Genomic DNA, 57,671 nt, shown 5'->3' on the forward strand with positions numbered 1-57,671 from the left:
AACAATACTTCATCCGAACCTAGCCCTTCGTATTCTTTAAGCTAATTCTTTAATCTAATTCTTTATCCAAATACCGTTTCCAGTACTTGAACGCTGTCTTACAATATGTCAATGAACTTCTTTAAATTTCAACACTCTTCGTAGCTCCTAACTACCCTCACTCACTCCTCTTCTAATGCCGTTCTCTCCGTAAGCGGGTGCAAATATACACACACTTTTTAATCCCACAAGACTTTTTAAAATCTTTTTTTTAAATATTTTTTGAAGTTTTTATTTCCAGCAAATAAAACTCTTATTTACAGCTTTTTAGATCTGAAAATATTTTGCAAAAAAAATGCATTAAATAAAAAAGGATTTTAAATTTAATAGATTGCTATGATATATGCAAACTATTTATTGTCTTTTTTATCGTTAGACCATTTATCAGTTAGCAACGAATAATCATAATTAAGCGCAGATTTCTGTCGTTCTAATTTAAAGTCCGAGAATGCGCGTTGCAAAATATCTTCAATAAGATAATCTTCATGTACTAAATCTGGATGAAATTCTTCCTTAATACTAATGTCAAACATTTTTGCAGTCGTATTATACCAAAATGCCCTCCAACCATTACGCAGCTCTTTAACCAAAGAGAAAGCTGTTATTCCTGTTTGTCTATGTATTAGTTTAATTAAAATTTGACCTTCGGTACGCGTAAGCTTTTTTAATTCATCCGAAAATTCACCCTCTACATATTTTTGAACTTCTTTAGTATACTTTCTTTTTTGGGAATTTTTGGTAATCTTCATTAAACTATCATTCAACTCTGTCAGCCTATCCGCTGCTAATTTAGCATATGGATACACTTTAAGTGTTTTTCGTCTTAATATATAGTACCGTAATTTTTCTTCATAACTAGAAAATTTTAATGGACTAAATACATAAAACTCTTCTAATTCAATGGTGCTTTGCATTATGGAGTCACCTTCCATAATAATCATTTTTTCCGCTATAGAATCCAATGGCTCCTCTTCCTCTTGTGCCCAACCATAGGAAGCAATAAGTATTAAAATGGAAAAAACATATTTACTTTTCATAATTTTACGAATCACAAAATTCTTGTCAAAATTAATAATAAACATAACGCTTTACTATTAAATAAAAGTGAATATTACTAACTTCGTTTTAAAATATACTTAAATGAGCACAAAGAAAATTCTAACTAAAAAATCTATAGATTTTTTTGAAAAATATCTTAATAATGCAGCTCCTACCGGTTATGAATGGGAAGGTCAAAAAATTTGGATGGAATACCTAAAACCATATGTTGACACTTTTATTACAGATACATACGGTACTGCTGTTGGTGTAATTAATCCAGAGGCAAAATATAAAGTGGTTATTGAAGGTCACTCTGATGAAATATCATGGTATGTAAATTTCATTACTGATGATGGATTATTATATGTTATAAGAAATGGTGGTAGCGATCATCAAATAGCCCCATCTAAATGGGTGAACATACACACCAAGAAAGGAATTGTAAAAGGAATATTTGGATGGCCAGCAATTCATACTCGCGATAATTCTAAAGAAGAACCACCTAAATTAGATAACATATTTATTGATATAGGCGCTAAAGACAAAAAAGAGGTTGAAAAAATGGGCGTACATGTTGGCTGCGTTATCACTTATCCTGACACATTTCAAATTTTAAATGGCAATAAATTTGTTTGTAGAGCTATTGATAATAGAGCTGGTGGATTTATGATTGCAGAAGTTGCTAGGCTTTTACATGAAAATAAGAAAAAACTTCCCTTTGGACTTTACATTACTAATTCTGTTCAGGAAGAAATTGGTTTACGCGGTGCGGAAATGATAACTCAAACCATAAAGCCAAATGTTGCTATCGTCACTGATGTTTGCCATGACACCACTACACCAATGATTGAAAAGAAAAAGCAAGGGCACACTGCTATAGGTGATGGTCCAGTAATTTCTTATGCTCCTGCTGTGCAAAACAAACTTAGAGAAAGAATTATTGAAACTGCCGAGGCAAATAAAATACCATTTCAAAGAATGGCTTCTTCAAGATATACTGGGACCGATACGGATGCTTTTGCCTATAGTAATGGCGGTGTAGCTTCAGCTCTAATTTCATTACCTTTAAGATACATGCATACAACTGTTGAAACCGTTCACCAAGATGATGTTGAAAATGTAATTAGATTAATTTACGAAACATTATTGAATATAAAAGAAGGAGAGACTTTTAGCTACTTTGAGTAAAATTCATATTTAATCATCTCAAGTGAACTTTTATTGATTTAAAATGGAAGAATTAATTGATGTATTGGATGACCATGGAAATAAAACTGGAGAAACAGTATTAAAATCTATAGCCCATAAGCAAGGTATTTTTCATCAAACCGTTCATATTTGGTTTTATACTAAAAATCATCAAATTTTATTACAGCAAAGAGGGAAGGAAAAAGACACTTTCCCTCTTCTTTTTGACGTCTCAGTAGCTGGGCATATTTCAGCCGGAGAATCTATTGAAGATGCCGCAATTAGAGAAATTAAAGAGGAAATTGGAATTACAATTGCCAAAGATCAGTTGAAAAAGATTGGTGTTTTTAAATCAGTACAAAAACACAGCGCAACTCTTATAGATTGTGAATTTCATCATACATTTATTTCAGAATTAAAAGTTCCTTTAAATAAGTTAACTAAACAAGATAGCGAAGTGGCTGATTTAAAACTCACTTCGCTTTTAAAATTTTCTGAAGAAACATGGGGATTAGCCAATTTAAAAAAATATGTTCCCCATAGCACTGAATACTATAAGACCATTATTAAGGCTATAAAAAAAGAATTACAAGTTTTTTAAAAACTCTTCTGCCTTATCCAAACTATAGGTTTCTTGTGTGTTCTCGTTTATGTTTTTAACAGTAAACGTAGCGCTTTTTAATTCGTCTTCACGAATAATTACTATATATGGAACGTTTTTATTTGTAGCGAATTTAAATTGCTTATTCTCTTGTTTTTGATTTGTAGCGCTATCTGGGTATAAATCAGCTTTAACTCCATTTTTTCTGAACAAGGTCACCAATTTTAAAGCCTGAAATGCTTCTGCTTCTCCGTAGTTCATAAAAAGAACTTGCAAGGATTGATCTATAGCTTCTGGAAATAAGTCTAATTCTTCTAAAACGAGATAAATACGATCTAGACCAAATGAAATACCTACTCCGCTCACATCTTTTAAGCCAAAAATACCCGTTAAATCATCATAACGACCACCTCCACCTATAGAACCCATTTGGACAGATTTTGGCGCTGCTACTTCAAAAATAGCTCCTGTATAGTAATTTAATCCACGAGCTAAAGTAACGTCTATTGCTAATTGCGCGGTTGATAACCCTATATCCGATACCGCATCTATTATAAAACGAAGTTCCTGTACTCCTTTAGAACCTTCCTCTGAAACAGCAAGTAGTTTTTCAAGTGCATTTAATTGATCATTATTTGTCCCTGATAATGAAAATAAAGGCGCAGCTTTCTCGATAGAAGCCTCAGAAATACCTTTTTCTAGCATTTCTTTTTTAACACCCTCTTCCCCAATCTTATCTAATTTGTCAAGTGCAACCGTAAAATCAATTAAATTATTTTTTGCTCCGATTACTTCAGCAATACCTGCGAGAATTTTTCTATTGTTTAATTTAATCGTTACACCCTCTAACTTTAAAGCAGAAAAAACAGCATCATACAGCTGTACAAATTCTACCTCTTGTAGTAAAGAATTGGAACCTACAACATCAGCATCACATTGATAAAATTCTCTAAATCGGCCTTTTTGAGGTCTGTCTGCTCTCCAAACAGGTTGAATTTGATATCTTTTAAAAGGAAAGTCAATTTCATTTTGATGCATTACTACGTAACGTGCAAAAGGCACCGTAAGATCGTAACGTAATGCTTTTTCTGAGATATGACTCCCTAAATACTTCGTGCCCATTTCGAAATAGAACTCACCAAAAATTCCAATAGATAAGTTGGTTAAACTTTTATCCTCATCAACTCCATTAATTAAAACTTCTTTCCAATCTTCCTTATTTACGAAAACTTCAATTTTATTCCATAAATCATTAGCTAAATTATTTAAATCGATTACTGATTCATCAAATTTAATTTGCTTGTCTTTTCTCAAAATTTCAGGGAGTACTTTTACAAAATTCAACCCATAAGAATTCATTTCTTCTTTAACTGTGCCATTTAAATAAATTCTTAAATGATATAATGACAGCTTAATCGTTTTTATTAAATTCTCATTGAAACTCCTTAAAAAATCTCCTGAGTTTAATATTTTGAAAATTAATCGATCACCTTCATCACCATACTTTCCCATTAAGGTATCTGAATTTTCGAATGAAGGAGTTTCGATAGGTTGAAAACCAAAAGTTTGGAAATTCTTTTTAATGATATCAAAAATATAATTTCGTTTTACTACTTCTGAAGGTGTAAAATCTCTTGTTCCTTTAGGTATTGATGGTTTTTGCGCCATTTTATAATTTATATTAGTCTTCGAATATTCTCAGACACGATTTTATATTGACTTTGATATGTTAAAGAATGCCAACGTTTTTAAACTGGTTTGTAAATATCGACTTATCCTATGACTTTTTCAAACCATTGATATAGCTCTCCTTTAGTAATTACTGCACCTTTTTGAATGAGCTCGAACTTGTCTAAATTTTTATCTTCTTTATACGCTTTTACAGCTGATAAATACTCCACAAAATCTGACTGCCAATTTTTGCGAAACCAAGCAAAACCAACATCGGTAGTTAAATCTATTTCAGGGTTCATCACTTTCACTGAAATAAGTTTCATTTCTTTATCAGTTAAATGAAACATATGCATTTGTTGTGCAGAAATATTTTCAACATACTCCACCTTTGCTAGCACTCCTTCCCATACTAAATCGGAGAAAATATCAATTTCCTCTTCTGCTACCTCAGGCTTATTATTTTTTATATCATTCCATTCATCAGCAGTTATCGTTTGGGTGGCAAGAAAATTAATAAACTCTTGGTGCAATTCTTCTAATTGCTGCTTTGTAAGTCTTGTATACTTCATTCCTTCTTTACTTTCTTGAAATACATTTGGTTAATTTCAAAATATTGGCAAAAATAAAAAGGCTGCACAAATAGTACAGCCTTTTTAAGATTTAATATTATTTATTTTTACTAGAAGATATAACGTACACCAAATTGTGCTTGCCATCTTGAAGCCAAACTAGCATCAAACCCGTAGGTTTTTGTTAAATTGGGATCAAAAGTATAGGTTGGTGTATTTGTAGCATCTACAGAAACTCCAATAGGACTCACGTTATTTGGCTGTTGAATAATTCCCCAGTTAGAGTTAATTAAGTTTCCTAAGTTTAGCACATCAACACTAAATTGAATCTTGTTGTCATTATTAAAGGTATAATCCTGTAATAACTTAAGATCCCAACGACCTCTCCAAGGTGCTAAAGCCCCATAACGCTCCATATATTTTCCTCTATTTTCACTTAAATAATCATCTTGCTGAATATAAGCTTCAAAAGCTTCGGCTTGACCAGCTCCTGAAAATTGCATTTGCCCAACTTCTGCTGCTGTAGGAATATATAATAAATCATTATTTTGGAAAGAACTATCTCCGTTTAAATTACCTGCATAGGTATAATTGTAACGTGCACCTTGACCGTATTCAAAGAAAGTAGAAATGGTTGTATTCCATTTTCCTTGACCATATTCAAAGTTTTTAGATAAAACACCAATGAATCTATGCGTATCGCCGTATTTAGAAAAACCTAACACATCTTGATTTGCATTGCCTAAATTTGGATTGAAGTCAAAGGCATCTCCAGTAATTTCAGCTTCAATAGAGTTTACATCTTTAGCATTTAAATAGCTATATGCCGCCATAGCATACAAACCATTATTGAAATTTTTCTGTGCTTTTAAAGAGGCATTCCATACTCTTCCTTTATCAGAGTTTGTAAATACATACGCACTGGTTGGACCACCAAAAGTATTTGTAGCATAATCTCCTGCTTCATAAACTGGTCTATTATCCCCAGGAGCATTTAATGTGCCTGAAGGACTGTTTAAACCCCAGTTTTGAACGTGCGCAGCATTCATGTCTTTTGTATAAGAAACATCAGCAGTAAATACAATATTATTTTCAAAACGATGATCAACTCCTAAATTAGTTCTCCAAACTTGTGGCCATTTAAAATCAGGATCAACTGCTTGATAGAAAAAGAAATCTACCCCTTGAACTTGGTTACCTAACCATACAAACGGCAATCTACCTGTAAATACACCAGTACCACCACGTAATTGTGTTGTTTTATCTCCTTTAATATCCCAGTTAAAACCTAATCTAGGAGAAATTAACCAATTATTGTTAGGCAATTGTTCAGAATTAATAGTTGTCTGCTCACCTGTATTTGGATTATAATATAAATTATCTGGTTGATAAGTTCCTTTTCTAGCTATGTTTTCGCTGATCTTATCTCTTGTATCAAAATAAAGCGGTTTATCAAAACGAACACCGTATGTTAATTTTAAATTATCCGTCGCACTCCACTCGTCTTGCACATAGAAGGACAACTGGCCAACATTTGTTTCTGCAAGTGCCCATCCCTGGCCATCAGGAAATTGATTATTATTCGCAAATGTACCTTCAGCTCCTTGAATCAGCCCATCGATTAAACCGCCTGGCTGCGCATTATCTAAAAACTCTTGAACACTTCTAAAGTTTCCAAAATAATCATTAGCTATAGGAAAACCAAAGGTTCCGCCATAGACACCTAAATTAAACGAGTTATCGAACTCAAATTTCTCAAAAGAAAAACCAATTGTATAGGTATGGTCTCCTTTAAAAATGTTCATATTATTGGTAAACTGAAACACCTTTTGATCCAATCTATTGTGAATAGAGAAAGGTTCATGTCCCGCAATAATATAATTAGAACCCGCACCATCTTGAATTATAATACTTGGAGCTGGCGTCGAAAGTGGATTACGGAAATCATCGAAATGTGTATAACCTACTTGCAATTTATTTGTTACTTCATCAGATAATGTAGAGTTTAACTCTAGTTGAATAGAATTTAGCTTGTTATTAATTTCATATCCAGACTTTTCAAATTGCAATGTTGAGAAGCTAGGACCTCTCACCCCAATTGCGGTAGGGTGTGCTGGCTTCTCACTAGAAGCATCTAGGAAATTATAGATTAACGCCAATCTGTTGTTATCATTGATGTTCCAATCTAATTTAAAAAGACCTTTAGTAGAACCAGAACCATAAGTAAACCCATTATATGCACCAGAATCATAACCTAAACCGGCTAATGCAGATTGCACTGCCATTAAATCACTTTCTAAAACACGTGATTCATTAATTGCTCCAGACCCCGTATTAGGAACCCAACCATTGCTCCCTAAATCGTCTCTTTCTTCTTTTTCAAAGTTCGCAAAGAAGAATAATTTATTTTTTACAATTGGCCCACCTATACTTATACCATATTGATTTTGTGATAATTTAGGCTTAATAACATCTTCACCTTTTACTTTACCACCAGTTAAATCTTCATTTCTAAAAAAGCCATAAACCGTACCATGAAATTCATTAGTACCACTTTTAGTAACTGCATTTACGGTTGCTCCGGTAAACCCTGACTGCGAAACATCATAAGGTGCAGTGGAAACTTGTATTTGTTCAATAGCATCTAAAGAAATTGGCTGTGAGCCTGTTTGTCCACCTGGAGTTGGCGAATCTAAACCAAATGGATTATTAAAAATAGCCCCATCTAAAGAAAAGTTATTATACTGATCATTACGTCCCCCAAAAGAATTTCCACTTGCCGTAGGCTCTAATCTTGTAAAATCTTGAGCAGATCTTGAAATGGTTGGTAATCGAGTAAGTTCTCTTTTGCCTACACTCGTTTCTGCACCAGTGCGATCACTACCGAAAGTACCGCTTTGATCCGATACCACTACAACTTCATCCAGTGCTTGACTATCTGATTGTAAAATTGTATTTAAATTAAATGTTTGTCCTAAGGTCAAATAAACATCATATTTTACTTGAGTTTTATAACCCACATAAGAAATGGTGATTTCATAAGGACCACCTACTCTAAGGTTTAACAAATTAAATCTACCATCTTCATTAGAAATTGCACCATAATTTGTACCCGTAGGGGTGTGAATTGCCACGATATTTGCCCCTAATAAAGGTTCATCAGTATCATCAACAATTAGTCCTTTAATATTTGAGGTCGTAACCTGTGCCATAGCTCCAAAGGAGACAATGCACAACAAGAGTGCTGAAAAAGCCTTTTTTAACATATTAGTTTGAGTTTTTTAGTTTGGTACAAGTTACTAGAAATAAAAAAGGAGTTATGCGTGCATAACTCCTTTTTTATAATAATTTGTCAACTGTTTGTTAACTATTTTTCTCCTACAACTTCGAAAGGGAAATCAACTACCACATCTCTGTGTAATCTAATTTGCGCATTGTAAGGTCCTGTTCTTTTAATAGCACCACCTTGTATAGAGATGTACTTTTTATCGATTTCTTGACCTTCTTTTGCTAAAGCATCTGCTAAATCAATATTAGTAACTGATCCGAATAATTTATCGGCAGCACCAGACTTTGCAGTAATCTTAATTTCAAGTTGTTTAATTGCTTCTGCAGTTTTGTTTGCTGCGTCAACAATTTTCTTTTCTTTATGAGCTCTTTGCTTTAAATTTTCAGCTAAAACTTTTTTAGCAGAAACTGTAGCCATAGTAGCTAATCCATTAGGAATTAAATAATTTCTTCCGTAACCATTTTTTACAGTTACTAAATCATCTTTAAAACCTAAGTTTTGTACGTCTTCTTTTAATATAAGTTCCATTGTCCGTTTCTTTTTATTTTAATAAATCACCAACATATGGCATTAATGCTAAATGACGTGCTCTTTTAACAGCAACAGCCACTTTTCTTTGGTATTTTAAAGAAGTACCAGTTAATCTTCTTGGAAGTAACTTACCTTGTTCGTTTACCAATTTAATTAAAAAGTCTGGATCTTTGTAATCTACATACTTAATACCAGATTTTTTAAAACGACAATATTTTTTTTGCGAATTTGTATCAATATTTAACGGTGTTAAATATCTGATTTCTCCGTCTTTTTTTCCTTTTGCTTGTTGTTCTATAGATGACATATTCCTTAAGCTTTAGTTTTTAACTTTGTTCTTCTTCTTTCTGCCCATGAAATAGCATGCTTGTCTAACTTTACAGTTAAAAAACGCATAACACGTTCATCTCTTCTGAATTCTAACTCAAAAGGACCAACGGCCTCTCCTGGAGCTGCAAATTCAAACAAATGGTAAAAACCACTCTTTTTGTGTTGTATTGGGTAAGCCAATTTTTTTAGGCCCCAATTTTCTTTAGATACCATCTTGGCATCTTTGCTAATTAAGAAATCTTCAAATTTCTTAACTGTTTCCTCTATCTGAGTATCAGATAGAACGGGATTTAGAATGAAAACAGTTTCGTAATGATTCATATTAATATATATTTTTAGGAGCGCAAAAGTAATAATATTTCTGACTTATCACAAGATTTAATGAAAATCTTCGTTATAAGGTTCGAGAGTTATTAACAATCGAATAAAAAAAGAAACTTAACCTAAACCTTAATAGTGCTTTTTACTGAATACACAACATATTATACCATGTTCACATCTTTTGTTGTAGTTCATCGTGATTTTTCAGTACTTTGCCTATGATTTAACCCCACAAATCAACCATTTATGAAATTAAGAAGTATTATCGTAGACGATTCTTCAATGCAAAGGATGGCAGTAGCCAAATTAGTGAACAATCATCCCAACTTAGCTCTTGTTGCAGAGTACAGTAATGCTATTGAAGCAAAAAACGGAATTAAAAACAACGAGATAGATTTGATCTTTCTTGATGTTGAGATGCCTATTATTAGTGGTTTTGACCTACTTGAATCATTAGACAATAGCCCTCAAGTAATTTTAATAACAGGTAAACCTGATTATGCGTTGAAAGCGTTTGATTATGATGTTACCGATTATCTTCACAAACCTATTACAATGTCAAGGTTCGATGCATCTGTTAGAAGAGCGGTTGCCAAATTTGAACAATTGCACAGAATAAATGAAGATGAAGAACATATATTCGTAAAAAGTAATCTAAAAAAGAGAAAGGTTATTTTAAATGATATTAAATGGATTGAAGCACTTGGAGATTATATTAAATTAGTGACTGACGAAGCTAATATTGTTATTCTTTCTACAATGAAATCATTTGAAGAACAATTACCTGACGATAAATTTCTTAGAATCCACAAATCTTATATTATTAATTTAGAAAAAGTGGAGAAATTCAATAGTAAAAATGTTGAAGTTAGTGGGAGATCTATACCTTTAAGCAGAAATAAGAAGACTGAATTAGCAGAGGCGCTAAACAATGTCTAAATTTTATATATAATCTACATTGTAGATTACTCGTACGCTTGCGTACTGTGAAATAGCATTAAAAGATTTTTCAATTCTTTTAATGCTATTTTTAGTTTTATTAAGAGGCTGCCCTGTAGGTATTTTAATTAACACATGTTTTAAATATTGATTTCTTATTCTTGCAACAGGTGGATATTCTGGACCAAGTACATGAATGCCAAATGCATTTCTTAAGCCTTTGGTAAACCATTCTGCTGCTTCATTTAATTTATTATAATCTTTGTGTTTAAACGTAACCTTTATTATTCTATTAACTGGTGGGTATTTGTGTTGTTCCCTTTCGTATAGCTGCTCAGAATACATGCCAACATAATCACCTGTTGATACTTGTTTTAAAATTTGATGGTATGGATTATAACTTTGTAAAATTACCTTGCCTCTTTTTTGGGTACGTCCTGCCCTACCCGCTACTTGAGTAAGTAATTGAAAACTTCTTTCATGGGCTCTAAAGTCAGGAAAATTTAATAAGGTATCCGCATTCATAATGCCAACTAAGCTCACATTTCTAAAGTCCAACCCTTTGGTTAACATTTGAGTACCCACCAATATATCTAACTCTTGCTGTTCAAAAGCAGTGATTATTTTTTCATATCCATATTTACCTCTAGTAGTGTCTAAATCCATACGACCTACTTTTGCATCTGGAAAAAGCTCCTGTAATTCTTGTTCTACTTGCTCCGTTCCAAACCCTTTGGTATCCAAAGTAGAACTTCCACAAGCAACACAAACTAAAGGCAATGCCATATTATAACTACAATAATGACATCGTAATTGATTTTTATGCTGATGATAAGTTAAACTCACATCGCAATTTGGACACTGAGGAGCATGACCACAAGTGGTGCACTCGACAATTGGCGCATATCCTCGTCGGTTCTGAAATAATATTACCTGCTCCCCATTCTTTAATGTTTCTGCAATTTCTTCAAACAAACGTTCCGAAAAATGACCTTTCATTCGTTTTTTACGCGTTTGCTCTTTAATATCAACCAATTCCACATCAGGCATTAATACATTGCCAAATCGCCTTTCAATACTTGCATAGCCATATTTATTTGTTTGAACATTGTAGAAACTCTCTACACTAGGGGTTGCCGAGCCGAGCAGTATATTTGCTTTATGCAAATTCCCTAAAACTATTGCTGCATCTCTTGCGTGATAACGCGGCGCAGGATCATACTGCTTAAAAGAACTTTCATGCTCCTCATCTACAATAATTAATCCTAAATTATTAAAAGGCATAAATAATGCCGATCGAGCTCCAATTACAATCTGTGCTTTAGGATTAGATTCTAATACATTATTCCATACTTCAACACGTTCGTGTACACTATATTTAGAATGATACACAGCCACTTTATCTCCAAAATATTCTTGTAATCTGGATATTAATTGTGTAGTAAGTGCAATTTCTGGTAATAGATATAAAGCTTGTTTATTTTTTTCTATACAATCTTCTATTAATTTTACGTACACCTCCGTTTTACCCGAAGAGGTAACGCCATGCAGTAAGGTTGGCTTATTGGCTTTAAAATTTTCCTGAATAGAAAACAATGCTTGCTCCTGATATTCATTCAAGGATTTTAAGTCGGCATTTTCCTCCTCACTAGAATAAACTACTCTATCTGTTTGAATAAAGTATTCTTCTAATATATTTTTATCAATTAAAGATTTAATTACCGCCGCAGATGAGTTACTCATTGTTTCTAACTCTGCAACTTTCATGGGTTTTTTACTAGTGGCCTGAAATTGAAATAAAGCTAAAACCACTTGACTTTGCTTTGGTGCTCTCGACAGAGAATGTAGTAATTCTTCCAATTTTTCTTCCGATTGATGTGCCTTTCCTAAACGAACATACCTCACCATTTTTGGCTTGTACTGTTCGTAAACTTCTTCTTTTAAAAGAATGATATTTTTATCTAAAAGTCTATTTAAAACAGGAAGTACATTTTTACGGTCTAATATGGCGCTAATCTCATGAACCCTTAAAACAGATTGATGATTCAATGCTTCATAAACTAAAAATTCATCATCTAAAAGATCCACATCAGCCACCTGCAGATTGGTGTTTCGTAAAATCAAAGTTTCGCTTTCCAATAAAAAAGCACTTGGAACTGCGGTTCTAAACACCTCACCAATACTACACATATAATATTCGGCAATCCAAAACCAATGTTTGAGCTGCAGAGAAGTTACTACTGGAGAATCATCTAAAATTTGATCTATTTCTTTAGCCTCATAAACCGTAGGTGGATTTTGATGAACCTCATGCACCAAGGCACTATAAATTTTAGATTTACCAAAAGGCACAGCCACCCGCATACCAGGAATAATAAACTTGGCCTCTTCGTCAGAAATACTATACGTGAATAGTTTTTCTAATGGTATTGGAAGTATAACATTAATAAAATAAGGCATTCTATTTAATTCTATTTTTTCACCCTTAACCAAGTTTGAGTTCGGTAAATAAATGCTAAATAGCCTCTTACTTTTAATTCATCTGGATTATCAGGATTTAGCCATATTTTACAACGGAATGTCATAGCTTGTTCCGGGTCGAATAAATGCTTTCCTTTCCAGTGACCATCTTCCTGTTTTTCCGCTGCTTGTATAATCTTCATTCCTAAAACAGGCGTGTTTTTTAAATCACCATCGCACTTATGACAAACGGCATCCTCTTTACCTTCCTCCAAAATTTTTACCACTTTACCGTACATTTTGCCTTCATACTCGTAAATTTTTATAATTCCTTTAGGAAGACCAGTTCTATCATCTATAGTTTTCCATTCATCAAAAACAGTTTGCGCGGAAGTTATTTGCAAAGAAAACAGAGCAATAATTAATGAAATTTGTTTAAAGTTGATCATTCCTTTTATTTAGATTATTTCTTAAAGCGTTTAATGTGGCATTCAATTCAAAACCTAATAATAATATATTGGAGTTTAACCATATAAAAACCATTAAGATTAACAATCCTCCTAAAGTACCATATAACTCATTATATCGGGCAAATTTTTCGACATAAACTCCAAATAAATACGAAGTAAACACAAAAAGCATTGTAGTCATAAGTGCTCCGGCAGAGAAAAATTTTGCTTTTCTGCCTTCTGCTGTTCCAAAATAATATAAAATTGCCGTTGTTAAGTAAGATAAAATTATAAAGAACAACACTTTAGCGATTTGCACACCTATTATATCTGCTTTATCGGTATTAACACCATATGTTTTACCGGCATATTCGCTGGCATATTCTACTATATAAAACTCAGCGTACACAAATACTATTGCAGATATTATCAACAAAACTGAAAGCACTAAACCCACCATTAAGGCATAAATATATTGTCTAAAAAAATTTCTAGTTAGGTTTACATGGTATGAATTCTCAAAGCCTCCGAAAATGGCATTTACTCCATTTGCTACCAAAAAAATTGACAAAATAAAGGTAGAAGATAGTATGCCACTTCGCTTTTGGTCTTTAATTTGTATGAAAATATTCTCAAAATAATCGCCTGTTGCTGTTGGTAAAAAGGATTCTAAAAAGTTTAAAAAATCTGCTTCAAAATTAGTTTCACCCCCAATTTGGATATAAGGAATTAGAAAAGGAAGTAAACTTATTAAGAATATTAATAAGGGAAACAGTGCCATAAATAAACTAAAAGCAATAGAACTTGCTCTGGTAGATAAAGCCCCTTTAATGATGCCTGAAAAATACATTTCAATAAGATCATATAAAGAAAATCCCTCAAATGCAGGCAACTTAACTTTTTTTAAAAGCCTAGCTAACCAATTAATTATTGGAATTTTATCGATTTTCTCCTCTATTATTGCAGACATTTACACTGCTTTTAGGCTTAAATCCATATTATAAACAGAATGAGTTAAGGCGCCAGAGGATATATAATTTACACCACATTCAGCATAATTTCTAATAGTATGTTCATTTATACCCCCTGAAGACTCCGTTAAACTTTCATTTCCTATTAACTTTACTGCTGCTTTAGTATCTGCAAAAGAAAAATTATCTAACAGTATACGGTACACTCCTTTTGCATCTAGTATTTGCTGCACTTCGTCTAAATTTCGAGCTTCAACAATTATCTTTAAATTTCTGTTAGTATCTAAAAGATATTGTTTGGTCTTTTTTATTGCCATTGCTATACCACCAGCAAAATCTATATGATTATCCTTTAACATAATCATGTCGTAAAGTGCAAACCTATGGTTTTCACCTCCACCTATTTTGACTGCCCATTTTTCAAGTGCTCTTATTCCCGGTGTGGTTTTACGAGTATCTAAAATTTTGGTATTTGTTCCTTTTAATAGTTTTACAAAATGATTTGTTTTAGTAGCAATAGCACTCATACGCTGCATGGCATTCAAAACTAAACGCTCCGCTTTAAGAATACTCCGGGATGAGCCTTCTACATAAAACACAATATCGCCATGTTTTACATGATCACCATCTTTCAGTAAGCATTCTATTTTAAGATTGGGATCTACATAATTAAAAACTTGTGTTGCAAAATCTACACCTGCAATAATACCCTGGTCTTTTACTAATAGTTTTGCTTTGCCGGTTGCCGAATTTGGAATACAGGCTAAGGAACTATGATCACCATCACCTACATCCTCACGTATGGCATTTGCAATAATTAATTCAATCTCTTTATTAAACTGTGCTTCTGAAATCATTCTTAATTTTTATGTTTGCTAATTTACTAAATACTTTACTTAGATGGTGATGCTGATTAAATTTATAATCTTTATTACAAAACGAAAAATTTCTAATTAAATTTGCCTTATGACCATTAAACTTTTAGCAATAGGCAAGACAGATAGCTCTTCTTTAGGGGCTTTAATAAGTGAATACGAAAATAGACTAAAGCATTATATAAAGTTTGAACTTGATCTTATACCCGATATTAAAAACACTAAAAATTTATCTGAAGCGCAACAAAAAGATAAAGAAGGTGAAGCTATTTTAAAACGAATTTCAGCAACAGATGTTTTAATTCTTCTTGATGAAAAAGGAAAACAATACACTTCTATTGAATTTGCGGATTATTTACAGAAAAAAATGAATTCTGGGGTTAAACAAGTCGTTTTTGTTATTGGTGGACCCTACGGTTTTAGTGATGCGGTTTACAGTAAAGCTCAAGGGAAAATAAGCCTGTCTAAAATGACTTTCTCGCATCAAATGATCCGATTATTTATTGTAGAACAATTTTACAGGGCATTTACTATTTTAAAAAACGAGCCCTATCATCACCAATAATATTTAGAACTTTAGTGCTATATACGCATCCATTTTCTTTAAATACTTATCAAATTTACTCACTTGTTGTTCTTCTGATTCTAAAGAATTAATCATGTTTTTAGATACCATATCTAATTCATTTAATTCATCAACAATGCAATCTATAATTTCTTGTTTATTTTCTATTTTACGCTCAATGCGCAACACATGTTGCAAATTTTTAATATTTTTCATGTGAGAAGCAAATGCATGCGATTGATGCCAGGAAATCTCTTTTAATTTTTTATTCTGACTTGTCGTTTTGCGGATTATTGGATTTACTATAAAAAATATCTCAAATAACAATATAAGTAATGAAAATACGGCCAACTCTATTTCAATAATCATAATGGTGGCTATCTCTTTCTCCGACTCGCGCTGATATTTAAGCACAATACCATCCATTATTGCCAAGTAGTTATCCACGTGATCTGTAAGTTCAGGAATATCTAAACTTTGTAAATTCTCAAATTTGTTTAGATTGGTATAGATGTATTCTAAATGTGGTTGTAATTTCGTGAATTCCGCCTTTATTGTTTCATTTTGTAATGGTTCAAACCCAAGTTTATCATCACCGAATTGCAGTAGTTTATCGGTTCTATATAAATTATTAAGTGCTAATTTGAACTCCGAAAAATCGCACTCCAAAAATTTACATTCGTAATATCCCTTTAACACAAACTGACTCAACATACGTTGTTTACCCGCCATATTTATAACAGCACCCATTCGCTCCTGCTTTTTAAGAGAGTAATGAATAATTGTTTGGATTAAAACCGTTAAAAATATAATGGTAATAACTAATAGATAGTACTTATGAAATTTTTTCACTTTTTAGAATAACCAATTATTTATTGACATAAAGAATTTTCTCACAAAGTACATTGCAAACCATACGTTTACAATATTTTGTTGTGAAGTAATCCTAAAGGGCTGTAAAAACTAATAATGCTGTTAGCTCCAATAAAAAAGCCTAAAGAATATGGTAATTCTTTAGGCTTAAATTAGATGGTATAAAACACTAGTTAATATAAAACTCTAAATTTTATAGTGTTTTCTATTTTCTTAAGTTCTTTTATTACGTCTTTATTATATTCTTTATCCACATCAGAAATTACATATCCCACTTCATTATCTGTAGATAAATATTGGCCAGTAATGTTCAATTCATACTCGGCTAAAACTTTATTTACTTTGGCCATTATACCAGGAACATTTTTATGAATATGTAAAAAACGGTGCGATTTATTTTGCTTAGGCAAACGAATATTAGGGAAATTAACAGCATCTACTGTATTACCTGAATTCATATAATCCATAATCTTATTAGGTACAAATTCTGCAATATTTGCTTGCGCCTCCTCTGTACTACCACCAACATGCGGGGTTAAAATTACGTTTTCTAAACCTCTTAATTCCGTCTCAAAAACACCATTTCCTCTTGGTTCTTCTGGAAAAACATCTATTGCAGCACCTGCTAATTTACCTGATTTAAGAGCTGCTGCTAATGCTGGAATATCAACCACAAATCCACGAGCCAAGTTTATTAAAATAGCTCCAGATTTCATCTGTTTAATTTCGCGTTCGCCAATAAAGTTTAGGTTTGCTTTATTGTCATCAATATGCAAGGTAACCACATCAGAAATATTTAATAAATCTTCAAGAGTATTGCATTTTATTGCATTACCTAAAGCTAATTGATCATTAACATCATAATAGTACACACGCATACCTAAGGCTTCGGCCAATACAGATAATTGCTTACCTATATTACCGTAACCTACAATACCAAGATTTTTACCACGTACTTCTCTTGAATTTGCGGCGGTCTTATTCCATTGTCCTTGGTGTATTTCGGTACTACGAGTGAATACACTACGCATTAACATGATAATTTCACCAATAGCAAGCTCAACAACCGAACGTGTATTACTATATGGAGCGTTGAATACAACAACTCCTTTGTTTTTACAAGCATCGAGATCTATTTGAGTAGTTCCAATACAAAAAGCTCCAACGACCATAAGCTTGTTCGCTGCTTCCAATACTTTTTCTGTTACTTGTGTCTTAGATCGGATTCCAAGTACATGAACTCCTTTAATTTTTTCAATTAATTCCTCCTCAGACAAACTGGTTTTAATTGTTTCAACTGTGAAACCAGCTTCTGTTAATGTGCTGAAAGCATCAGGATGTACATTTTCTAATAACAACATCTTTATCCTGTTTTTAGGATAAGAGATTTTTCTAGGTAAATCGTTCACAAATAAAAATTCATCAAGGTTAGGTGTAATATGATCTGCATTTTTTGCAGCTTTCTCACGGTGTACATTTTCGGTATAAGCAAAAAATTTATCTGCAATACCAGCTTCTCTCATAACATAATCGCTATAACCGTCGCCAATAACTTGCACCTCACCGTCAAGGTTCATGTTTTTTAAACAATCAATTTTACCATTATGCATGGCTAAAACATTGGTTTCATCGAAACCTATAATCTTTCCCTCTTCGTCGAACTTAAATGTATTAGCATACACTCGGTGCGAAGGAATATTGTATTCTTTAACTATTGGATCTATAAACTCTTTAAATCCGCATGAAATTACGTAAATATCTTCTGCGTAATCTTGAAAAAATTCTTTGTTTGCTTCAATGGATTTGGAGATTTTAGTCTTTAGTTCATTAACTAAAGGTTCTAAATCATTTTTATGCGCATTTAATAGTTTAATTCTTCGCTCTAATGATTCTGTAAATGAAATATCTCCATCTATACCTAAGTTGGTAATTGCCTGAATTTCTTTAATTATTTGATCTTTGTCTGATCTACCATTTAAGGTTAATTCGGCTAAAACATCTAGAGCTTCTACTCGCGTTAAAGTACTATCAAAATCAAAGACATACTTTCTACCCGTTGCAATCATTATATTTACAATTTAAGCATCAAAAGTAAAAATTAATTCGCTCGAATTAAGTGATTTTCAACTAAAACTAATTCTGAATTAGTATTTCTAACATTTTGATATGGAATTGTTTTTATAAACACCTTTAAATTATCAAAATGATAATTTAAAGGTAGGTATTACAAAATATTCCGGTGAGTATAGCCAAACCAAAACTAAGCAACGTGCCAATTAAAATATATTCTGTTAACTCCCTGCTATTACTTTCCTTAAGATCATTAAATCTAAATACAGATTTTGCCGCAATTAGAAAACCTATAACTTCCCAATGGCCTAAAATGATAAATGTTAAGACAAAAAAACGCTCAATAATTCCAATATACATTCCTGCATTTGGTAACGATTCGTGATCAATTTCAATATGTTTAGACATGCCCTCTAACATTTTACTTATGATTATTGCTGAAGGAAAACTTACAAATACAAAAGCAGTTACTAAGGTTAGATCTATTTGCTGTACTATTTCCGTTGTATGAAGAAACAAATCTCCATAATACGCACAAGTGTATAATACAATTAGGTGTAATACTTGATCTACAAAAAATGGAATTCTAGAGTTTTTTATTCTAGGTGCCACATATAATTTTAGTGCATCAATACTAAAATGAGATACCATAATTAGCAAGGCCATTTTCCAATAACTCCAATCCCAAAATAACAACATGGTTATTACAAAATGAATTATTACATGAAAATATAAGTATTTAGATTTGAGTTTATACAGCTCCTTATCCACTACCCACTTGTTGGATTGTAAAATAAAATCTCCTATTAAGTGTGCTAAAAAAAGTTTTATAAATATTAACATCCCTTATTTATTAATTGTTGCTTTATAATAAGTTAGTACTTGCTGAACCAAATCTAATCTTGCTCTTTTTTGTCGTTGACTTACGGCGGATTGTTGTATGCCTAGTTGATCTGCGATTTCTTGTTGCGGCATATCTGGATGCGCTAAAGATATGGCTATAATTTCCGCAGACACAGGACTCCAATCATCCATAAAATCTAGCGCCAATTTTAATATTAAATTCAATGTAGTATCAAATTTTGCACTACTACTTGCCAAGGCTAAATTTAATTTTTGATCTTTTAATTTTTCAAAGATCCGACCTGAAAACTGATAGGCAGTACCATTAGATTCACTTACACTAGCGCCTACAAAATCTTCCTCTCCAAGCCCAATCCCCATTCGAACATCTAAACCCTTTATGGTTTTAATTTTGGCTTTTATAGCAATAGCAACTTCTAAAGCATCAACAGCCGCAACTTTAATTTGAAATTCATCACCTCTATAAATCTCCCAAACTTGAGGCGTACTGCCCAGTTGTGAAAAATATTCCTTTAAAATAGACATCCAATCCGACACATTATAGTGTTCAGAATTAATGATATCTCCTGTTAGTATCGCGATCATATTTATAAGCTAAAAAGCTAATATATTAAAATATAAGCTAATATGCTAATAATTGATAAAATAAGTTAATATGCTAATACTAAAACCAACGTCTAACTTTAATTTTATACGCTAAAAACTCGTTTCCAAAAATTTTCTCCAAGGCCTCTTCTTCTGGTTTTATTTGAAACGTATTCATGTACGAAACAAACGCGGCTGCCAAAAGGGTATTAAATGCATTACTTAAAAACAAACCCCACGTAAGCAATAGCAATAACAAACTTAAATACATAGGATTACGAGTTATACTGTATATTCCACTACTCACCAACTTAGTAGCACTATCTGGCGCCAAGGGATTTACACTTGTTTTTTTATTAAAAAATTGTACTAAAGACCATAAGCCTAATAACGCTCCCAATCCCAACAAAACATACATTAAATAAATTCTGCCTGTAAAACTAAAGTCACCAAAAGGTAGAAATTTAGCCAAAATAAACATTAGTAAACCTATGATTAGTGTTACGACAACTGGTGGAATTTTTAAACGCATACTTATTTAGTTAAGACTATTTAAAATACTATTTTTGATGTTAAACATATAAAATTCAATGGAAATTGTATTTGCCACAAACAACCAAAATAAAGTTTACGAAGTTCAACTTTTACTTCCTAAAAATATCAAAATTCTTTCATTAAAAGATATTGGTTGTACTGTAGATATTCCAGAAACGGCTAATACTCTAGAAGGCAATGCTATATTAAAAGCTAATTATGTAACAGAGCACTACGGTTTTGATTGTTTTGCCGATGACACAGGATTACTAGTGGATAGTCTAAATGGCGAACCAGGTGTTTTATCTGCAAGATATGCTGGAGATCATAAAAACTCGGAAGATAATATTTCTAAACTACTGCAAGAGCTTAGCACAAAATCTAATCGCAAGGCACATTTTGAAACCTGTATTGCTTTAAATATAGACCATCGTCAACTGTTATTTACAGGAATTGCAGAAGGTGAAATTACGCTGGAAAAACATGGTGACAATGGTTTTGGATACGATCCAGTTTTTAAACCTAAAGGCTATCAAAAAACATTTGCGGAATTACCCATTAAAACCAAAAACAAGATAAGTCATCGCGGAAAAGCGATGCAAAAACTTATTAATTATTTCAAAACCTTACAGAGATAATCAATATTTTAATTTCAACATATTGATTATCAGTTTATTAATTAACTTTCAAGGAATTCAAAATTAAAATTCTTAATCTAACGAAATAGCAGTACCTTTGCGCCTTTAAATAATGCCGCTGGTATAGCATGTGTTGCGCTGAGTCTAAACAGGTTATGGGAAATAATCGCTCTATGCAACATACATATTTGCGATTAACAATACATAATTATGACAAAATTTGAAGCGTTAGGCCTTAAACAGTCTATTCTAAACGCTATTACTGACATGGGTTTTGAAACCCCTTCAGACGTACAAGAACAAGCAATTCCTATTCTTTTAGAAAGTGATACAGATTTAGTTGCTCTTGCACAAACAGGAACAGGTAAAACAGCAGCTTTTGGATTTCCATTAATTCAAAAAATAGATGCCGAAAGCAGAACAACTCAAGGTTTAATTCTTTCGCCAACACGTGAACTTTGTTTGCAAATTACCAATGAAATGCAAGCCTATTCCAAATATGAAAGGAATATTAATGTAGTTGCAATTTATGGTGGTGCAAGTATCACAGAACAAGCAAGACAAATAAAACGTGGTGCGCAAATTATTGTTGCTACCCCAGGTCGTATGAAAGATATGATGAGTCGTGGTTTAGTAGATATTACTAAAATCGACTATTGTGTTTTAGATGAAGCAGATGAAATGCTTAATATGGGATTCTTTGAGGATATCAAAGAAATTTTATCCGATACACCAAAAGAAAAGAACACTTGGTTATTTTCTGCTACAATGCCTAAAGAGGTAGCACTTATTGCTAAGAAATTCATGAAAAATCCACAAGAAATTACTGTGGGTGCAAAAAATTCAGGAGCAACAACGGTGCAACATGAATATTATGTTGTCAGTGGTAGAGACAGATATCCTGCTTTAAAGAGATTAGCAGATACCAATCCAGATATTTTCTCAGTAATTTTCTGTAGAACTAAAAGAGATACGCAAAAAGTAGCGGAAAGCTTAATTGAAGATGGATACAATGCCGGTGCATTACATGGCGATTTAAGCCAAAATCAAAGAGATTTGGTGATGAATGCCTTTCGTAAGAAACAAATACAAATGTTAGTTGCCACTGATGTTGCTGCTCGTGGTATTGATGTTGATGATATTACTCACGTAATTAACTACCAATTACCGGACGAAATAGAAACCTATACACACCGCAGTGGTCGTACAGGAAGAGCTGGAAAGTCAGGTATCTCTATGGTTATCATCACCAGAAGTGAGCTTAGAAAAATAAAAGCAATTGAAAACAAAATTGGTCAAAAATTCATCACCAAAAACATTCCAACAGGAATGGAAATTTGTGAAATTCAATTATACCACCTAGCAAATAAAATTAAAGACACTGAAGTTAACGCTGAAGTAGACACCTATTTACCAGCTATAAGCAAGGTATTTGAAGGTATTGACAGAGAAGAGTTAATTAAGAAAGTGGTTTCTGTAGAATTCACTAGATTCTTTAACTATTACAACAAAACAAGAGACTTGGCTTCTGGTGGATCTGATCGTGAAGATAGAGGCTCAAGAAGTGAACGAAGTAATAATAGTGGAGAAATCCCAACAGATGGTTCGGTTCGTTACTTTATAAACGTTGGTGAAAAAGATGATTACGATTGGATGTCTTTAAAAGACTTCCTTAGAGATACATTACAAGTAGGTCAGGATGATATCTACAAAGTAGATGTGAAAGAAAGTTTTTCATTCTTTAATACAGATGCAGCAATTACACCTAAAATTTTAGAAACCTTTAAAGATTTTAAAGTAGAAGGCAGATTTGTAAATGTTGAAATCTCCAGTAATCCTGGAGGCGGCGGAGGTCGTGGAGGAAGAGACAGAAACCGCGGTGGCGGTGGAGGTGGCAGAGACAGAAACCGTGGTGGCGGTGGAGGCGACTTCAAAAAAAGAAGAGACAGATCTTCATCAGGAAAAGGTGATAGCTATGGTTCTTCAGAAGGTGGATCTAAAAGAAGATCTAGCTCTGGTAGCTCAAGCACAAAATCTGGTTCTAGATCAGGATCAAGAAGTGGAAATAGAGAAAGTAGCGGTAGCAAAGGAAAACGCAGAAGTGGTTTCTTTTAAATTGCTAAATAGTTAAAATCATATTAAAAAATACGCTTCGGCGTATTTTTTTGGTTTGTTTAGTATTTTAGAGCTTAATTTGCTTAAATTATTAGAAAATAAGTGAACTATTTACACCATGCTTGTTTTTTAAAAATAGTACCTAAATCAACTTTTAAAAGTGCCCTCATGAAATATTATTTTACTTTCTTTTCTTTTCTTTTTATAAGCATATGTGGGTTTTCACAAGAAGTTGACGAAAAAGAACAGGTTGAAAAACTAGAAAAAATAAAAGCCGTTGTAATTAACGCGCAAGATGCCTCGGTATTAGAAAGTGTTCATATTATAAATTTAAATAGAGTTGTTGGGACAATTACAAACGAGAAAGGTGAATTTAGTATTTCTGCAGCGGTTAATGATACCTTATATTTTAGTTATTTAGGGTTTAAACCTCAAAAGGTTAGAGTAACTAATGACATGTTTAAATTTAAGGATACTAAAATAGCTTTAACGGAACTGGCTTACGCTTTAGAAGAGGTAATTATTACGCCATATCAATTAACAGGCTACTTAGAAATAGATGTTAAAAATCTTCCAATCAACGATTCGTATCAATACAGTATTTCAGGTTTAAATACAGGTTACGAAGCAGGTAAAAAAAATCCAAGTGCTGTTACCAAAGTGCTAGGTGCAATTTTGAATCCAGCAGATTTACTACGTAACCTATTCGGAAAAAAGCCTAATCAGATGAAAAAACTTAGGCAAATAAAAGAAGATGATGCTATTAAAGATTTACTTGCCTCTAAATTTGATAGAGAAATTTTAACAGAATTACTGCAAATAGAAAAAGTAGACATTGAAGATATCTTAAACAATTGTAATTACTCCAGATCCTTTATTCTAACAGCAAATGATTTGCAAATTTTAGATGCTATTAGTGGTTGTTACGAAGATTACAAGGTGTTAAACAGAAAAAAATAATACGCTATTTTAGACTATTAATTTTCTAAATCCATTATCATTTTATAGCTTTAAAAAAAATAAAATGATGATGAAAAAAACACACTATTTTCTTTTAGTATTTGTCATAATACTTTCATGTAAACAACAAAAAGATACTACCAAGAGTGCTATCGTCATCAATTCAGAATCTACAGAAAAAATAAACAATACTCCTTTTGTTTGGGAAGGCGCAAATATTTATTTTTTACTTACAGACCGTTTTAATAATGGAGATACCACCAATGATTTAAATTTTGAACGAACCAAAGAAACTGGTGTTTTGCGAGGTTTCATGGGCGGCGACATTAAAGGGATCACCGTTAAAATTGAAGAAGGTTATTTTACCGATCTAGGGATAAATGCCATTTGGTTCACCCCTGTTGTGGAACAAATTCATGGTTCAACTAATGAAGGTACCGGAAACACCTATGGCTATCATGGATATTGGACTAAAGATTGGACCGCTTTGGACCCCAATTTTGGCAGTAAACAAGATTTATCCGAACTAGTTAAAACTGCACATAAAAACGGGATTAGAATTTTGATGGACGTTGTTTTAAACCACACTGGTCCGGTTACAGATATAGATCCTGTTTGGCCAGAAGATTGGGTAAGAACTGGACCTGCCTGTACGTATACAAATTACGAAACCACAACCGCTTGCACTCTTGTTGCCAATTTACCTGATATTACAACTGAAAATAATATAGAAGTTGAATTGCCTGATGCATTATTAGCCAAATGGAAATCGGAAGGTAGATTAAGTGCTGAGTTAGATGAATTGGAGTTGTTTTTTAATAGAACTGGATGTGCAAGAACTTCAAAATCATATATTATAAAATGGCTTACAGATTATATTAATGATTATGGTATTGACGGATTTAGAGTAGACACCGTAAAGCATGTCGATGAAAATGCTTGGGATGAACTGTATAAGCAAGCTTCCATTGCATTTGAAAATTGGAAAAGAAAAAATCCTGATGCTGTTTTAGACGACAATCCTTTTTATATGGTTGGTGAAGTTTATAATTATAATATTTCTAGTGGTCGAGATTATGATTTCGGTGATAAAAAGGTTGATTATTATGCACATGGTTTTAAAAGCTTAATCAATTTTGAATTAAAACAGGATGCCGAAAAAGATTATGAATCCATCTTTAAAAAATACAATAATCTTTTGCAATCCAAACTAAAAGGCAAAAGCGTTTTAAACTACCTAACATCGCATGATGATGGTAACCCGTTTGACAAAGAACGAAAAAGACCTTATTATGCAGCTAACGTGCTATTATTAACCCCAGGTGCATCGCAGGTGTATTATGGAGATGAATCTTCAAGAAATTTAATAATTGAAGGCACTGAAGGCGATGCTACTTTACGATCCTTTATGAATTGGAATGAGATTGACAGTTTACCTGAAACCAAAAAAATACTTAAGCATTGGCAAAAATTAGGTCTATTTAGAGCTAATCATCCAGCTATTGGCGCAGGAAGACATCAAATGCTATCTAAATCTCCCTACGTGTTCGAAAGAACTTTTGAGAAAAATGATTTTAAAGACAAGGTTGTCGTGGCCTTAAATTTACCAAAGGGCAAAAAATCGCTTTCTGTTAAAGGCTTTTTCGGTGATGGCACCAAACTTTATGACACTTATTCAGAAACTAATGTAGAGGTAAAAAATGGTAAGATAATTTTAGATAATGAATTTGATATAGCACTAATTGAACTTGTGCAATAAAACTAAAGTTAAATCTTCCCTAAAGGTCTTAAATCTTATTAAAAATACCAGATCATTGCCTTAAATTTGACCTTGTTTTTATGAAAATTAATAGAAGGTTATTTATTAAGAGGCTATTTATATTATCTACCACACTAGTTATATTAGTGTATTTAGACAGCTATTGGTTTGAAAAATATATTATTGATTGGAACGAGTTCGATTTATCAAATTCTAGTAAAAATAAAGTCAAAATAATTCAACTTTCAGACCTTCATTTAAAGGATATTAAATATTTTCACCACACCATTGCTGAAAGAATTAACAAAGAAAAACCTGATTTCATAGCCTTTTCTGGCGATACTATCTCTCGAAGAAATACGTATCCTATTCTAATAGAATTTTTAGATTTAATTGATAAGCATATACCTAAATATGTAATTCTAGGCAACAAAGAATATGACGCAAAAGCTACCGTTGACGACTTAAATACAATATTTTCTGACTACAACGGCAAGGTACTTAAAAATGAAAATCATGTATTCTCAAAAGGTAATAGAGCCATTAACATTGTTGGCCTTGATGACTTTTTACATGGAAAACCTGATTTTGAAAAAGCTATTGGCAAAATTGATAAATCCTTAGAAACTATTGTATTAAATCATTGCCCTGGTTATACAGATATAATTGATAAACTAAACCTAAAACAACAATTAAACATTCCTATGGTTTTATCTGGACATACACATGGGGGTCAAATAACATTTTTTGGACTAAAAATCTATACACCTGGTGGCAGTGGAAACTATTTAAAAGGATGGTATCAATTAGATACCATAAAAATGTATGTTTCTAAAGGAATTGGAACTACTGTACTCCCATTACGCTTTTTTGCAAGAGCAGAAGTTGCAATATTCTATATCTAATTATTGCTGTGAATGCAAAGCTATTCTATTGCCTTCCGAATCTATAAACAATGCCATAAAACCATGTCCGCCGCCAATCTCTTTTTTCTCTTGCAAAATTTTTCCTCCTGATGCCGTAACCCTACTCAATTCTTCAGAAAGATCCTTGCATGAAAAGTACAACAATGGTCCTTTTGTAGTACTGGGAATATATTGCTCGTGTTGTACTAAAGAACCTGGAGCAACAGCTTTTTCAGGATCATACGGAAACCAACCCATTTTAAATTCACCCAAATCATTTAGAGCAATGGATACATTAAATACTTTTTCGTAAAACTTAGCAGCTCTCGCCATATCAGCAACAGGAATTTCAAACCATCCAACCATACGTATCTTATTTATTATTTTTCTACAAGTGTTTTTAATGATGCTAAGCCTTCTTCAAAATCTTTTCCTACCATTTTGTCCATACTCATAAAAATGGAAAATATAGACATAGGAAATTTATTATTACCTGAAAAACCCCATGTAACATTGGTTTTGTTTTCATCAACAGTCTCCGTGATTACATAACAATTGGAGGTAGATTTAAAAGGCTTTAAGAATCGGAGTTCCCCTTCTGCCCTTTCCCCATCCACAATTTTGGTAATTTCTTGTTCGCCTTCGCCAACCTCTTTATTACCGTTCCAATAGCTTACAGCACCAACTTCCCCATCAACACCAGTAAATTTTCGATTCATATCAGGATCTTTTTTAGCCCAAGGAGACCACTCCTCCTGCTTTTTTAAATACTTAACATATTCAAAAACTAATGCTTTAGGTGCATTAACTTCTATAGTTCTAGAAACATTGTACGTTTTTGGTGCTATTAAGGCTAAAATTAAAATAAAAAATAGGAGTCCTGCTAAAATATAAAGTACGATATACATAATACATTTGGTATTGGTTGTATTTAAATATACTAAAAAAAAATTACTTCTCTTTGTAATATCTAGCTAAAACATCATCAATACTTCTGATCGATTTTTTTGTCCAATCTAGTTGCTTCATTAATTTTTCTTCACTAGTTAGTTGCCAGTTATTAGCATCTTCTTTGAGTTTTTTAGTTAAGGCTTGTAAAATAATTGCCGCTGAAACCGATATATTTAAACTTTCTGTAAAACCTACCATCGGAATTTTTAAAAATCCGTCTGCTTTATCCAGTACCTCCTTACTCAAACCACCTTTTTCTGTTCCAAAAAATAGTGCTGTTTTCCCCTCTATTTCAAAATCATTTAATAAGCAAGAATCATTATGCGGAGTTGTTGCTATTATTTTATAGCCTTGATCTTTTAATTGATGTATGCAATCGCTGGTGGTTTGATATCTAAAAACATCTACCCATTTTTGTGAGCCCATTGCAATTTGTGCATCTAGTCGTTTGCCAAATCTACTCTCTATTAAATGGGCTTCTTGTATGCCAAAGACATCACAACTACGCACCACAGCACTTGTATTGTGCATTTGATATACATCTTCAATGGCAACAGTTATTCTTTTAGTACGTTCTTCTAATACGTTTTTAAAACGCTCCTTGCGTTCTTCTGTTATAAAACCCTCTAAATAATCTAAAAGTTCTAAATCAATCATAAATCGAAGATAATAAAAATTCAAAATTGTATATTTTTATACTTTAGGAATTGTTGATATGAAAAAGATAGTAGTTTTAACAGGTGCTGGAATTAGCGCAGAAAGCGGAATACAAACATTTAGAGATGCTGATGGTTTATGGGAAGGTCATGATGTTATGGAAGTTGCTTCGCCCATAGGTTTTGAAAAAAATCCTAAATTAGTTTTAGATTTTTATAATCAACGGCGCAAACAATTATTAGCCGTACAGCCTAATAGAGCACACATTGCCCTTGCGGAATTAGAAAAGCAGTTTCCTCTTGCTATTATTACACAAAATATAGATGATTTGCATGAACGGGCAGGAAGCACGAACGTTGTTCATTTACACGGTGAACTGTTAAAAGTGCGTAGCACCAAAATTTCAAGAATTGGAGCTCCGATTATTTTAGATTGGCGAAAAGATCTAAAACTAGGCGACAAATGCATAAATGGGCATCAATTAAGACCACATATAGTTTGGTTTGGTGAAGCAGTACCTTTATTTGACAAAGCCATTGAAATTACCCAAGAGGCCGATATTTTAATCATTGTTGGCACCTCTATGCAAGTGTACCCGGCGGCCAGTTTAATAAACTACGCTAAACCAAGTGCTGAAATTTATTTTATAGATCCAAAGCCAAATATTTCACAAAGAGATTTTAACAATCTCACCATTATACCAGAAACTGCAGTAAATGGAATGCCAAAACTGGTAGAATTATTAAACAAGTAAACAGACTTTGAGAAAAGAAGCCCTGTATAAATCATTAAATTACGTAAACCACTCTCGAGAAAAAAGAGCGGAAATGGCTGCTTTGGTTACGAATAATCCTAATTTAATTGCTCCTTTACTAGCAATCGCCTTTACCGTAAATGATCCAATTTCTTCAAGGGCATGTTGGGTTTTAGAATTTACAGCAAAAGAAAATTTAAGTTTTATATTTCCGTATTTAGACGAATTTACTGCTAAAATGCATACTGTTAAATTAAACCCTTCTGTTAGACCCATTGCCAAAATATGCGAATACTTAACAACATCGTATTTTTCAAAATTGCCAAATCCAACTCAAAAGGCCATAACAGATAGCCATTTAGAGAAAATAACAAGCGCCTGTTTTGATTGGCTTATTACCGATCAAAAAGTAGCGGCTCAAGCCTATTCCATGACGTGCTTATTACTTTTAGGCAAAAAATTTGACTGGATATTACCTGAATTAAAAATTATACTTGAACAAAATTATGCCAAAGGCAGTGCGGCATATAAGGCACGAGCACGATTAACCTTGGAGAAAATAAAATAGTAAAACATGGTTTGCATTAATTTTGCACATCATTTTTTAACTGCTTTTGGAATACCTATCTTTGCAGCTTCAAATTTACCAATCAACTCATAACACTATGTCATTAAATAAATTAAATGCGATTTCACCAATAGATGGTCGCTATAGAAAAAAAGTAGAAGCTTTAGCAGATTACTTTTCAGAAGAGGCACTTATAAAATATAGGGTTCTTGTTGAAATAGAATATTTCATTTCATTATGCGAAATACCTTTACCTCAACTTGCTAATTTTGACAACAGTTTATTCGATGATTTGAGAAAAATATATGAAGAATTCTCATCGGAAGATGCCATTGCCATAAAGGAGATTGAAAAAACTACAAATCATGATGTAAAAGCAGTTGAATATTTCATTAAAAAGAAGTTTGATGAATTAAAGCTTCAAGATTACAAAGAGTTTATTCATTTTGGTTTAACATCTCAAGACATAAATAATACGGCCATTCCACTTTCTTTAAAAGAAGCAATGAATGATGTTTATGTGCCTCAATATTTTGCACTTTTAGAAGAATTAGAAGCATTGGCATCTGAGTGGAAAGCTATTCCAATGTTGGCTAGAACACATGGGCAACCTGCTTCCCCTACCCGACTAGGAAAAGAAATTCAAGTATACGTAGTGCGATTAAAAGAACAATTTAATTTACTTAATGATATCCCTAGTGCAGCCAAATTTGGTGGCGCAACTGGTAATTATAACGCTCATAAAGTTGCTTACCCAACAATAAACTGGCAGGAATTTGGACAAGAATTTGTTCAAGAAAAATTGGGGTTATACCATTCATTCCCTACTACTCAAATTGAGCATTACGATCATATGGCTGCTTTATTTGATACTTTAAAAAGAATAAACACCATTATACTAGATTTAGATCGTGATTTCTGGACTTACGTATCTATGGATTATTTTAAGCAAAAAATAAAAGCTGGAGAAGTAGGTTCATCTGCTATGCCTCATAAAGTTAATCCTATTGATTTTGAAAATTCCGAAGGTAACTTAGGAATTGCAAATGCCCTTTTTGAACATTTGTCTGCAAAATTACCAGTGTCGAGATTGCAACGTGATTTAACAGACAGCACTGTTTTACGTAATATTGGTGTGCCATTTGCACATACGATGATTGCTTTTCAGTCTACTTTAAAAGGATTGGGTAAGTTGTTGCTTAACAAAGAAAAGTTTGAGCAAGACTTAGAAAATAATTGGGCGGTTGTTGCGGAAGCGATTCAGACCATTTTAAGAAGAGAAGGCTATCCAAATCCTTATGAAGCCTTAAAAGGATTAACCCGTACTAACGAAAAAATAAATCAAGCCTCAATAGCTAATTTTATTGATACTCTTGAGGTGTCGGATGCTATTAAAGCAGAATTAAAAGTTATTACTCCGAGTAATTATACTGGAATATAAATTTTAAAATGATTAAACGTAAAAAGACCGCAATTGCGGTCTTTTTTTATTGAATAAAGTAACTTATTTACTTATTAATTTGAACTTCGTGAGGATAAGGAATTTCAATTTTCGCTTTATCTAAGGCTAGTTTGGAACCTTCAACCGTAGCAAAATAAACATCCCAATAATCTTCAGGCTTGCAAAATGGGCGTACCGCTAAGTTTACAGAACTATCCGCTAATTCCATAACATTTACTGATGGTGCAGGATCTTGCAATACTTTAGGGTTTGCAACCAACATTTCTAAAAGCACCTCCTTGGCTTTCTTCATATCTTCACCATAACCAATACCTACCACTGTATCTACTCTCATTTTTCCTTCGGCCGTATAATTAATTATGTTGCCATTTGCCATTGTGCCATTGGGTACAATCGCTAATTTATTTTGAGGAGTAATTAATTTGGTCGTGAAAATTTCAATTTCTTTTACGGCTCCTAAAACCCCTTGTGCCTCAATTAGATCTCCAATTTTATAAGGCTTAAAAATCATAATCAACACGCCACCAGCAAAATTAGAAAGTGAGCCTTGCATTGCTAAACCAATAGCTAAACCTGCTGCAGCCAAAATTGCAGCAAAACTTGTTGTTTCTACTCCTAGCTTAGAAATCACCATAACGATTAAGAATATTCGTAATCCCCATGACATTAAATTCAATAAAAATCGTTTTAAGGACTCGTCATAATCGCCTTTATTCAAAACTGTTCTTGTAGCTTTGACCAATTTTTTAATAATCCAAGAACCAATGATGTAAATAACAATAGCTCCAATAATTTTAGGACCATAGTCTGTTACAAAATCAATACCTTTTTGCATCCATAAATCTGCGTTTTCCATAATAAATAGTGTTTTTAATTTAAATTGTTAATGGTGCGATAATTTAATGAAATGATTTAAAACACTCTAATTATTATGCTTTTAATTTACACTAAAAATAAAACCTCCTGTATGAGCAAGCTCATACAGGAGGTTTTATGTAGGTTGTGTAGGAATTATCCTTTAAAAAATCCCATTAATCCTTCTAATTGCTTACCATCTACATTAGATTTCTCTAACGCTTGCATGAGCTGCATTAAATTAGCAGGATTCATATCATCGCCAAGAACTCTAACCAGCATAAAACCTTTATCCTGATTGTCACCATAAATGATTACCTCATCTATAGCATCGTCTTCCCCAAGAAATTGTATGGATCCTTTGCCATAAGGCGTATTCAACTTCATTAATTCTTCATACTTGTCGTTTTTAAGAATTGCCTTTACCTTCGCTTTTTCATTGGTATACTCCGCTACATTGGTCATTGTTTTTTTAAATGCCAATACATTTAGCTTTTTTAAAGTGGAATATGCTTTTTTCTGATCTGCGGTTAAATCTACATTTTCAAGGTTTAATAAACTTGCAGGTAAATCAAACGAAATAAAATTAGGATTTTCAGCATTATCCACATAATACTCCTGTAAACTCTGTGTAGACGAACAGCCTAAAAACAAAAGGGTTACCACAAGCAGTAAACTATATTTTAATTTTTTCATTTTTATAGGTTTTAAAAAAAATTAAGCAAATGACTACGAGTCATTTGCTTTGATCTAATATTATTTAGTTTTTCCAGCGTTATTTAGCTCTTTTGGCAGGTCCATCTTATTGGTTAATGTGCCAATTTTATTCAGGTCAATATCTCCAGTTATAGACAACAAAACAGTTTCAATGTTTCTTCCTTTCACATCGTTTTTTATAGCACCTATTCCTGTAACAAACATAAGCAACTCTTCAACATGGTCTTTATTTCGACCTTCTCTAACATAAAACTTAACATTTACATCTTTATCCTTAACTCGGATTAATTCTTCAAGTTTAGACGAGCTTAAATATTTTTTTACTGTGGCACTCATTTCTACTGCGGTAGCTTTATCTTCTGTCATAAAGACTTTTAAACTTTTTAAGCCACTGGCAATTTCTAAAAACTCTTTTGCTTCTTGATCGGCATTATCCACTCCAATGGAGCTAACAAAATCGATCATACTTTTATTAACGATTACAGAAGATACTTTATCCATGTCTTCATATTTATCAAAGATAGATTGAGAAATTCCGAAAAAAGGTAATACTGCGAATACTAAAAATAGACTGATTGTTTTCATGATTGATGATTTTTAATTGATTGATTACTAATTTATTTTTTATTGGATGCCTTACCTAACTGACTGCCGCCAGGTAAATTCATTTTCTCGGTTAATGTGGCAATTTTCTTAAGATCAATATCTCCGGTTAAGGATAATAATACTGTTTCTACCTTATGACCATTTAAATCTACATCTTGTAGTTCTTTACGATCTTTTAAACCGGTGACTAGCATTAATAATTCTTTCACATGATCTGAATCTTTACCTTCTTTTACATAAAATTTTACATTAGAATCACCATCACGAACTCGCATAAGCTCTTGGTAGGTAGCAGAACTTAATTTCTTGGCCACCCACGTATCTAAATCTTTTGATATTGCTGCACTTTCGGTTGTAATCACCTTAAAGCTAGTGATAGAATTTACTAAAGAGAAAAAATCTTTAGATTCTGGATCATCACCACTAATGCTCATTTTTGCCAACATTTGAAACATTTTTGGCTGCATAGCTACATAAGTAACATCATTATTTTCGGCATATTTATCAAATATGTCTTGGCTAAAACCTAAAGTAGGAAGCACTATTAGTGCAATTAATATAAGGGACTTTTTCATTGTTTTTTATTTTAAAAATTTGTTAGTGTTTTTTTCGAATTCTCCTAAGTATGTAATTTGCTTACTGCCTTTATTAAAATTTAATGCTAATAATTCAAAAGCTTCTTGTGCTGCCGCTATTTCTTCTTGAGTATATTCATTTTCTAAGCTTTCGTTTTTAGGCTGTAAAAAATAGACTCCAAAAAGTAAAACCACGGCTGCTGCAATACTCAACCACATAGGCTTATTTCTTTTAGCTTTTATTGGCAAAGGTTTGGTGTATTCTTCTTTTCTAGTGTTTGCAAAATGAGCAAACATTGGAGTGTACTTCTCTAAATGAGGAGCTACTTCTTCATTTGCAAAGTAAGCTTTTATAGCTTTTTCTTCGGCAACCGTTGTTGTTGCTTCAAAATACTTCTCTACTAATTTATCTATGTTATCCAATTCCATAACTATGTTTTTCTAATAACTTTTCTCTTACTGTTTTTCTTGCTCTTGATAAGGCAACTCTAATCGCTGTTGGTTGCATATCTAACATTTCTGCTATTTCTTCAAAATCATATTCTTCTACATCTCGTAATTGTAAAACTAATTTTTGTTGTTCGGGCAATTCTTCCATAATTTTTTCAACCCAAGAAACACTATCATTTGCTTCAACTTGTTTTTGTAAAGACGTGCTGCTATCATCTGTATAATTACTATGTACTAATTTTAAATTTCCTGCTTGTTTAGATTTTAGTCTGTCCAAACAAAAATTCTTAGTCATTGTCATTGCAAATGCTTCCACATTATTATACTTTTCAAAAGCGCTATTCTTTGTCCATAATTTTAATAACACCTCTTGTGTAGCATCTTCAGCTTCCTCAGTAGACACCAACAATCGTTTTGCCAAGCGAAACAACTTGTCTTTAAATGGCATTACTATAGTTAAAAATTCTACCTGTTTCATTATTGGTTGGGTTGTTTATAATCCATTTTAAGTGGTTTATACAAGCAAGACGATGTACAACGAATTTTGTTACAAATAATTTTTTATTTGTTATGTTGTCCTTAAATTAGGCAGAATAAAACTAAACACACAAAACCCTCGTATATTTAGAACAGTCTTGTTTTGATTATATATTCTGGCACAATTTGTGCGCTAATTAAAGAAAAAACTATGAAAAAAATCCCCTTATTATTGGTATCGGCTTACTTATTTATTTTTACTGGCTGTAAAAAAGACGACCCTGCGGAACCAGAAATTATTACCCCAGATGTAGTTCTAAATAATGAAGTAAATGAATTTATTTGGAAAGGTATGAATTCTTGGTATTTATGGCAATCTGAAGTTTCTGTTTTGGCAGATAATAATTTTGCAGATAATAACGAATTCTACACTTATTTAAACGGATTTACTGAATCTCGCACTCTTTTCTCCAATTTGCAGACGACTAAAGACCGTTTCAGTGCCATAGTTAGTGATTATGATATTCTATTTAATTCATTTGCAGGTGTTGCAAAAACCTCTGGGGTTGAATATACCCTTGTTAGACCACCAGAAGGTGGAAATAGAGTTATTGGTGTTGTACGCTATATTATAAATGGTTCAGATGCCTCTTCTAAAGACATTAAAAGAGGAGATATTTTTTATGCAGTAAATGGTACTGAACTTTTTGCTGAAACTGACGCAACAGGTTCTATAACAAATAGTAATTTAGATTTACTGAATGCAGATTCATATACACTTAATTTGTCCACAATAGAAAATAATGTTACAACACCTAATGGCGTAAATGTTCCATTAACTCAGCAAGAATTAACTGAAAATCCAATTCTTATTTCAAAAGTAATTGAGACCAATGGTAAAAAAGTTGGTTACATCATGTATAACAGTTTTACAAGCAATTTTGACAGTCAGTTGAACGATGCGTTTCTTACTTTTAAAAATGCAAATATTGATGAATTGGTGGTCGACTTAAGATATAACCGTGGTGGATCTGTGCAGTCATCTATACGTTTGGGTAGTATGATTACAGGACAATTCACTGGTCAGCTTTTTTCAAGAGAAAAATGGAATGATAAATGGCAAGCACTATTTAGTTCAGATAATAATTTTACAAATACTGTTAATAATGCCGTTCTGAATAGTTTAGGTATGACTCGTGTTTTTATAATCGCAACAGACGATAGTGCTTCTGCTAGTGAATTATTAATTAATAGTTTAAAACCTTATATTGAAGTAGTTCATGTTGGTGATGTTACCGTTGGTAAAAACGAGTTTTCGGTTACTTTAGTAGACAATCCAGGACAACAAGCAGAGTTAACCAATGGAAGTTTTATAAGTCTGCCCTATATCGTTTTTAATGATAATTCTATTGCAGATGCAAATAGAAATCATAAATACGCAATGCAACCCCTAGTAGGTACTAATGAAAATGCAGATGGGTTTTCTGAGTTTACTACTGGTTTAGTACCAGATATAGAAATACCAGAAAGCCTAATTAATTTAGGTGAATTGGGTAATCCAACAGAGCCATTACTTGCAGCAGCTTTGGACAGAATTAATGGAACAACTGGTAAATCTTATTTGTTAACAACACCTAAAAATCTACAAATAAAAACGATAACAAGCTCCAATAAAATGAAACCGTTTAGAGATGTTATGTTGCAAGACACTAAAAAAATCTTCAAATAACTTTTAAGTTTATTTTGAAAAAAGCACTAATAAATGAATTTATTAGTGCTTTTAAAATTTTATACTTTTTAAATTTTTAATTGTAATTTAAGTTCTAATTCTGCAAAAAATGAAAAAATATTTATTTTTAATAGTAACGCTCGTCCTATTTTTAGGCTCGTGTACAGATAATGATGATGATTTTGTTCCAGTTGTTGAACCAGAAGCAGACATAGTTGTACAAGATTTTATGTGGAAAGCAATGAACTTTTGGTATTTCTGGCAAGCGGATGTTCCAAATTTATCTGACACTAAGTTCAGCACGAATCAAGAATACACAGATTTTCTAAAATCGGAAACTGATCCATTTATCTTTTTTGATAACTTAACCTACAGCGAAGACAGGTTTAGCTGGGCAGTAGAAGACTATAAAACATTAGTAAACTCATTTGCAGGCATTTCTAAAAGTAATGGCTTAGAATTTGGTTTGGTTAATTCTGCGAGCAGAGGCATTTTTGGGATTGTACGGTATGTAATTCCAAATTCTGACGCAGCCTCTAAAAACATTTCTAGAGGTGAAGTTTTTAATGGGGTGAATGGAATAACATTAACTCTTGAAAATTATAGCGAACTACTTTTCGGCTCTAATGATACATACACTCTAAATATGGCTGATATTACAGCAACCACCATTACGAGAAATGGAAAAGAAGTGAGTTTAACCAAACAGGAAGGTTTAAATGAAAATCCTGTTTTCATAACCAAAACAATAGAAACAGGTGGAAAAAAAATTGGTTACTTAATGTATAACCAATTTACAAATGAATATGATGAAGAACTAAATGCAGCGTTTGGGCAACTAAAAGCCGCAGGAGTAACTGATTTAGTTTTAGATTTTAGATACAATGGTGGTGGTTCTGTAAATTCAGCAAGATTGTTATCTAGTATGATATTTGGTACCACGACTTCCAATCTATTTTTACGTCAAATTTGGAACTCGAAATTAAATAGTCAATTATCTTCTGAAGATTATTTTGCTAATACTACTGAAAATGGCACTGCTATTAACACCTTAAATCTCTCTAAAGTTTATGTTCTTGTTAGTGCAAGCACAGCCTCTGCTAGCGAATTAGTAGTTAACGGATTAAGACCATATATGGATGTTTTCTTAATAGGAACAACTACAAGAGGAAAAAATGAATTTTCAATCACAATGGTTGACGACCCTAATCGATCAGGAGCTCCATTTATATATACTGAATCTAGAGAAAGTAGTATAAATTCAGAAAATAATTGGGCTATTCAACCCATTGTTGGACGTAATGAAAATGCTGCAGGTTTTTCTGATTACACAGCGGGTTTCACACCTGATGTAGAATTACCAGAGGATTTAACAAACTATAGTGTTTTAGGTGATGTAAATGAACCATTATTAGCAAAAGCAATTGAAGAAATTACTGGCGTTTCAGGCAAAAGAGATTTCACAGTAAATTCTCCAACTATATTAATGACAAGTTCTAAAATGTTTACACCAACAAAAGATAATATGTATTTAGATAAAGAAATTAAACTCAATTTCGAATAAAAATGTAAACTATAAAATAAAGGGTCGGCTAATTGCCGACCCTTTTTGGTTTATGCTATAAGCTTAAATTTAAACCTATTCTAACATTTCGACCACGAGTCGTAAACCCAACGACTTCGGTATACGTTTCATTTAACAAATTATCTACATTCAAAAATACCTTTAGCCTTTCTGACAGTATTTGATGACTCAAATAAATATTTACTAAAGAAAAAGCCTCTAATGGCACCTCTGAAAATGTATTAAAATCAGTATCTAAACGCTCTCCAACATAAGAGTAATTAACTGATGAAAAAGTTTTGTCTGAAATTTTATATGCTAGTGAAGTGTTTATTTTATGCTTGGGAATTCTAATCGCATTATCTCCTTTACGTTCTGTAAACGTATAGTTTGCGCTCCAATTAAAATCCGTAGCCATTTGCCAATCTAATTCTATTTCTAATCCTTGCGCATCAATAAAACCTTCGCCATTTTCATACCCGTTAGCCCCATAAACAATAGGATTTTCTTCGTTTCTGTTAAAATACAAGGTACTTAATCTTAAAGTATTGGTTGCAAATTCTAATCCTCCTTCTATAGTTCTGTTCTCTTCTGGCTGTAGTTCTGGATTAGCACCAAAAAATCCAAATAACTGCGTGAGTGCAGGGGTTATATACGACGTAGCATAAGAACTCAATACTTTTACATAACCAGCATCTAATTTATACACGTAAGACGGGTTTATATTGTAGACTACTTTTGAACCGTATTCAGAATTCGTATTTAAACGCGCTCCAACATTAAGATTTACACCTATTGGCGACACATATACAAGATTGGCGTATGGATCTGTAATGGTTATTTTCTTAAGTTCTGTAAATTCAGATTCATCTTGAATATAATTAACACCCAATATGGTGAACAATTCAGCATTGAAGGCGTACTTATTAAAAACATCAATAGTAAAATTATTTCCAACAAAATTAGACGGGAATGCACTAATATTTTCAGAATCATACTGAGCAAATGCTGCATTAATATTAAGCGATCCTTTAGGATTATAGGCAATTTTAGAGGATAATCCTACTCTTTCTTGTTGGCTTAAAAATTGATAAGGTGCATCAAACAATCCATAAGATTCGTCGTAATCTGTTCTAAGTTTTGTTTGATTCCCATAAATTTGTACGGTAAATTTTTCAGAAAAATTATACCCTATTTTTATATCCGTGCTGTACTCAGAAAATGGATCTTTTTCATTCTCCGTGGTTACAATATCCGATAATCCATTTGAATATCTATTGGAAAATCCAACTTGATAATTAAATTTAGACAAGGTACCAGATACCAAAGCGGTATTAGAGAATTCAGAAGCATTATAGTCTTGCTTTTCTGCTGTTTGTTGGGTTCCTACACTCGATTGAAAATTACCTGCTATAGCCTGTTTTGATGCTTTTATAGTGGTAATATTAATTACTGCTGTTGCCGCATTAGTGCCATAAAGTGTACTTGCAGCACCTTTAATAATCTCGATAGATTCAATATTCGCCGCATTTAATAATCTTAAATCGTACTCTGATGATGATGACGAAGGGTCCGACACACGCACACCATCGATAATAATTAACACCTGCTTTCCTCGGCCACCACGAGCATAAACTCCTAGAACGGCCCCTTCTCTACCTCTACTTCCTGTAATTTCTAAACCGCTTTTGGTGGTAATAATTTCGGCAACCGTTTTACCTTGGTTCCTTTGCATTTCTTCAGCAGTAATTTTAATTACTGTTTTACCAGAATTTTCACGTTTTAATTCAAAACGGGAGTCAGTAACCACTACTTCATTTAATTTTTGAAGTACCATTGAATCTTTTTGCTGCTCTTGCGCAGCAATACTTGTACATGCTAAAGTAATAGCACATAAACTTAAAAATTGTTTGTTCATTTCGATTTTTCGAATAAACGGGAGAATAGTATGTCTGTACCCATACGTAAACTTTTATCCCGAAAGTTTAACATTATTTTTTTGAATTTGGCAGGTCTCCTGACTTGTGTACTATCATTCACCTTCCCAAGTTAAACTCAGTGGTATTTTGAAGAAATGATAACCGCCTACTACGAACTGATTTTAAAACATCAGTGCCGATTTGGCTAAACTTACAGTTGCGGGAACAGCTCTAGATTTGCACTAGATTCCCTTTTAATCAACTTAATTTACTGATAAACTAAGTCGAACCTAAATTCCGGGCGAAGGTATTATTTATGCATAAAAAAGCAATATAGAATTCACTTTTTTTTATTCAATTTAATTAGCAACCAAATCACACCAACTATAAAATGGAGCGCTATTACCGCTGCTATGATGTAAATAACTACATTTGAACTGCTTCGCATACTAAAACTTTTAGCAAAAATAGTTCGCTAAACTGATTAAAAATGTGACTTTTGTTACCTTGCACTTAAATTTCTTATAAAATCTACATATATTTTAATTCCTATGAAATATTGCCTACTTCTAGCCTTCTTGTTTCAATTTTTATCTTGTAAAGAAGCACCAAAAGGTTTGGAAGAATCTTCTACAGCAAATAAAATAAAGAGTGAAGTAGCCATAAAATATGCCAAAGGATTTACTATAGAAAAATTAGATTCTGGCATTACTCTTATTAAAATTTCCTCGCCATGGCCCAATGCTGAAACGTCATTCACATATGCGCTTGTCCCTAAGGAAAAAGCAGCTTTTATTACATTAAACAAAGATGAATATGATGCTATAATTACTGTGCCTGTAGAAAATATAGTAGTCACCTCAACTACGCATATTCCCGCCTTAGAAGCATTAGAAGTTGAGAACAGTTTAATTGGTTTTCCAGACACCAAATATATTTCGTCCGAAAAAACACGTGCCTTAATTACAAATGGCCATGTTAAAGAATTAGGAAACAATGAATCTATTAATACAGAATTGCTTTTAACGCTAAAACCAGATCTTGTTATTGGGTTTAGTATTGATAGCCAAAACAAAACATACAATACCATACAACGCGCCAATATCCCTGTTGTTTACAATGGAGATTGGACCGAGGAAACTCCTTTAGGTAAAGCAGAATGGATTAAATTTTTTGGCCCCTTTTTTGGACTTGAAAAAAAAGCGGATGTTATTTTTAAATCGATTGAAACCTCCTATAATTCAGCCAAATCATTGGCGCAAAAAGCCACAAGCACACCCACGGTTTTGAGCGGGGCAATTTATAAAGATGTATGGTATGTACCAGGAGGGAAAAGCTGGGCTGCACAATTTATTTCTGATGCTAAAGCACATTATATTTATAAAGACACCAAGGAAACAGGAAGTTTGTCATTAAGTTGGGAAAATGTTTTGGAAAAAGGTAAAAATGCTGATTTTTGGATAGCTCCAGATGCCTTTACATCTTACTCAAAAATGCAAGAAAGCTCAGCACATTACCAACAATTTGATGCTTTTAATAGAAAAAATATTTATTCATTTGCAGCCACTACTGGTGCTACTGGAGGTTTATTATATTATGAATTGGCTCCAAGTAGGCCAGATTTAGTTTTAAAAGATTTAATTCATATTTTTCATCCAGAAATACTGCCGGATTATGAACCTTTCTTCTTTAAACCTTTAAAATAAAGTGCATCAAACTAAAACATACAGCTATTATTTTATAGTGCTTTTTATAGCGCTTGTGATACTTATGTTGGTGAATATTTCATTTGGTTCGGTTACTATTCCTTTTAAAAATACCTTAGCTGTTCTATTCACTAATGAAACTACAAACCAATCTTGGCATTATATTATTTGGGATTACAGAGTACCTAAGGCAATTACAGCAGTTTTAGTCGGTTCTGGATTGTCATTATGTGGCTTATTAATGCAGACCTTATTCAGAAATCCTTTGGCTGGTCCGTTTGTTTTAGGCATAAGTTCGGGAGCTAGCTTAGGTGCAGCTATACTAATCATGGGAGCTTCAGCATTCTCTAGTGTATTTTCCTTTTCAATTTTTAATGATACGACCTTAGCAATAGCTTCTAGCCTTGGTAGTTTTTTAGTGCTACTTGCGGTGCTTTCGGTTGCGTTAAAGATAAAAGACACCATGTCGCTTTTAATTATTGGCTTAATGTTTGGAAGTATCACAGGCGCCATAGTAAGTGTGCTTTCTTATTTTACGTCATCGGAAAATCTAAAACAATTCATCTACTGGTCGCTTGGTAGTTTAGGTGATTTATCGTGGTTACAACTGTTGTTATTAGGCAGTATTATCAGTATTGGAATTTTATTGAGTGTACTTTCTATCAAACCATTAAATGCCTTATTATTGGGTGAAAACTATGCCCAAAGTCTCGGAATAGCGCTAAAAAAATCGCGATTGCTTATCATTATTGCTACGGGTCTATTGGCCGGTTCCATAACAGCTTTTGCAGGACCAATTGCCTTTATAGGTTTGGCAGTTCCACATTTAACCCGACAAATATTTAATACCACAGAACATAAAATTTTAGTCCCAGCTGTTTTGCTTTACGGTGCAATTATTATGCTTGTTTGCGATAGTATTGCCCAATTACCAGGTTCCGCTAGTGTTTTGCCCATAAATGCCATTACAAGTATTGTAGGAGCGCCTGTGGTAATTTGGTTGCTTGTTAGAAAACGAAAAATGGTGTTTTAATATTTAAAACTATCGAAACGAAAGATCAAAATATCATCCTAAAAACAGATAACCTGAGTATTGGTTATAAAAGCAAAAAACAGGAAACTGTAATTGCTAAGGCTATTTCATTTTCTATTAAGCAAGGAGAGCTTGTGGCTATAGTTGGTGTAAACGGTATAGGCAAATCTACCTTATTGCGTACGTTAGGTAACCTACAACAAAAAATTGATGGCGTTGTTACGCTCGAAAACAAAAAACTTTCAGAATATTCCCCTACAAAACTTGCAACCAAAATTAGTTTGGTTTTAACAGAACCCATCGCATCAAAAAACCTTACTGTTCTCGAACTTATTGCTTTAGGCAGACAGCCGTATACCAATTGGTTAGGCACCTTAACCGAAGAAGATAAAATTAAAACAAAAGAAGCCATTACGTGGGTTGAAATTGAAGACCTACAACATAAAAAGTGTTTTGAATTAAGTGATGGTCAATTACAAAGAGTTATGATCGCTAGAGCTTTAGCCCAAGACACCCCTTTTATTTTAATGGATGAACCAACTTCGCATTTAGATTTGTATCATAAGGTGCAAATATTAAAATTGTTGCAAAGCATTGCACATAAAGCGAAAAAAACTATTCTATTTACCACCCACGAAATAGAAGTCGCAATCCAAATATGCGATAAAATGTTAATTCTTGGTAAAAATCAAAGTTATTTTGGAACACCATGTGAACTTATACAAGCGCATCATTTTGAAAAATTGTTTCCAACAGATATGATTCAGTTCGATGCAAATACGGGGAGTTTTAAAATTAAATAATTCACATCTGTTGTTAATAGGTTTTTATATTTATTCTATTTCTTTTAATAGTCAATCTAGTATCTTTACTTTTAGTTATTATGGCACTACTATGAACGAATACATTATCTTTTTACTTATTGGAATTCTATGCTTGCTATTAGGTTTCTTTTTAGGGAATTACATCCAAAAATTAAAAACTACCTCAACACAAAGTGCATTAGTAGAGCGCGAGGAACAGTTGCGTTTAAGTATAAGTTCTTTAGAACAAAAACTTGCTAAAGCAGAAGAAACCATTAGCGAGGTTCGTTCCTTAGCGGAGTTAGATAAGAATGAATTGCGGAATGAAAAGGAGCTATTGGGCAACCAAATTACACGCTACCAGGCAGATTTAGAGAATTTACAATTAAAAAATCGCGAACAAAAAGAAGAAGTAGAAAAGCTACAAGAAAAGTTTACTAAGGAATTTGAGAATTTAGCCAACAAAATTTTAGATGAAAAGAGTCTAAAATTCACCGAACAAAACAAAGAGAATATTAAAAATATTCTAACGCCACTTTCAGAAAAAATTCAGCTTTTTGAAAAGAAAGTTGAAGACAGTCAAAAAGAAAGTGTGGGTATGCATTCTGCGCTAAAAGAACAATTAGCACATTTACAAACTCAAAATTTAAAAATTACTCAAGAAGCAGAAAACTTAACCAAAGCATTAAAAGGGGATAGTAAAATGCAGGGGAATTGGGGGGAATTAGTGCTGGAGCGTGTTCTGGAAAAATCAGGATTAGAAAAAGACCGCGAATATACCGTGCAACAGAGTTTTACTAGAGAAGATGGCACAAGGGTTTTACCAGATGTCATTATAAATCTTCCTGACGGTAAAAAAATGATTGTCGATTCTAAAGTATCACTAACTGATTATGAACGTTACGTTAATGCTGAAGACGATCAAAAAGAAAAATATTTGAAGGATCATGTTAATTCGTTACGTCGACATGTAGACCAGCTTTCTGCCAAAAAATATGAGGATTTGTATGAAATGGAAAGTCCAGATTTTGTACTGCTTTTTGTACCTATAGAACCTGCTTTCGCTGTAGCGATAAACAACGATAACACCTTATACAATAAAGCTTTTGAACAAAACATTATTATTGTTACCCCGTCTACGCTCTTAGCAACCTTACGCACTATAGACAGTATGTGGAATAATGAAAAGCAACAGCGTAATGCCTTAGAAATTGCGCGACAAGCTGGTGCCTTATATGACAAATTTGAAGGTTTTGTGACTGATTTAATGAAAGTCGGCAAAAAAATGGATGAGGCTAAAGTTGAATATCGTGGTGCCATGAATAAGTTAGTTGATGGTCGTGGTAATATTATTACGAGTATTGAAAAACTCAAAAAAATGGGGGCAAAAGCTAAAAAATCTATTCCTGATAATTTACTGAATCGGGCACATGCCGACGATGATGACGATTTAGAAGAACCCAAACTTAATTTGTAAATTTAGTAGTGAATATTGGTTAATATCATAATAAATATTATTGCTACTGGCTTTCAAATAAAAATAAAATAGTGTCAAGAACATCAGTTAACTTTGGATCTAAACAGCTATAAACTTTAGCCTAAAAAATAAATAACTATAAAAATGAAAAAAGTATTAGGATTACTATTGCTAGGCATTATTGCCATTTTTGGCGCCTATTATGCCTTTGTGTATTTTGTACCCTACAGCGAAGGAATCCGCTCAGGAGAATTAATTAAAATAAGTCATAAAGGTGTTGCCATAAAAACTTGGGAAGGGGAAATTAGCCAAGGAATTTCTGGAGCACAAATATTTGAATTTTCCGTTTTGGATAAAGACCAAGAAGTAATTCAGAAATTACAAGATTATCAAGGCCAATATGTCAAGTTGAATTATGTAGAACGCTACAGAACTTTCTTCTGGTTAGGCGATACCAAATATTTTATTACTAAAGTGGAAAAAGAACAATCTCCAGGCTATAGAAATTAATTATGAAAGAATTTAAATCGTCGAAAGAATCAAGGGTTTCCATTACCGAGTTAATGCTGCCAGCACACTCCAATTTTGGTGGTAAGGTACATGGTGGTTATATTTTAAATCTAATGGATCAGATTGCCTTTGCCTGTGCTTCTAAACACTCTCGGAGTTATTGCGTTACTGCTTCGGTTAATAAAGTAGACTTTTTAAACCCTATTGAAGTTGGGGAATTAGTAACCTTGAAAGCTGCCGTAAATTACACCGGCAGAACCTCAATGGTTGTCGGCGTACGGGTAGAATCTGAAAATATTACTACAGGTAAAAAGAAACACTGCAACTCGTCATATTTTACCATGGTTGCCAAAGATATAGATGGCCAAAGCAAACCTGTTCCTGGGTTAATTATTGACGATGTTCAAGGGGTGCGTAGGTATGCTCGCAGTATGCAACGTAAATCTGAAGCCTCTTCTAGAAGCACACGATTTTATGCCGCTAATTTTAAAATGGAAGAACATTTGGCTTCCCTTGACGGTGAAAATGTAAAGCTGGATTTGTAAACCCCTAATCCCCAAAGGGGAATTAGGTTGAAGTATTAAATTAAAACGAGAGAAATCAAACTTTAAATTAATACAAGCCTTCGGCCGCTTCTTTATCTAAAAACCAAAGTAACTTTCCGGATGTTGGTTTAACTAAAGTGGCAGGATAATCCAAATACGATCCTTCTTCTTTAATGATCTCCTTTACTTTTTCTGCTTTACTGCTTCCAGTAACTAAAAAGGCAACTACTTCTGCGTTATTGATTATTCGCCCGGTAATTGACACTCGTTTTTGTCCAGATTCTGGATGAATTGCCACCACACAATTTTCTTGAGCCTCCCAAAGTTTAATTTCATGCGGAAAAATAGAAGCAGTATGTCCGTCATCACCCATACCCAAAATCACTAAATCGAACTTTGGCATTCCCAAATCTTGGGGTAATTTTTGATCCAAAAGATTACTGTAACTTATAGCTTCACTTTTAGGCTCATTTTCTCCATGAATTCTATAAATATTCGCTTCTGGAATCGCAATTTTTGAAAGCAAATGTGCAACGGTCATTTTATAATTACTTTCATCATCTGTAGGTAAAACACAGCGTTCATCTCCCCAATAAAAGAATACTTTAGACCAATCTATTTCTTTAGAAAAATGTGTCGCTAAATAATCGAATACAATTTTTGGGGTACTCCCACCAGAAAGTGCCACATGAAACTCACCTGTACCTTCCGCACTATCTTTAAAAAATGCAGAAAATTTTTCTGCTACTAGCTGTTTGCTTTTATATATTCTAACTTGCATCGTTATCTTTAATTAACATATTACACAGAATCCAGAATCATCTACTAAATGTGGGCCTGGATTCCGCCACGTATAATCCCCTTCTATTAAATCATCTGAATTTGTTGGTCCCCAAACTCCTGCAGAATAGCCATAGGTATTTACATCTTTACCATTTTCCCAGTAATTAAGAATTGGATCTACAAATGCCCAAGCTGCCTCCACTTCATCTGCCCTTGCATATAAGGTTGCATCGCCCTGCATAGCGTCTAATAACAAACGTTCATAGGCTTGCATAATGTTGGAATCTGATAAACTAGAGTAGTAAAAATCTAAGTTGGCACGTTCTACTTGAAAACCTTGTCCGGGTACTTTTACGCCAAATTTTAGTAAAATTCCTTCATCAGGCTGAATTCTAATAATCAATTTATTGTCCTTGTTATTTATATCTTGCTCTTTAAAAACTTGATGGTGTGGCGTTTTAAAATGAATCACCACTTCGGTTACCTTCGTCGGCATTCTTTTAGCAGTACGCACATAAAACGGAATATCCTTCCAGCGCCAATTGTCTACAAAAAACTTAATGGCTGCAAAGGTTTCTGTTTTAGAATTTGGGTCTACCCCTTCTTCTTCGCGGTAGCCTTTTACTTTCTCACCGTCTATTTCTGAGGCTACATATTGTCCTTTTATGGTATGATCAAAAAGCGTTTTTTCATCGGTCATAATTCGGAGCGATTTTAGTGCTTTTACTTTTTCATTACGTATTTCTTCTGCAGAAGAATTTATTGGTGGCTCCATGACAATTAAAGAAACTATCTGCAATAAGTGACTTTGAAACATATCGCGTAGCGCTCCAGATTTATCGTAATAACCACCTCTTTTCTCTACACCTACGGTTTCTGCATTGGTTATTTCTATATGATGTATATAATTTCGGTTCCAAAGGGGTTCAAAAATAGAATTAGCAAAGCGAGTAACTAATAAATTTTGAACAGTTTCTTTACCTAGATAATGGTCTATTCTATAAATCTGTTTTTCTTTAAAATACTTCTGAAGTCCTGTATTTAAATCTTTTGCAGTTTTTAAGCTATAACCAAAAGGTTTTTCTACTATAATACGTTTCCAACCTTCCGTTTCATTTGTAAGTCCTTGATTATGAAGATTTTTAGCAATAGCTTCATATAAACTAGGTGGAGTAGACAGGTAAAAAATATACTGATTAGACGTGTGGTATTTGCTATTTAAATCTCCTATGCGTTTTCCTAACAAATCATAATCGGTATCATAGTCACTGCCTAAATCTTCATAAAAAATCTTATCTGAAAATTTACTTACAAAATCAGCGTCTTCTGTACTAATAACATCTTTTAAATAGGCACTTTCTTGCACCACTTTTCTCCTAAATTCCCCATCGGTCATGGCACTTCTACTCGCCCCTAATACCACAAAATTCTCTGGTAAATGATTTCCCTTGTATAGGTTATAAATAGCAGGTATTAATTTTCTTGCGGTTAAATCTCCTGAGGCACCAAATATTATTAGCATTTGGTTCGCTGTTTTATTCATAATACAAGGTTCGTTTTAATGATATTTGTTTTATTTCTTATAATTAAAATAACATTGGTTAGTTTCCTTCAACAAACCACCCTATTTGGATATTTTAATTTAATTTTGAACTATATTTTCAGCTAAATTAAGACTATTTTACATCAATTAATAGCTTAGTTATACACATAACACAATATTGACATCTATTGTTGATAATAATAAAACATACAAATGGAGCATAAAGATTACGATTTTGGACTTGTAGGACTTGGCGTTATGGGACGCAATTTTATTTTGAACGTTGCCGATAATAATTTTAAAGCCTTTGGTTACGATTTAGATACCGAAAAAGTTGATGCACTTAAAACCGAAGGAGGAAATTTAGAACGTGTTAACGCAACTTCCGATATTAAAACCTTTGTAGATGCCTTAGCACAACCTCGAAAAATAATGCTTTTAGTTCCTGCTGGTAAAATTGTAGATAGTGTTATTGAAAATCTATTGCCATTTTTAGCTAAAGATGACATTATTATTGATGGTGGAAATTCATTCTTTACAGATACCGACCGCAGAGAAACCTATTTACAAGAAAAAGGGATTCACTTTTTTGGTTCTGGAGTTTCTGGTGGAGCCGAAGGTGCGCGTAAAGGACCAAGTATAATGCCCGGTGGAAATAAAGAGGCCTACCAACACGTAAAACCTATTTTTGAAGCGGTTTCGGCTAAATTTAAAGGCGAACCTTGCGTGGCTTATTTAGGACCAAAATCAGCAGGAAACTACGTGAAAATGGTGCATAATGGCATTGAATACGGACTGATGCAATTAACCTCAGAAATTTACGATCTTCTAAGAAAATCATGCGGACTAACTAATGAAGAATTACATGCTACTTTCGATGCTTGGAATAAAGGGAGACTTCAATCTTTTTTAATTGAAATAACTTCTGAAATATTTGAACAAAAAGATGATAAAGCCGAAGGTTATTTGGTAGATAAAATTTTAGATAAAGCCAAACAAAAAGGGACAGGAAAATGGACATCGCAAAATGCAATGGATTTAGGTATCCCTGTTCCATCTATTGATATTGCTGTAAGTATGCGTGAAATTTCTGCTTTAAAAGAAGAACGCGTGCTTGCCGATACCTTATACGACAGACCAAAACCAGGCAAAATTGATAAGAATGAATTACTTACCATGGCTGAAGAGGCTTTGTATTTTGCTTTTATCACTACATATGCACAAGGTTTACATCAGCTGGCAGATGCATCAAAAGAATACCAATACCAACTAGATATGTCTGTTATTGCTAAAATATGGCGTGCAGGTTGTATTATTAGAGCAGGCTTATTAGAGGATATTTCTTCCGCCTTTTCAGCAGATAAGCAGCTTCCAAATTTATTGCTAGCGCCTACTTTTGTGCCCAAAGTGCAGGAAACGGTTGCTTCAGCACGTGAGCTAGTAGCTTATGCAGCTAAAAGTGGAATTCCACTTCCAGGATTATCAAATTCTTTAGTGTATTTTGATGCCTACACCTCTAGTAATTTACCTTTAAATTTAATACAAGCACAACGAGATTATTTTGGTTCCCATACCTATGAACGTACTGATATGGAAGGTATTTTCCATACCGAATGGGGTGCATAAAATAGGCCATTATAACCCTTTAAATTAACCTACAATAACTCGTTGTGGGTAATTGTTTTATAAAAATCTTTATTGCTTTATACCTTTAAGAAAAAATAGTAAGAATATATCATCCTATGAAAAACATCCTATCTCTCTTAGTACTAATTAGCTTTACCCTGTCTTCATTTTCACAAAGTCAAGTTTTAGAAAGCCTAACTATGGAAAGTAAGATTTTAAAATCTACCATACAGTTTTCTGTGTATTTACCAGATGGCTACGACACTTCAAAACGCCAATATCCTGTGGTATATTTACTTAATGGCTACACTGGCGATGAACGCGATTGGATTCAATTTGGGAATATTCAACGTATTCTCGATGAAGAGATTGAAAAAAGCAACGTAACCGAAATGATTGTTGTGATGCCAGATGGCGATGATCGACTTTACATGAATAAAACAGATGGCTCTTATGCTTATGAAGATATGTTCATCCAAGAGTTTATTCCCTTTGTAGAAAACAAATATCGCATAAGAAAAGAAAAGCAATTCCGAGGCATTAGTGGCTTGTCTATGGGAGGTTTGGGCACACTAAACCTTGCCCTAAAACACCATGAAGTTTTCGGTGCCTGTGCTGCTTATAGCTCAGCAATATTTGCTGAGAACGAAGTACTTAAAATGGACCAAACCGCTTTTGACAATTATTTTGGACGAACCTTAACCAAGGCTAAAGGTCTTAGTGATAAAAATAGACTTACCGAAGATTATAAAGCCTATAACGTTCTAAATCTTGTAGAAAATAAAGATGCAGAACTTTTAAAATCAGTTAAAATTTATTTTGATTGTGGAGATGATGATTTTCTGACTGTAGGAAATTCGTTGTTACACATAGCCTTAAAGCAAAAAAACATACCCCATGAATACCGTGTAAGAGATGGTGCACATACCTGGGAATATTGGCGCACTTCTTTACCAATAGGCTTGGCCTTTATTAGTAAAACTATAATGCGCTAATTATACCCGCTACCATGTTCCAAAATCCGAAATATAAAAATCTACACTTAATACTTTCCGCCATTATCGTGTTAAGTGTTAGTATTGTGTATGGAGGAAACCCTAGTGTATTTTTACTCCAAGTTTTCGGGTTTGAAGTGCATGCTTTAGAACTTAAAAATATATTACGTGCCGTTATGGGCTTATATATTGCCTTTGGTAGTTTTTGGGTGGTCGGAGTTTTAAAACCACAGTATTGGCATGCTGCCACACTCTGCAATATTCTTTTTATGGGAGGATTATCTTTCGGTAGAATTATTAGTACCCTTTTCGATGGCGTATCACCGCAGTTTACGGTTGCCTTAGTACTAGAAATACTATTCTTTTTCTGGGGCGTCTACAATCTTAAGTTATATAGCAAACCGTAGCGTATAGTAAATTCTGTTACTATTTAGTATCTTTCCTATTCGTTAGACCAAACTAAATTAGTTAACAAATGAAAAAAAGTTTACTGCTCACTGTCACATTTTTTGTTACCACTATAACTCTTAGCGCACAAGAGGTAAATACATCAACTTTAAAAATAAATGAAATCATGAAGGGTGATGACTTTGTTGGTCATTTGCCTTCTAATATAAACTGGTCTAGTGATGGCAAAACCATTTATTTTGATTGGAATCCGGATGGTGCTGCACTGAGTGATTCCCTTTACGGCTATCAATTAAAATCTGGGAAAATTGATAAGATAGATTTTGAAACATCTTATAAGCTTCCTAGTTTCTATGGCACATTTAATGCATCAAAAACCAAAAAAGTGTATGAAAAGTATGGAGATATTTATATGCTAGATGTCGCAACCCATACCATTTTTCAAATTACGAATACTACGGATCGTGAACGAAGTCCTTATTTCATTCAAAACGACAGTAAAATAGCTTTTGAAAAAGGAGATAATATTTACATCTGGACTATCGCTACGGGAGCTACCCAACAGGTAACTAATTTTACCGATAAAAAAGAGAAAAAGGATAAGAAAAGTGATCGAGACGAATGGTTAATGAACGACCAATTAGCGCTTTTTGAGGTACTGCGAGAACGCAAGCATAAGAATGACGAAGAAGAGAAACTTAATAAACGATCCGAAGGTAAATCGCCTTTAGAAATATACACAGAAGGAAAATCTATTTTTAGCCAACAAGTGAGTCCTAATGGTGATTTTGTTACCTATTTAGCCGTAAAAAGAGAATCCAACAAAAGAACCATAGTGCCACATTATGTCACTGAATCGGGCTATACCGAAGATCAGAATACGCGATCTAAAGTTGGTGATGATCCAACCAGCTATGAATTGTTTATTTATGACATCAACAAAAGAAAAGTAATACCTGTTGTTTTAGATAGTGTAGGTTTAGAAGGCTTAAATTACATTCCTGAATACACCAAAGAATACCCAGAGAAAACCTATAAAAATGACAATCGCATAGGGTATATTGCAGGTCCTATTTGGAGTAAAGATGGCAAAAAGGCGGTAATTGATATCAATTCCAACGATTATAAAGACCGTTGGATTGCCTTATTAAACCTCGAAAACGGAACCGTTACCACTTTAGACCATCAACACAATGAAGCTTGGATTGCAGGCCCAGGTATTGGAGGTTATGGTGGTGGCACAATGGGTTGGATGCCCGATGATAAAAGTATCTGGTTTCAATCTGAAATAACAGGCTATTCGCATTTATACACCATGGATGTTTTTTCAAAAAAAGCAAAAGCCTTAACCTCTGGTAATTTTGAAATTTACGATCCGTTTCTATCCAAAGACAAATCGCGTTGGTATTTTACCGCCAACAAAAACCATCCGGGTGACCGTCAATTTTATAGCATGCCTATAAACGGCGGGAAATTACAACAACTCACCACTGAAGTTGGTAATAATGAAGTTTACCTATCGCCCGATGAACGCACTATGGCGGTGCTCTACTCCTACTCCAATAAACCTACAGAGTTGTTTACCAGCCCTAATCCTATTTTTACAAAAACGGCAAGCCAATTAAAACAGATTACATTTTCTACGACCGAAGAATTTCAAAGTTATGATTGGAGAGCACCAGAGGTCATTACCTTTAAAGCCGCCGATAATGCCACCGTTTACGCTCGCTTATACCAACCAAAAACGGCAGTTAAAAATAAAGCAGCTGTAGTTTTTGTGCATGGTGCAGGCTATTTACAAAACGCACACCAATGGTGGAGCAGTTATTTTAGAGAATACATGTTTCATAATTTATTGGTAGATAATGGCTATACCGTATTGGATATTGATTATAGAGGTAGTGCTGGTTATGGTAGCGATTGGCGTACGGGCATTTACAGGCATATGGGTGGCAAAGACTTATCGGACCAGGTAGATGGAGTACAACATTTACTAAACAACTATGGTATTGATAAAGACAAAGTTGGCATTTATGGTGGTTCCTACGGAGGGTTTATTACCCTTATGGGCATGTTTAATGCGCCAGAAACCTTTAAAGCAGGTGCGGCAATACGCTCTGTTGGCGATTGGGCTGCCTATAACCATGGCTATACCGCACGTATTTTAAACACGCCAGTTACCGATAGTTTAGCTTACCGCAGAAGTTCACCTATTTATTTTGCAGATGGCCTGCAAGGCGATTTGCTTATTTTACATGGAATGATAGATGATAATGTACATTTTCAAGATATGGTGCGTTTATCACAAAAACTTATAGAACTAGGCAAACCCAATTGGGAAATGGCCGTATACCCTGTAGAACGCCATGGTTTTGTGGAGCCTAGTAGCTGGACCGATGAATACAAGCGTATTTACAAGCTTTTTCAAGAAAGCTTGCTCAATATTAAATAGTTGGAATTAATGCGTTCTACACGCCTAGCATAAGCCTTAAAAAAGCAGTATTTTATCGGAGATTTTAAACCAATCATAGAAATTTGAGTAAACCTCTTACAAAGTTTAAAGAAAAACACTTTGTACGTGAAAAATTGCTCTTATTTTAGGGATTAAGAATAGCGTTGGGAGAATTAAGGTTATTGATATTCCATTGTTAGCTACAATTTCAAAGAAACAAATGAAGTGGATTTTAACCTTACTAATTTTTAGTGTTTGTTCGCAAAACTCCTTTGCATCAAGTCCGCAGGTTCCTGACTATTTGATTTATAAAAAAGATACAATTCCGACTTATAACTTATTGGTTGAACATTATCTTCAAAAAACACAAGATGACAAAGGCAGGTTATTTGATTTAAGTTTCAGAAATTCTATTGACGGAACTTTGGGCAGTTCATTAAATTGCTGGAGAGGCTACCAAGCGATTTACAAAATAGAAAACGACAGCCTGTTCGTAACTGAACTTATTAATTGTCATTCTTTAAAAGACAAAACACCAAACCCAAATAATTACCTCAGGGAATTATTTGGTGACAAAGTCAAGAACAACAAAGTTTTTATAGATTGGTTTAGTGGAAATATAAGTTTCCCTTCAAAAAGAAATAACAATACAGAATTACGCTGGGACGGAGTATTTGAAAGAATATTTTTATACGAGACAATCTTGACAATAGGAACTGGAAAAGTAATTCAAACAAAGGACGAACAAAATTATATTGATTTAAAAAACGGGATTGAAAGACTTAAACAATATTCAACAAGGAACACCATATTTGATAGAATTAAAAACTACAAATGGACTAAACTTGATAAATTCGATTGTTCTGAATTATATTCAATAACAATCGGAAAAGATGGAAAGGTTACTGATGTAACCATGACTGAATATCAGAAGAAAGAATCAATTAAGGAATATTGGGACACAAAAAGAGAATACAATCATTGTATAAAGTCTATCCAAAAATCGTTATCGAATTTACAGTTTGATATTGTAAAAAGAAAGGGAGAACCAATAGAGGAAAAAGTGTCTATTGAAATGTGGTTCAATAAAGATGGTACTATTGAAAAATTGGACTGAACAAAAACTGTAGCTAACATTATATATGAAATCAGAGCAAAGTTTAGTGCCAGATCGAAAGGTCATTTCCTTTTTGCAAAGGCGCTATATTTTATAAATTGAATAAGAAATAAAAATGCGCAGATAGATCGATTGGTTCAGGCTTTTTTGCCTTGCTTCGATTCATATATTTGGCGTTGTGCATAATTTAAAACCAAACTCAAAAATTGGCTGTATTAGACTATAAAGAGAAATTTTTAATCGAAAAACTATTTGATATGCCAACTGGCTATGTAATGGATTTTTCAAATAATACTTTTCAATCATTTGTATATGATAGCATTAAAGTAAATATTTATGACGACAAATATTTTTATGCAAGTGGTTCAAAAGCGAATAGATTAAGAGGTTTTTTTGCAGAAGAACCAAGTTATAAAGTAGGTCAATTAATTTCTGCTCTTTTAGATTATTGGCATACTAAAGCAATTGCGAGAGAAAACGGATTCGATTATGAAAGAGACAAGAATATTTACAACGAGTGTTTAAAAATTGCAAAAAAACTAAAGGAAGAAAAAATAGTTGAAGAAATAGAAGTAATTAAAGAGGTTGAAAATGACAGGGATTTCAATTTACTTGCAAAATCAATTAGAGAAAGTATCGACAAAAATGAACCAGAATCGGCTTTAGACAGACTACACACATACGTTATGAAATTTATTCGACAACTTTGTGAAAATCATAAAATCGAAATAAGGAAAGAAGAATCTTTAAATGCAATTTTTGGAAAATATGTAAAATTTATAGTTGCTAATGAAAAAATAGAATCGCAAATGACTGAAAGAATTTTAAAATATTCAATCAATGTCATAGAAGCATTTAATGATATTAGAAATAATAGAAGTTTTGCACACGATAATCAAATTTTGAACTATGCAGAAAGTGTACTGATTTTTAATAATGTAACAAATTCAATTAAGTTCATTGAAACCGTTGAAAAAACTATTGAACAAGAAAATAATATAGAACAAACCGAAACAGCAGATTGGGAAGATTTACCTTTCTGAATAAAAAAACTATGCACAACAATGGCTAAACGTAATGCGGACTTTTGTGCTAAATCGAAAGGTCTGTGTACATTTATGAAGTCGCTAAATCTTTGGGATTTAGCTTTGGACAAAAAAAGAAAAAGCGAAACCAAAAGCTTTAGCCTGGTGCGAAGATGTAAACAAAAAGTTTCTTTGCCATATTACTATGTTCAGCTAAACCGTTGGTTATAATTTGAGAAATTTTCTAAATGGCTAGAATAATTGGAACAATAGAATCATTAAAATCTCTAAAATCTGAGTTAAAAAATAAAAGAATTACAAGATTCAATTCCGTAAGGGAAATTAATCAGTTTTTAACAAATTATAATTCAGAAAAACTTACAATACTTAATGACACATCAGATAAGTTAGAAATAGAATATTCTGAAACTTGTATTAACCTTAAACAAAAAATTAAAAACAAAGCTCAAATAATCAATTTAGAGACCGAAAGAATAGACAAAAGAATTTCTGAATTAAAGACAAAAATTGATTTATTTCAAAGTAACGAAGGTGATAATTTAATAAAAAAATTACTTTCAAGCCTAAGACATTATTATTTAAAAAATCAATCCAATCATTTTGCTAAAAATAAATCTAAACTGATAAGTTTATCTATAAAAGAAATTTCAAAAAATATAGAACATGATGAACTTTTTATAAAAGAATATGAAACTGAAAAACAAGACCTGATTGAAAAAAGAGCAAAATATAAAATTGAAAAATTAGAATATACACGGAGTATCTTAGAAAATTCAAAAAATCTAATTTCAGGAGCAATAGGAGAAAATTTAGTAGTAAAAGAAATTAAGAAACTTTCGGATGATTATGTTTTAATTAATGATTTTAAATTGAATTTTTCTCAACCCATTTTTTACAAAAAGCATAACGAGAGAATTAAATCCATACAAATTGACCATCTCTTAATTTCAAAAGCTGGTATTTTTATAATAAAAACAAAAAATTGGAGTAAATCATCAGTTAATTCTTTAAACTTAAGGTCGCCAATTAGACAAATTGAAAGGGCAAATTTTGCTCTTTATGTTTATATTTCTGAAAATATAACCTTAAAAGCACATCATTGGGGGGAACAGAAAATACCAATTAGAAATTTAATTGTTATGATTAATAATAAGCCAAAAGTTAAATTTAAATATGTAAATGTAAAATTACTAAATGA

Annotated in this window: 55 protein-coding genes and 1 riboswitch (1 of these 56 running past the window's edge); of the genes, 27 read left to right on the forward strand and 28 right to left on the reverse strand. The window is 33.0% G+C overall.

Annotation, left to right across the window (positions count from 1 at the left end; all coding sequences use genetic code 11):
* Positions 1 to 389 precede the first annotated feature (389 nt).
* Entirely contained in the window at positions 390 to 1,076 is a 687-nt protein-coding gene (locus tag B8963_RS14825; RefSeq protein ID WP_084063112.1) for a DUF4294 domain-containing protein, read from the reverse strand.
* 103 nt (positions 1,077 to 1,179) lie between these two features.
* Between B8963_RS14825 and B8963_RS14830 the strand changes: the two genes are divergently transcribed.
* Both B8963_RS14830 and B8963_RS14835 read left to right on the forward strand, forming a co-directional pair.
* Positions 1,180 to 2,268 carry a M42 family metallopeptidase gene (locus tag B8963_RS14830; protein ID WP_084062993.1) on the forward strand — a complete coding sequence of 363 codons (1,089 nt, stop codon included), beginning with the start codon at positions 1,180 to 1,182 and terminating at the stop codon, positions 2,266 to 2,268.
* A 43-nt stretch (positions 2,269 to 2,311) separates the two neighbouring features.
* On the forward strand, positions 2,312 to 2,869 hold the full coding sequence (locus B8963_RS14835; RefSeq protein WP_084062994.1) for an NUDIX hydrolase: 558 nt from the start codon (positions 2,312 to 2,314) through the stop codon (positions 2,867 to 2,869).
* Here the strand turns inward: B8963_RS14835 and hisS are convergent.
* From hisS to rpsF, 6 genes are all read right to left on the reverse strand, one after another.
* Complete coding sequence (hisS, locus tag B8963_RS14840; RefSeq protein WP_084062995.1) at positions 2,855 to 4,537, reverse strand: histidine--tRNA ligase; 1,683 nt, start codon at positions 4,535 to 4,537, stop codon at positions 2,855 to 2,857. The two genes, B8963_RS14835 and hisS, sit on opposite strands and share 15 nt — an antisense overlap.
* Before the next feature lie 104 nt (positions 4,538 to 4,641).
* Positions 4,642 to 5,112, reverse strand: coding sequence for a DUF6495 family protein (locus B8963_RS14845; RefSeq protein WP_084062996.1), 471 nt, complete (start codon positions 5,110 to 5,112; stop codon positions 4,642 to 4,644).
* 110 nt (positions 5,113 to 5,222) lie between these two features.
* A complete protein-coding gene (locus tag B8963_RS14850; RefSeq protein ID WP_084062997.1) occupies positions 5,223 to 8,378 on the reverse strand; it encodes a TonB-dependent receptor in 3,156 nt (1,051 codons plus the stop codon).
* A 101-nt stretch (positions 8,379 to 8,479) separates the two neighbouring features.
* Complete coding sequence (rplI, locus tag B8963_RS14855) at positions 8,480 to 8,929, reverse strand: 50S ribosomal protein L9 (RefSeq protein WP_084062998.1); 450 nt, start codon at positions 8,927 to 8,929, stop codon at positions 8,480 to 8,482.
* A gap of 13 nt (positions 8,930 to 8,942) precedes the next feature.
* Positions 8,943 to 9,239 carry a 30S ribosomal protein S18 gene (rpsR, locus tag B8963_RS14860; RefSeq protein WP_024479878.1) on the reverse strand — a complete coding sequence of 99 codons (297 nt, stop codon included), beginning with the start codon at positions 9,237 to 9,239 and terminating at the stop codon, positions 8,943 to 8,945.
* A gap of 5 nt (positions 9,240 to 9,244) precedes the next feature.
* Positions 9,245 to 9,583 carry a 30S ribosomal protein S6 gene (rpsF, locus tag B8963_RS14865; protein ID WP_084062999.1) on the reverse strand — a complete coding sequence of 113 codons (339 nt, stop codon included), beginning with the start codon at positions 9,581 to 9,583 and terminating at the stop codon, positions 9,245 to 9,247.
* A gap of 246 nt (positions 9,584 to 9,829) precedes the next feature.
* Between rpsF and B8963_RS14870 the strand changes: the two genes are divergently transcribed.
* Positions 9,830 to 10,522: a LytR/AlgR family response regulator transcription factor gene (locus B8963_RS14870; RefSeq protein ID WP_084063000.1), complete on the forward strand. Its 693-nt coding sequence runs from the start codon at positions 9,830 to 9,832 to the stop codon at positions 10,520 to 10,522.
* A gap of 3 nt (positions 10,523 to 10,525) precedes the next feature.
* Here the strand turns inward: B8963_RS14870 and priA are convergent, their stop codons facing one another.
* The 4 genes from priA to nadC are packed head-to-tail and all read right to left on the reverse strand — an operon-like array spanning position 10,526 to position 15,259.
* Positions 10,526 to 12,982, reverse strand: coding sequence for a replication restart helicase PriA (priA, locus tag B8963_RS14875; RefSeq protein ID WP_084063113.1), 2,457 nt, complete (start codon positions 12,980 to 12,982; stop codon positions 10,526 to 10,528).
* 11 nt (positions 12,983 to 12,993) lie between these two features.
* On the reverse strand, positions 12,994 to 13,431 hold the full coding sequence (locus B8963_RS14880) for a DUF2147 domain-containing protein (RefSeq protein ID WP_084063001.1): 438 nt from the start codon (positions 13,429 to 13,431) through the stop codon (positions 12,994 to 12,996).
* Complete coding sequence (locus B8963_RS14885; protein WP_084063002.1) at positions 13,418 to 14,401, reverse strand: YihY/virulence factor BrkB family protein; 984 nt, start codon at positions 14,399 to 14,401, stop codon at positions 13,418 to 13,420. The genes B8963_RS14880 and B8963_RS14885 overlap by 14 nt, the downstream gene beginning before the upstream one ends.
* A complete protein-coding gene (gene nadC, locus B8963_RS14890; protein WP_084063003.1) occupies positions 14,402 to 15,259 on the reverse strand; it encodes a carboxylating nicotinate-nucleotide diphosphorylase in 858 nt (285 codons plus the stop codon).
* Positions 15,260 to 15,368: 109 nt separating this feature from the next.
* Here nadC and rlmH point away from each other — a divergent pair, with 109 nt between their 5' ends.
* Positions 15,369 to 15,842: a 23S rRNA (pseudouridine(1915)-N(3))-methyltransferase RlmH gene (gene rlmH / locus B8963_RS14895; protein WP_084063004.1), complete on the forward strand. Its 474-nt coding sequence runs from the start codon at positions 15,369 to 15,371 to the stop codon at positions 15,840 to 15,842.
* 3 nt (positions 15,843 to 15,845) lie between these two features.
* Here the strand turns inward: rlmH and B8963_RS14900 are convergent, their stop codons facing one another.
* From B8963_RS14900 to B8963_RS14920, 5 genes are all read right to left on the reverse strand, one after another.
* Positions 15,846 to 16,694 (reverse strand): type IV pili methyl-accepting chemotaxis transducer N-terminal domain-containing protein, encoded by an 849-nt coding sequence (locus B8963_RS14900; protein WP_143312553.1) that lies wholly within the window; start codon positions 16,692 to 16,694, stop codon positions 15,846 to 15,848.
* 194 nt (positions 16,695 to 16,888) lie between these two features.
* Entirely contained in the window at positions 16,889 to 18,781 is a 1,893-nt protein-coding gene (gene serA / locus B8963_RS14905; protein WP_084063006.1) for a phosphoglycerate dehydrogenase, read from the reverse strand.
* Positions 18,782 to 18,926: 145 nt separating this feature from the next.
* Positions 18,927 to 19,628, reverse strand: a complete 702-nt coding sequence (locus B8963_RS14910; RefSeq protein WP_084063007.1) for a DUF3307 domain-containing protein — start codon at positions 19,626 to 19,628, stop codon at positions 18,927 to 18,929.
* Between the two features lie 3 nt (positions 19,629 to 19,631).
* The gene (locus B8963_RS14915) at positions 19,632 to 20,234 is read right to left on the reverse strand and encodes a sigma factor-like helix-turn-helix DNA-binding protein (RefSeq protein WP_084063008.1); all 603 of its coding nucleotides are present in this window, start codon (positions 20,232 to 20,234) and stop codon (positions 19,632 to 19,634) included.
* Between the two features lie 79 nt (positions 20,235 to 20,313).
* Positions 20,314 to 20,766: a methyltransferase family protein gene (locus B8963_RS14920; protein ID WP_084063009.1), complete on the reverse strand. Its 453-nt coding sequence runs from the start codon at positions 20,764 to 20,766 to the stop codon at positions 20,314 to 20,316.
* A gap of 58 nt (positions 20,767 to 20,824) precedes the next feature.
* Between B8963_RS14920 and B8963_RS14925 the strand changes: the two genes are divergently transcribed.
* The 5 genes from B8963_RS14925 (at position 20,825) to B8963_RS14945 (ending at position 27,145) form a co-directional block, all read left to right on the forward strand.
* On the forward strand, positions 20,825 to 21,406 hold the full coding sequence (locus tag B8963_RS14925; RefSeq protein ID WP_084063010.1) for a non-canonical purine NTP diphosphatase: 582 nt from the start codon (positions 20,825 to 20,827) through the stop codon (positions 21,404 to 21,406).
* Positions 21,407 to 21,616: 210 nt separating this feature from the next.
* Complete coding sequence (locus B8963_RS14930) at positions 21,617 to 23,521, forward strand: DEAD/DEAH box helicase (RefSeq protein WP_084063011.1); 1,905 nt, start codon at positions 21,617 to 21,619, stop codon at positions 23,519 to 23,521.
* A 168-nt stretch (positions 23,522 to 23,689) separates the two neighbouring features.
* Complete coding sequence (locus B8963_RS14935; protein ID WP_084063114.1) at positions 23,690 to 24,481, forward strand: carboxypeptidase-like regulatory domain-containing protein; 792 nt, start codon at positions 23,690 to 23,692, stop codon at positions 24,479 to 24,481.
* A 70-nt stretch (positions 24,482 to 24,551) separates the two neighbouring features.
* Complete coding sequence (locus B8963_RS14940; RefSeq protein WP_084063012.1) at positions 24,552 to 26,240, forward strand: alpha-amylase family glycosyl hydrolase; 1,689 nt, start codon at positions 24,552 to 24,554, stop codon at positions 26,238 to 26,240.
* Between the two features lie 80 nt (positions 26,241 to 26,320).
* Complete coding sequence (locus B8963_RS14945; protein WP_084063013.1) at positions 26,321 to 27,145, forward strand: metallophosphoesterase; 825 nt, start codon at positions 26,321 to 26,323, stop codon at positions 27,143 to 27,145.
* Here B8963_RS14945 and B8963_RS14950 read toward each other — a convergent pair whose 3' ends face one another.
* The 3 genes from B8963_RS14950 to B8963_RS14960 are packed head-to-tail and all read right to left on the reverse strand — an operon-like array spanning position 27,146 to position 28,750.
* Positions 27,146 to 27,511: a VOC family protein gene (locus tag B8963_RS14950; RefSeq protein ID WP_084063014.1), complete on the reverse strand. Its 366-nt coding sequence runs from the start codon at positions 27,509 to 27,511 to the stop codon at positions 27,146 to 27,148.
* A gap of 14 nt (positions 27,512 to 27,525) precedes the next feature.
* Positions 27,526 to 28,053, reverse strand: coding sequence for an SRPBCC family protein (locus B8963_RS14955; protein ID WP_084063015.1), 528 nt, complete (start codon positions 28,051 to 28,053; stop codon positions 27,526 to 27,528).
* Between the two features lie 43 nt (positions 28,054 to 28,096).
* The gene (locus B8963_RS14960; protein WP_084063115.1) at positions 28,097 to 28,750 is read right to left on the reverse strand and encodes a TrmH family RNA methyltransferase; all 654 of its coding nucleotides are present in this window, start codon (positions 28,748 to 28,750) and stop codon (positions 28,097 to 28,099) included.
* 61 nt (positions 28,751 to 28,811) lie between these two features.
* Here B8963_RS14960 and B8963_RS14965 point away from each other — a divergent pair, with 61 nt between their 5' ends.
* The 3 genes from B8963_RS14965 (at position 28,812) to purB (ending at position 31,516) form a co-directional block, all read left to right on the forward strand.
* Positions 28,812 to 29,507 (forward strand): SIR2 family NAD-dependent protein deacylase, encoded by a 696-nt coding sequence (locus B8963_RS14965; protein WP_084063016.1) that lies wholly within the window; start codon positions 28,812 to 28,814, stop codon positions 29,505 to 29,507.
* Positions 29,508 to 29,514: 7 nt separating this feature from the next.
* Positions 29,515 to 30,075 carry an adenylosuccinate lyase gene (locus tag B8963_RS14970; RefSeq protein ID WP_084063017.1) on the forward strand — a complete coding sequence of 187 codons (561 nt, stop codon included), beginning with the start codon at positions 29,515 to 29,517 and terminating at the stop codon, positions 30,073 to 30,075.
* A 97-nt stretch (positions 30,076 to 30,172) separates the two neighbouring features.
* Entirely contained in the window at positions 30,173 to 31,516 is a 1,344-nt protein-coding gene (gene purB / locus B8963_RS14975; protein WP_084063018.1) for an adenylosuccinate lyase, read from the forward strand.
* A gap of 67 nt (positions 31,517 to 31,583) precedes the next feature.
* On the opposite strand, the gene B8963_RS14980 is transcribed toward purB, so the two are convergent.
* From B8963_RS14980 to B8963_RS15005, 6 genes are all read right to left on the reverse strand, one after another.
* Positions 31,584 to 32,393 (reverse strand): mechanosensitive ion channel family protein, encoded by an 810-nt coding sequence (locus B8963_RS14980; protein ID WP_084063019.1) that lies wholly within the window; start codon positions 32,391 to 32,393, stop codon positions 31,584 to 31,586.
* 155 nt (positions 32,394 to 32,548) lie between these two features.
* Positions 32,549 to 33,088, reverse strand: coding sequence for a DUF4252 domain-containing protein (locus B8963_RS14985; RefSeq protein ID WP_084063020.1), 540 nt, complete (start codon positions 33,086 to 33,088; stop codon positions 32,549 to 32,551).
* 60 nt (positions 33,089 to 33,148) lie between these two features.
* Positions 33,149 to 33,694 carry a DUF4252 domain-containing protein gene (locus B8963_RS14990; protein ID WP_084063021.1) on the reverse strand — a complete coding sequence of 182 codons (546 nt, stop codon included), beginning with the start codon at positions 33,692 to 33,694 and terminating at the stop codon, positions 33,149 to 33,151.
* A 32-nt stretch (positions 33,695 to 33,726) separates the two neighbouring features.
* On the reverse strand, positions 33,727 to 34,290 hold the full coding sequence (locus tag B8963_RS14995; RefSeq protein ID WP_084063022.1) for a DUF4252 domain-containing protein: 564 nt from the start codon (positions 34,288 to 34,290) through the stop codon (positions 33,727 to 33,729).
* A gap of 6 nt (positions 34,291 to 34,296) precedes the next feature.
* Positions 34,297 to 34,719, reverse strand: coding sequence for a hypothetical protein (locus B8963_RS15000; RefSeq protein ID WP_084063023.1), 423 nt, complete (start codon positions 34,717 to 34,719; stop codon positions 34,297 to 34,299).
* Entirely contained in the window at positions 34,706 to 35,218 is a 513-nt protein-coding gene (locus tag B8963_RS15005; RefSeq protein WP_084063024.1) for an RNA polymerase sigma factor, read from the reverse strand. The genes B8963_RS15000 and B8963_RS15005 overlap by 14 nt, the downstream gene beginning before the upstream one ends.
* 210 nt (positions 35,219 to 35,428) lie before the next feature.
* Here B8963_RS15005 and B8963_RS15010 point away from each other — a divergent pair, with 210 nt between their 5' ends.
* Both B8963_RS15010 and B8963_RS15015 read left to right on the forward strand, forming a co-directional pair.
* A complete protein-coding gene (locus B8963_RS15010; protein WP_084063025.1) occupies positions 35,429 to 36,946 on the forward strand; it encodes a S41 family peptidase in 1,518 nt (505 codons plus the stop codon).
* A 109-nt stretch (positions 36,947 to 37,055) separates the two neighbouring features.
* Entirely contained in the window at positions 37,056 to 38,510 is a 1,455-nt protein-coding gene (locus B8963_RS15015; protein WP_084063026.1) for a S41 family peptidase, read from the forward strand.
* A gap of 55 nt (positions 38,511 to 38,565) precedes the next feature.
* On the opposite strand, the gene B8963_RS15020 is transcribed toward B8963_RS15015, so the two are convergent.
* Positions 38,566 to 40,428 (reverse strand): TonB-dependent receptor plug domain-containing protein, encoded by a 1,863-nt coding sequence (locus B8963_RS15020; protein WP_084063027.1) that lies wholly within the window; start codon positions 40,426 to 40,428, stop codon positions 38,566 to 38,568.
* A gap of 72 nt (positions 40,429 to 40,500) precedes the next feature.
* A riboswitch (cobalamin riboswitch) is annotated at positions 40,501 to 40,738 on the reverse strand.
* A 242-nt stretch (positions 40,739 to 40,980) separates the two neighbouring features.
* Between B8963_RS15020 and B8963_RS15025 the strand changes: the two genes are divergently transcribed.
* The 6 genes from B8963_RS15025 to B8963_RS15050 all read left to right on the forward strand — a co-directional run bounded on the left by B8963_RS15025 (position 40,981) and on the right by B8963_RS15050 (position 46,503).
* Positions 40,981 to 42,135 (forward strand): ABC transporter substrate-binding protein, encoded by a 1,155-nt coding sequence (locus B8963_RS15025; RefSeq protein ID WP_084063028.1) that lies wholly within the window; start codon positions 40,981 to 40,983, stop codon positions 42,133 to 42,135.
* 1 nt (position 42,136) lies between these two features.
* Positions 42,137 to 43,168 carry a FecCD family ABC transporter permease gene (locus B8963_RS15030; protein ID WP_143312554.1) on the forward strand — a complete coding sequence of 344 codons (1,032 nt, stop codon included), beginning with the start codon at positions 42,137 to 42,139 and terminating at the stop codon, positions 43,166 to 43,168.
* Positions 43,169 to 43,179: 11 nt separating this feature from the next.
* Positions 43,180 to 43,971, forward strand: coding sequence for an ABC transporter ATP-binding protein (locus tag B8963_RS15035; protein WP_084063030.1), 792 nt, complete (start codon positions 43,180 to 43,182; stop codon positions 43,969 to 43,971).
* 91 nt (positions 43,972 to 44,062) lie between these two features.
* Positions 44,063 to 45,448, forward strand: a complete 1,386-nt coding sequence (rmuC, locus tag B8963_RS15040; RefSeq protein WP_084063116.1) for a DNA recombination protein RmuC — start codon at positions 44,063 to 44,065, stop codon at positions 45,446 to 45,448.
* Between the two features lie 144 nt (positions 45,449 to 45,592).
* Positions 45,593 to 45,958 carry a 6-phosphogluconate dehydrogenase gene (locus B8963_RS15045; protein WP_084063031.1) on the forward strand — a complete coding sequence of 122 codons (366 nt, stop codon included), beginning with the start codon at positions 45,593 to 45,595 and terminating at the stop codon, positions 45,956 to 45,958.
* 2 nt (positions 45,959 to 45,960) lie between these two features.
* Entirely contained in the window at positions 45,961 to 46,503 is a 543-nt protein-coding gene (locus B8963_RS15050; protein ID WP_200810852.1) for an acyl-CoA thioesterase, read from the forward strand.
* A gap of 67 nt (positions 46,504 to 46,570) precedes the next feature.
* Here the strand turns inward: B8963_RS15050 and pgl are convergent, their stop codons facing one another.
* Together pgl and zwf are read right to left on the reverse strand one after the other, a co-directional pair.
* On the reverse strand, positions 46,571 to 47,284 hold the full coding sequence (pgl, locus tag B8963_RS15055) for a 6-phosphogluconolactonase (protein WP_084063033.1): 714 nt from the start codon (positions 47,282 to 47,284) through the stop codon (positions 46,571 to 46,573).
* Positions 47,285 to 47,296: 12 nt separating this feature from the next.
* Positions 47,297 to 48,829: a glucose-6-phosphate dehydrogenase gene (zwf, locus tag B8963_RS15060; RefSeq protein WP_084063034.1), complete on the reverse strand. Its 1,533-nt coding sequence runs from the start codon at positions 48,827 to 48,829 to the stop codon at positions 47,297 to 47,299.
* 213 nt (positions 48,830 to 49,042) lie between these two features.
* Between zwf and gndA the strand changes: the two genes are divergently transcribed.
* The 7 genes from gndA to B8963_RS15095 form a co-directional block, all read left to right on the forward strand.
* Positions 49,043 to 50,455: an NADP-dependent phosphogluconate dehydrogenase gene (gndA, locus tag B8963_RS15065; protein WP_084063035.1), complete on the forward strand. Its 1,413-nt coding sequence runs from the start codon at positions 49,043 to 49,045 to the stop codon at positions 50,453 to 50,455.
* Positions 50,456 to 50,655: 200 nt separating this feature from the next.
* The gene (locus B8963_RS15070; protein WP_159447305.1) at positions 50,656 to 51,450 is read left to right on the forward strand and encodes an alpha/beta hydrolase; all 795 of its coding nucleotides are present in this window, start codon (positions 50,656 to 50,658) and stop codon (positions 51,448 to 51,450) included.
* Positions 51,451 to 51,464: 14 nt separating this feature from the next.
* Positions 51,465 to 51,857 (forward strand): DUF4345 domain-containing protein, encoded by a 393-nt coding sequence (locus B8963_RS15075; protein ID WP_084063037.1) that lies wholly within the window; start codon positions 51,465 to 51,467, stop codon positions 51,855 to 51,857.
* A gap of 68 nt (positions 51,858 to 51,925) precedes the next feature.
* Entirely contained in the window at positions 51,926 to 54,310 is a 2,385-nt protein-coding gene (locus tag B8963_RS15080) for a S9 family peptidase (RefSeq protein WP_084063038.1), read from the forward strand.
* A 220-nt stretch (positions 54,311 to 54,530) separates the two neighbouring features.
* A complete protein-coding gene (locus B8963_RS15085) occupies positions 54,531 to 55,427 on the forward strand; it encodes a hypothetical protein (protein ID WP_143312555.1) in 897 nt (298 codons plus the stop codon).
* Between the two features lie 206 nt (positions 55,428 to 55,633).
* Positions 55,634 to 56,470 carry an abortive infection family protein gene (locus B8963_RS15090; protein WP_084063040.1) on the forward strand — a complete coding sequence of 279 codons (837 nt, stop codon included), beginning with the start codon at positions 55,634 to 55,636 and terminating at the stop codon, positions 56,468 to 56,470.
* A 230-nt stretch (positions 56,471 to 56,700) separates the two neighbouring features.
* On the forward strand, positions 56,701 to 57,671 hold the 5' portion of the coding sequence (locus B8963_RS15095) for a nuclease-related domain-containing protein (RefSeq protein WP_084063041.1). The gene runs 70 nt beyond the window's last position; only the first 971 of its 1,041 coding nucleotides appear in the window; its start codon is at positions 56,701 to 56,703; the stop codon falls past the right edge of the window.

The organism is Cellulophaga tyrosinoxydans (assembly GCF_900176415.1).
Lineage (GTDB): Bacteria > Bacteroidota > Bacteroidia > Flavobacteriales > Flavobacteriaceae > Cellulophaga > Cellulophaga tyrosinoxydans.

What these genes read in the sequence shown, in the direction of transcription:
- zwf (WP_084063034.1), bottom strand. Translation starts at nt 48,829, where the DNA reads ATGAATAAAACAGCGAACCAAATGCTAATAATATTTGGTGCCTCAGGA.
- B8963_RS14870 (WP_084063000.1), top strand. Translation starts at nt 9,830, where the DNA reads ATGAAATTAAGAAGTATTATCGTAGACGATTCTTCAATGCAAAGGATG.
- gndA (WP_084063035.1), top strand. Translation starts at nt 49,043, where the DNA reads ATGGAGCATAAAGATTACGATTTTGGACTTGTAGGACTTGGCGTTATG.
- B8963_RS14910 (WP_084063007.1), bottom strand. Translation starts at nt 19,628, where the DNA reads ATGTTAATATTTATAAAACTTTTTTTAGCACACTTAATAGGAGATTTT.
- rpsR (WP_024479878.1), bottom strand. Translation starts at nt 9,239, where the DNA reads ATGTCATCTATAGAACAACAAGCAAAAGGAAAAAAAGACGGAGAAATC.
- B8963_RS14880 (WP_084063001.1), bottom strand. Translation starts at nt 13,431, where the DNA reads ATGATCAACTTTAAACAAATTTCATTAATTATTGCTCTGTTTTCTTTG.
- B8963_RS14850 (WP_084062997.1), bottom strand. Translation starts at nt 8,378, where the DNA reads ATGTTAAAAAAGGCTTTTTCAGCACTCTTGTTGTGCATTGTCTCCTTT.
- B8963_RS15010 (WP_084063025.1), top strand. Translation starts at nt 35,429, where the DNA reads ATGAAAAAAATCCCCTTATTATTGGTATCGGCTTACTTATTTATTTTT.
- rplI (WP_084062998.1), bottom strand. Translation starts at nt 8,929, where the DNA reads ATGGAACTTATATTAAAAGAAGACGTACAAAACTTAGGTTTTAAAGAT.
- rpsF (WP_084062999.1), bottom strand. Translation starts at nt 9,583, where the DNA reads ATGAATCATTACGAAACTGTTTTCATTCTAAATCCCGTTCTATCTGAT.
- B8963_RS14885 (WP_084063002.1), bottom strand. Translation starts at nt 14,401, where the DNA reads ATGTCTGCAATAATAGAGGAGAAAATCGATAAAATTCCAATAATTAAT.
- B8963_RS14990 (WP_084063021.1), bottom strand. Translation starts at nt 33,694, where the DNA reads ATGAAAACAATCAGTCTATTTTTAGTATTCGCAGTATTACCTTTTTTC.
- purB (WP_084063018.1), top strand. Translation starts at nt 30,173, where the DNA reads ATGTCATTAAATAAATTAAATGCGATTTCACCAATAGATGGTCGCTAT.
- B8963_RS14925 (WP_084063010.1), top strand. Translation starts at nt 20,825, where the DNA reads ATGGAAATTGTATTTGCCACAAACAACCAAAATAAAGTTTACGAAGTT.
- B8963_RS15075 (WP_084063037.1), top strand. Translation starts at nt 51,465, where the DNA reads ATGTTCCAAAATCCGAAATATAAAAATCTACACTTAATACTTTCCGCC.
- B8963_RS15005 (WP_084063024.1), bottom strand. Translation starts at nt 35,218, where the DNA reads ATGAAACAGGTAGAATTTTTAACTATAGTAATGCCATTTAAAGACAAG.
- B8963_RS15080 (WP_084063038.1), top strand. Translation starts at nt 51,926, where the DNA reads ATGAAAAAAAGTTTACTGCTCACTGTCACATTTTTTGTTACCACTATA.
- B8963_RS14995 (WP_084063022.1), bottom strand. Translation starts at nt 34,290, where the DNA reads ATGAAAAAGTCCCTTATATTAATTGCACTAATAGTGCTTCCTACTTTA.
- B8963_RS15045 (WP_084063031.1), top strand. Translation starts at nt 45,593, where the DNA reads ATGAAAAAAGTATTAGGATTACTATTGCTAGGCATTATTGCCATTTTT.
- B8963_RS14935 (WP_084063114.1), top strand. Translation starts at nt 23,690, where the DNA reads ATGAAATATTATTTTACTTTCTTTTCTTTTCTTTTTATAAGCATATGT.
- rmuC (WP_084063116.1), top strand. Translation starts at nt 44,063, where the DNA reads ATGAACGAATACATTATCTTTTTACTTATTGGAATTCTATGCTTGCTA.
- nadC (WP_084063003.1), bottom strand. Translation starts at nt 15,259, where the DNA reads ATGATTTCAGAAGCACAGTTTAATAAAGAGATTGAATTAATTATTGCA.
- B8963_RS14940 (WP_084063012.1), top strand. Translation starts at nt 24,552, where the DNA reads ATGAAAAAAACACACTATTTTCTTTTAGTATTTGTCATAATACTTTCA.
- B8963_RS14965 (WP_084063016.1), top strand. Translation starts at nt 28,812, where the DNA reads ATGAAAAAGATAGTAGTTTTAACAGGTGCTGGAATTAGCGCAGAAAGC.
- B8963_RS14825 (WP_084063112.1), bottom strand. Translation starts at nt 1,076, where the DNA reads ATGAAAAGTAAATATGTTTTTTCCATTTTAATACTTATTGCTTCCTAT.
- rlmH (WP_084063004.1), top strand. Translation starts at nt 15,369, where the DNA reads ATGACCATTAAACTTTTAGCAATAGGCAAGACAGATAGCTCTTCTTTA.
- B8963_RS14955 (WP_084063015.1), bottom strand. Translation starts at nt 28,053, where the DNA reads ATGTATATCGTACTTTATATTTTAGCAGGACTCCTATTTTTTATTTTA.
- B8963_RS14985 (WP_084063020.1), bottom strand. Translation starts at nt 33,088, where the DNA reads ATGAAAAAATTAAAATATAGTTTACTGCTTGTGGTAACCCTTTTGTTT.
- serA (WP_084063006.1), bottom strand. Translation starts at nt 18,781, where the DNA reads ATGATTGCAACGGGTAGAAAGTATGTCTTTGATTTTGATAGTACTTTA.
- B8963_RS14915 (WP_084063008.1), bottom strand. Translation starts at nt 20,234, where the DNA reads ATGATCGCGATACTAACAGGAGATATCATTAATTCTGAACACTATAAT.
- B8963_RS14980 (WP_084063019.1), bottom strand. Translation starts at nt 32,393, where the DNA reads ATGGAAAACGCAGATTTATGGATGCAAAAAGGTATTGATTTTGTAACA.
- B8963_RS14830 (WP_084062993.1), top strand. Translation starts at nt 1,180, where the DNA reads ATGAGCACAAAGAAAATTCTAACTAAAAAATCTATAGATTTTTTTGAA.
- B8963_RS15070 (WP_159447305.1), top strand. Translation starts at nt 50,656, where the DNA reads ATGGAAAGTAAGATTTTAAAATCTACCATACAGTTTTCTGTGTATTTA.
- B8963_RS15025 (WP_084063028.1), top strand. Translation starts at nt 40,981, where the DNA reads ATGAAATATTGCCTACTTCTAGCCTTCTTGTTTCAATTTTTATCTTGT.
- B8963_RS15050 (WP_200810852.1), top strand. Translation starts at nt 45,961, where the DNA reads ATGAAAGAATTTAAATCGTCGAAAGAATCAAGGGTTTCCATTACCGAG.
- B8963_RS15000 (WP_084063023.1), bottom strand. Translation starts at nt 34,719, where the DNA reads ATGGAATTGGATAACATAGATAAATTAGTAGAGAAGTATTTTGAAGCA.
- B8963_RS15015 (WP_084063026.1), top strand. Translation starts at nt 37,056, where the DNA reads ATGAAAAAATATTTATTTTTAATAGTAACGCTCGTCCTATTTTTAGGC.
- B8963_RS14950 (WP_084063014.1), bottom strand. Translation starts at nt 27,511, where the DNA reads ATGGTTGGATGGTTTGAAATTCCTGTTGCTGATATGGCGAGAGCTGCT.
- B8963_RS14920 (WP_084063009.1), bottom strand. Translation starts at nt 20,766, where the DNA reads ATGCGTTTAAAAATTCCACCAGTTGTCGTAACACTAATCATAGGTTTA.
- B8963_RS14930 (WP_084063011.1), top strand. Translation starts at nt 21,617, where the DNA reads ATGACAAAATTTGAAGCGTTAGGCCTTAAACAGTCTATTCTAAACGCT.
- B8963_RS14835 (WP_084062994.1), top strand. Translation starts at nt 2,312, where the DNA reads ATGGAAGAATTAATTGATGTATTGGATGACCATGGAAATAAAACTGGA.
- hisS (WP_084062995.1), bottom strand. Translation starts at nt 4,537, where the DNA reads ATGGCGCAAAAACCATCAATACCTAAAGGAACAAGAGATTTTACACCT.
- B8963_RS15020 (WP_084063027.1), bottom strand. Translation starts at nt 40,428, where the DNA reads ATGAACAAACAATTTTTAAGTTTATGTGCTATTACTTTAGCATGTACA.
- B8963_RS14945 (WP_084063013.1), top strand. Translation starts at nt 26,321, where the DNA reads ATGAAAATTAATAGAAGGTTATTTATTAAGAGGCTATTTATATTATCT.
- pgl (WP_084063033.1), bottom strand. Translation starts at nt 47,284, where the DNA reads ATGCAAGTTAGAATATATAAAAGCAAACAGCTAGTAGCAGAAAAATTT.
- B8963_RS14845 (WP_084062996.1), bottom strand. Translation starts at nt 5,112, where the DNA reads ATGAAGTATACAAGACTTACAAAGCAGCAATTAGAAGAATTGCACCAA.
- priA (WP_084063113.1), bottom strand. Translation starts at nt 12,982, where the DNA reads ATGCCTTATTTTATTAATGTTATACTTCCAATACCATTAGAAAAACTA.
- B8963_RS15085 (WP_143312555.1), top strand. Translation starts at nt 54,531, where the DNA reads ATGAAGTGGATTTTAACCTTACTAATTTTTAGTGTTTGTTCGCAAAAC.